Here is a 56,811-nt window from a genome sequence, read left to right on the forward strand (position 1 = left end):
GGAACGGACGCTTCCTTTGTACTCACCCGAGAGACTCTCTCAGGCTTTCCTCCGGGCGCTTCCCTTCGGTCTTGCGTTTCCGACTCTATCAGATCGTTCAGATCCGATTTCCTCGGTGCTTTCCAGGTTCCCGCTTTCGCGTTTCCCTTTCCGGCGGTTCCGACTCTATCAGATCCTTTCGGGCTCTGATTCCCCGTCAGAGGGGTTGTCCTCGCGGCTGTTGGGCCGTTCCGACGTCTCAAACCTTAGCGGACCTTCTCGGCGATTCCCAATCGAGGTCGATCGGACCGTCGAGCCCCAATCGGAATTGAATTCGGGCACGCCGAAGCCATTCCCACTGGGAGATCGTGCTGGTGGTTTGGTTGCCGCTGGTGCGGCGGGAGGTGCTACCGCAGAACCGTTACGGCCCCGTGGCAACCCGAAGAACCTTACGGATCCCGTAAGGGGCTGTCAAGGACACCTGTCAAGATCTTTAATCGAGGTCGCTGAGCCGGCCGCCCGCGTCCGGCTGGGCGTACTCCACCCTGCGCAGGAGGCGGGTGAGGACGTCACCCAGTGCGGTCCGGTCGTCCGCGGAGAGGTCCTGGAGCAGGTCCTCCTCGAAGACCGAGGCGAGGCGCATCGCCTCCAGCCACTTCTCGCGACCCTCCGCCGTCAGCTCGACGATGACGCGGACCCGGTTGGACTCGTCGCGGTCCCGGGTGACGAGCCCCTCACCCACCATGCGGTCGATGCGGTGGGTCATCGCGGCCGGGGTGAGACCGAGACGCTTGGCGAGGTCTCCCGGGCCCAGGCGGTAGGGGGCGCCGGAGAGGACGAGCGCCTTCAGCACCTCCCAGTCGGTGTTGCTGATGCCCAGCTCGGCGGTCTGCCGGCCGTACGCGACGTTCATACGGCGGTTGAGGCGGGAGAGCGCCGAGACGATCTTCTCGACCTGCGGGTCGAGGTCGCGGAACTCGCGCTGGTAGGCGGCGATCTGCTCTTCGAGTGTCGGCTCGCCGGCGCCGGAGGTGTCGCCCATGGCCGCAGTATGGCACGCGACTCCTTTGCCTCGAAGTCCTTCGCTGTGTACTCTTTAGCTTCGAACTTTAGCTTCTAAGTCTTCACTCCTAACGGATGGAGCATCGACCCAGAGAGGGTGAACGTGACCAGGGCAATGGGCGCAGCGATGCGCCGGATTCATGTGGGCAACGCACTCAGCGCGTTCGGGCTCGGCTTCACGGTCCCCTACCTGTACGTCTATGTGGCGCAGGTACGGGGGCTCGGTTCTGTGACGGCGGGTCTCGTGCTCGCCGTCTTCGCCGTGGCCGCGTTGGTCGTGCTGCCGTTCGCCGGGCGGGCCATCGTCCGGCGTGGCCCGCTGCCGGTACTTCTCGCCGCCCTGGTCACCGCCGCGCTCGGTGCGCTGAGCCTGGGGCTGTCGGCCTCGGCGGCCACCGTGCTGTCGTCCGCCGCCGCGCTGGGCGCGGGACAGGCCGTGATGCAGCCGGCGCTCGCGACAATGATCGTCGACTGTTCGCCGTCCGAGACGCGGTCACGGGCGTTCGCGACGCAGTTCTTCCTGCAGAACCTGGGGCTCGGGGTCGGCGGGCTCATCGGTGGGCATCTCGTCGACACGTCGAGCGCCGCGTCCTTCACGCTGCTGTTCGCGATCGAGGCGGCGATGTTCCTGGTGCTGGTCGCGGTCATGGCGACGGTGCGCACACCGCGCGCGCCGCGCATGGAGGAGACGCCGGGACGGTCCGCCGGGGGCAGCTGGAAGCAGCTGCTCGGCAACCGGGCCATGGTGCAGCTGTGCGTGCTGGGCTTCGTGCTGTTCTTCGCCTGCTACGGGCAGTTCGAGTCGGGGCTGAGCGCGTACGGCGTCGAGGCGGCGGGGATCTCCACCTCCACGCTGGGCACCGCACTGGCGGCGAACACTCTGGTGATCGTCGTCGCGCAGTTCGCGGTGCTGAAATTCGTGGAGCGGCGGAAGCGGTCCCGCGTGATCGCCGCCGTGGGTCTGATCTGGGCGGTGGCGTGGGCCGTGGCCGGCTACGCCGGGCTCGGGCACGGCAGCCAGGCGATGGCGACGGCCGCCTTCATCTCGACGTACGCGCTGTTCGGTCTGGGTGAGGCGCTGCTGTCGCCGACGGTGGCGCCGCTGGTGGCCGATCTGGCGCCGGCCGGGCTCGCCGGACAGTACAACTCCGCCTTCGCCCTGGTGAAACAGCTCGCGCTGGCGATCGGGCCGGCGGTGGGCGGGCCGCTCGGGGCCTCGCTGCACGCGCCGTACATCGTGGCGTTCCTGTTGTTCTCGCTGGGTATCACGGTGCTGGCGGTGCGGCTGGGGCGGCAGCTCACGGACGTGCAGAACCAGCCGTCGCTCGCCAGGAGCCGGGTGGTCACGCAGAGCGGGGCGCCGGCCGAGTCGGTGGCGGCCGCGGAGGCGTGAGCGAGCGGGGCAGTGAAGGGTTCGCCCCGGTCACTGCCCCGTCACTGTCCCATCCCGGTCCCGGTCCCTGTTCACGGCTTCGGCAGGACGAACTCGCACCAGACCGCCTTGCCGCCCCCGGGTGTGCGCCTGGAGCCCCAGTTGGAGGCGATCGTCGCGACGATGGCGATGCCCCGTCCGGACTCGTCCCCGGGTTCTGCGCGGCGGCGTCTGGGCAGGTGGTCGTCGCCGTCGGTGACCTCGATGATCAGGCGGCGGTCGGTACGGCGCAGGCGCAGGCGCATGGGGGGCGTGCCGTGCTGGAGGGAGTTGGCGACCAGTTCGCTGGTGGCCAGGACGCCCAGGTCGTGCAGCTCGGTGGGGAAGCGCCAGCTGGTCAGGACACCGGAGGCGAAGGCACGCGCGCGTGGGGCCGCCTCCACGCCGCCGAGCAGTTCCAGGGCGGCGTTGCGGAAGCGCTCGGCGTCGGCGCCCTTGCGGGCGGGGTGCTGGAGGACCAGGACGGCGACGTCGTCGTCGTGGTCCGGGGTGACGCCCGCCGAGCGGACCAGGCGGTCGCAGACCACCTGGGGCGTGCCGGTCGCGCCGGACAGGGCGCGCTCCAGGGCGGCGATGCCCTCGTCGAGGTCTTCGTTGCGGCGTTCCACCAGGCCGTCGGTGTAGAGGACCGCCGTGGAGCCGGGGGTCAGGGCGATCGAGCCGGAGGAGTGCACCCAGCCGCCGGTGCCGAGCGGGGGGCCGGTGGGTTCGTCGGCGCGCTGGACGTTGCCGTTCTCGTCGCGGACCAGGATGGGCAGGTGCCCGGCGGACGCGTAGACCAGCCGGCCCTCGTTCGGGTCGTGGATGGCGTAGACGCAGGTGGCGATCTGGTTGGCGTCGATCTCGGTGGCGAGGCCGTCGAGGAGCTGGAGCACCTCGTGCGGGGGCAGGTCCAGGCGGGCGTAGGCCCTGACCGCCGTACGGAGCTGGCCCATGACCGCCGCCGCGCGGACGCCGCGTCCCATGACGTCGCCGATGACCAGGGCGGTGCGGCCGCCGCCGAGGGTGATCACGTCGTACCAGTCACCGCCGACCGCGGCCTCGGTGCCGCCGGGGTGGTAGGTGGCGGCGACGCGCAGGTCGTCGGGTTCCTCGAGTTCCTGCGGCAGCAGGGAGCGCTGGAGGGTGACTGCGGTCTCGCGCTGGCGGCTTTCGCTCGCGCGCAGGCGGGCGGCGGCCTCGGCGTGGTCGGTGACGTCGGTCGCGAAGACGAGTACGCCGCCGCTGCCGCCCTCGGTGACCGGGGTGCAGGTGAAGGTGTAGGAGCGGCCGTCGGGGGCCTTGCGGGACTTGAGGGTGCGCGGCCTGCCGCTGCGCTGGACCTGTTCCAGGAGCGGGAAGAGGCCCAGCTCGGCCAGTTCGGGGAGGGCCTCGCGGGCCCGTTTCCCCGGACGGCGGGTGCCGAAGGCCGTGACGTAGGCGTCGTTGACGTAGGCGAGGCGGTGGTCGGGGCCGTGGACGAGGGCGACGAGGGCCGGGACGCGGTCGAGGACGTCGCGCACGGGGAGGTCGTCGACGGCGGGGACGGGCGGGGCCTCGTCGGTCAGCTGTTCGGCGCGGGCGGAGGGTACGGAGCCGTCGCTCCGCCGGTCCGGGGAGACCGTCGTGTCGGTCCGCGCTGCGGCGCGGCGCTGCGTTCCGGGGAGTCGGGCGCTCCAGCGCGTGAAGTTCACGAATCCTTGCCTCGTGTAGTTGTCGGCGGCCGGGGACCGGGACGGTCCGGGAGCGACCGGGGCCCGGGGCCGCGCGGGAGCGAGCGGTGGCGCACCCGCGGTGGTGGACCAGTCTGGCAGGGTAGGTGCCGGCCGGGCCGACATCCGTCGGACGTCGGCCCGGCCGGGGGAGTTCCTGACTCCGGTCAGGACGACCCCTTCGGGTTGCGCGGAGGTTCCTGAGAAGGCTTTCCACCGGCCGCGAGTTCGAACTCCGCTCGTGGATGTTCGAGTGAACCCAGGGAGACGATCTCCCTTTTGAAGAGTCCGGCGAGGGCCCATTCGGCCAGCACGCGCGCCTTGCGGTTGACGGTGGGGACCCGGCTCAGGTGGTAGGCGCGGTGCATGAACCACGCGGGGTACCCCTTCAGCTTGCGGCCGTAGACGTGCGCGACGCCCTTGTGGAAGCCGAGGGAGGCGACGGAGCCGGCGTACTTGTGCGCGTACGTCTCGAGGGGCTCGCCGCGCAGGGCGTGCGCGATGTTGTCGCCCAGGACCCTCGCCTGGCGGACGGCGTGCTGGGCGTTGGGGGCGCATTCCCGGCCGGGTTCCGGGGCGGTGACGTCGGGGACGGCTGCGGCGTCGCCCGCGGCCCACGCGTGTGCGGCGCCGTCGACGGACAGGTGGGGGGTGCAGGCGAGCCGGCCGCGGTCGTCGAGGGGGAGGTCGGTGGCGGCGAGGACCGGGTGGGGTTTGACGCCGGCCGTCCAGACGACCGTACGGGTGGGGAAGCGGGCGCCGTCGCTGAGGACGGCGACGCGGTCCGCGCAGGACTCCAGGCGGGTGTCCAGGCGTACGTCGATGTTGCGGCGGCGCAGTTCGGTGACGGTGTAGCGGCCCAGGTCCTCGCCGACCTCGGGCAGGATGCGGCCCGACGCCTCGACGAGGATCCACTTCATGTCGTCCGGCGTGACGTTGTGGTAGTACCGCGCGGCGTAACGGGCCATGTCCTCCAGCTCGCCGAGGGCTTCCACGCCCGCGTAGCCGCCGCCGACGAAGACGAAGGTGAGGGCGGCGTCGCGGATGGCGGGGTCGCGGGTGGAGGAGGCGATGTCCATCTGCTCCAGGACGTGGTTGCGCAGGCCGATGGCTTCCTCGACGGTCTTGAAGCCGACGCCGTGGTCGGCGAGGCCGGGGACGGGGAGGGTTCGGGAGACCGAGCCGGGCGCGAGGACGAGTTCGTCGTACGTCAGCCGGCGGGCGCCCGTCTTCTCCTCGCCGGTGGCGAGGGTGGTGATGGTGGCGGTGCGCGTCGTGTGGTCGATGGACCGCGCCTCGCCGATCACGACGTGGCACTGGTCGAGGACGCGGCGCAGCGGCACGACGACGTGCCGGGGGGAGATCGAGCCGGCCGCCGCCTCTGGGAGGAACGGCTGGTACGTCATGTAGGGGTCCGGGGTGACGACCGTGATCTCGGCCTCGCCCCGCCTCAGTTCGCCTCTCAGGTTCCGCTGCAGACGCAGGGCCGTGTACATCCCGACGTAGCCGCCGCCGACAACGAGAATGCGCGCACGTTCCTTCACCATCCCATGACGCACCCGGCGCTTGCGTTTGTCCACAGGCTCGTCGATTTGTGTGATCGGAGACCGGGACGGCGCGGGGTGGCCCGGATCGCCGTGGTGCGGGGTGGTCATGCAGGTCAGCGGGGGTGCGAGCGGGGGAGGAAGGCGGCACATCCGGGGCGTATACGATCCGTACTCCGATCGGTGGGCGCTCCGTGCGGAACGTGCCCCTTCTGAATTGACTCCCGCTCAACTATGTTCTTTCCCACGGTGTGCAGGGGGATGTGCTCATCGGGTCCGCGACGGGCGGGCCCCCGATCCGGGCCTGTTCCGCGCACTCCGGCTTTCGATGGCGGGGAGAGTCTCCGGGGGGAGACGTCATTACCGGGGGATTGTCATGCATGTTCAGGGCTCTCATTGGTCGTCCGCGTCCACTGTCGCGCCTGGTGGCGCGATGAGTGCGGCGACGGGCGGCGCACGCGGGGAATCACGGACCGCGCCTCTGCGCGTGGACGCCCAGCGCAATCTGGAGCACGTGCTGCGCGCGGCGCGGGAGGTGTTCGGCGAGCTGGGGTACGGAGCGCCGATGGAGGACGTGGCACGGCGCGCGCGGGTCGGTGTCGGCACGGTGTACCGGCGCTTCCCGAGCAAGGACGTCCTGGTGCGGCGGATAGCCGAGGAGGAGACGGCCCGGCTGACCGACCAGGCCCGGGCGGCGCTCGGGCAGGAGGACGAGCCGTGGTCGGCGCTGTCGCGCTTCCTCCGGACGTCGGTGGCCTCGGGCGCCGGGCGGCTGCTGCCGCCGGGGGTGCTGCGGGTCGGGGTGTCGGACGACGGTGCCGACGGCGCCGGTGGTGGCGGTGCCGTGGCCGGAGAGCCGCGGGTGCCGCAGCAGCGCGTACAGCCGGGCTCGGGCGAGCTGCGGCTGGTGTCGGAGGGGTCCGCGCCCGTCGGTGCGTCGGGCACCGGTGCGCACGACGACGGTGCGGCGGCGCTGCTGGAGGTCGTGGGCCGGCTCGTGGAGCGGGCGCGGTCGGCGGGTGAGCTGCGGCCGGACGTGTCGGTGTCGGATGTGCTGCTGGTGATAGCCACGGCGGCACCCTCACTGCCGGACGCGGCACAGCAGGCGGCGGCCTCGTCCCGGCTGCTGGACATCCTGCTGGAGGGGCTGCGGTCGCGACCGGCGTGACGCGGTGCCCGCGTGCGTGGGTGATGGCCGCGTGCGTGGGTGATGGCCGCGTGCGTGGGTGAGGAGGGGCGGGCGGGCCGTGTCGGGGACTCCACGCGTCTCGCTCAACGCCTGCCCGGACGGGGCACCTTGTTCTTCCCCGAATGGCTGAGCGTTATTACCGCGTCGCGGCAAGTCCCCACGGACGAGTGACGGCCCGTACTGCGGAGTGCTGACCAAAAGCCAATATGGCACGCTGTCCCGGTGTTCGGGACAGGCTGGGCCGGTGGCGGAGGCTTTCCGCGATGAGCGTTGACGGGCGGGACGGGTCACTCGGTGACGGTGAGGCCGGACCCGGCGACACCGGTCCCGGCGACCCGCCGCAGGTGCCGGGCCAAGGTGGACCGGCTCGGGGCCCTTGGGGCGGATTTCCTGTGGACGGCCGGGTTCCTGCGGATGGCGGTGGGCCGGCGGAAGGTGGCTCCCCCGCGGAGGGCAGTAGGCCGGCGGAGAACAGCTTCCCCGCGAATGGCGGTGGGCCGGCGGAAGGTGGCATCCCCGCGGAGGGCAGCGTCCCGGCGCAGCGTGAGCTGCACGAGGACAGCGTGCTGCCCCCGCCGCGCGAGCCGCATGGCGGCGGAGTCCTGCCCCCGCCCCGTGAACTGCACGACCCGCACGACCTGCACGACCCGCACGACGGCGGCGTCCTGCCTCCGCTCCGCGACATGCCGTTGCCCGACGCCGAGCTGATCGAGCGGATGCGCTCGGGTGACGACACGGCCTACGAGGAGCTGTACCGGCGCCACGCGGACGCGGTGCGCCGGTACGCGCGTACCTGTTGTCGCGACGCCCACACCTCGGACGACCTCACCGCCGAGGTCTTCGCCCGCATGCTCCAGGCGGTACGCGGCGGCTCGGGCCCGGAGCACGCCGTGCGCGCCTACCTGCTCACCGCGGTCCGGCGCGTCGCCGCCGGCTGGACCCGGTCGGCCGGGCGGGAGCAACTGGTCGACGACTTCGCGGTGTTCGCCGCACAGGCCGCGCACACCACCAAGGTGGCGGACGACGACACCCTGGAACTGGGCGCCGACGTCCGGGCCATGCACGAGGCCGAGCAGTCGATGGCCATGCGGGCCTTCCGTTCCCTGCCGGAGCGGTGGCAGGCCGTGCTGTGGCACACCGAGGTCGAGGACGAGTCACCGAGCGAGGTGGCCGTGCTCTTCGGGCTGGACGCCAATGGCACGCGCGTACTTGCCAGCCGGGCCCGCGAGGGCCTGAAGCAGGCCTATCTCCAGGCCCATGTCAGCGATGCCCTCGCCGCCGACGAGGAGTGCGCCCGCTACGCCGACCAGCTCGGCACCTACGCACGCGGCAGGCTGCGCACCCGGGCCGAACGGGGCCTGCGCAAGCACTTGGCCGAATGCGCCAGGTGCCGGCTGGCCGCCGGCCAGATCAAGGAGGTCGCGAGCGGGATTCCCGGCGTGGTGCCGGTCGCGGTCATCGGCTGGTTCGGCGCCGCCGGATACGCCAAGGCGGCGGGGATCGTCGCCGGAGGCGCGGGTGCGGCGGGTGCCGCCGGCGCGGCGGCCACGACGGGCGGCGGCACGTCCGGAGGCGCGGGTGCCGGAGGCGCGGGTGCCGGAGGCGGTGCGGCGGCCTCCGAGGGGCTGGGCGCGCCGGTGAAGGCCGGCATCGCGGCCGGTGTGGTTGCGGTGGCCGCGGCGGCGGCGCTGGTCTTCGCGCTGGTCGGCGACGACGCCCCGGAGGAGCAGCCGCCGAAGGCCGCCCCGCCCGCCTCCTCACCGGTGGCCCAGCCGGCCCCGGACACGCCCGCGCCCTCGACGCGGACACCGCGCCCGCACCCACCGCTGACCGCACCCGAGCCTCCCTCGCCCCCGCCCCCGTCCCCGGCCTCCACCCCCAGGCCGTCGCCGCCCCCTTCGCCCAAGCCCTCCCCCACCTCGAAACCAACCCCGACCCAGAGCCCGGCCCCGACCCAGAGCCAGACCCCGGCCCCGACGCCGCCCCTCGCTCCCCCGCCGCCCCCGGCCCCGGTCCCTACACCACCGCCCGCCCCGACCGTCTACCAGTGGAGCGAGCTGGCGTACGACGTGGGCGGCGACGGGGCCGGACCCGAGATGCGGCTGGCCGGGAGCAGCTGGGTCTGGCAACGGACCGCCCTGTCGATCGGCGGCGAACGGTACGCACACGGCGTCACGGTGCACGGACGGTCCTCCGTCACCATCGACCTCAACCGCTCCTGCTCGTCCTACGACGCGCTGGTCGGCGTCGACGACCTGACGATGAGGCTGGGCGAGGTCCGCTTCTCGGTGCACGCCGACGGCGTCCGGCTGTGGAGCTCCGGGACGGTCGAGGGCGGGGACCCGGCGGTGCCCGTGCATGTCGACATCTCGGGGCGCGAGACCGTACGGCTGGTGGTGGAGCCGCACGGCCCCTTCGACACAGTGGCGCTCGCGGACTGGGCGCGGTCGCGGTTCACCTGCGAGTAGGGCAGGCCCGGGACCCGCTGCGGGAGCCGGCCGGCCCGGCCCACGCACCAGCACACGCGCTAGCTGTACTGGTCGCCCGCGCCCCCGTCAGACCGCCGCACGACCGCCCCGTCAGACCCGCCGCGAAACCGCCCCCGCCCCGCCCAGCGCCTCCCGCTGCGGCGCGATGCCCGCCGGTACCGCGCGTTGGCGGGCCGGGGTGCCGGTCCAGCAGGTGCCGCGGCGGGCCAGGAGGCGGCGGAGCCACAGTTCGAGGGAGACGAGGTCGGCCAGCCCGTCCAGGGGCAGCTTCTCGCCCGCGGCCGCCGCACGCACCGCCTTGCGCACGACCCGCGCCTCCACGAGCCCCGCCTCCGCGAGCAGCGGCGTGTCGAAGAGCCCCAGCAGGGAGTCGGCGGCGACCCGCAGCCCCGTCCGCGCGGCGGAAGCCGCCAGCCCCTGCGTGGGCGCCCCCCAGCCGCTCGGCAGATCGCTCACCCCCGCCCCCTCCAGCACCGTCCGCAGAATCGACGCCCGCGCCCCCGGCTGCACCCGCAGCGCCTCCGGCAGCGCACGGCAGGCGCGGACGACCTGGTTGTCGAGGAACGGCGTGTGCAGTCGCTGGAAGCGGATCTCGGCGGCCTGCTCCAGTACCCGCACGTCCGCGGCCTGCCGCGCCAGCGCCGCACGCGCGCGGAAGTCACCCGGCCGCTGCCCCGGCCCCACCCCGGAACGCTGCGAGGACGTCTGGAGGCGAACCGATACTTCAGCCAGCGCCTCTCCGGTCAGCCACCGCGCCGCGGGCCCCGGCCCGGCCCAGGACAGCACCGCGAGCGACGCCTCCATCGCACCGTCGCCCGGCGTGTCGAAGCGCCGGCGCAACAGCCGTTCGGAGAGCACCTCCAGGCCGGTGCGGTACGGGGTCCGCGCCAGCCGCCGCGCCGCGGCGTACACGCGCGCGGGGACCAGCACCGAACCGTCGGCCTTGGCCAGCGCGGCGACCGGCCGCACGAGATGGCGCCGCTTGCGGTCCATCAGCAGGTCGGCGAGCCGCGCCGGATGGGCGTCCAGCACCTGCCGTGCCCCGTACCCCGTGAAGTGGTCCGCGCTGCCCGCGGCCAGCCGCGCCCGGTGCCGTGCCGCCGCGACGAGACACGAGCCCGGTTCGTCCGTCAGCGGCCCGTCCAGCGCGGCGTACGGCAGGACGTCCTCGCCGCCGGTGACCACGACGTGGTGCAGCCTCGGGTTGGCCGCCAGCGCGCCCGCCCGCTCCAGTTCGGCCTCCTGCCCGCCGACGGCGAGGTCGTTGAAGGTGACGGCGAGCAGCCGCTCCCCCGCGCCCGTGCCGTGTCCGAGCACGGTCCCCGGCATCCCCGGCAGTCCGGCGGCCAGCAGCGCCAGCGTGCCCGAGGCCGGTCCGCCGGACAGGTCGGCCCCGATCCCCGGGACCGGCATCCCGCGCGCGGCGCGCCGTTCCGCCGGTCCCATGCCGGGTACCGGCCCCGGGTCGATGCCGTCCCCGGGAACGTGCCGGGGGGCGGCGAGACGTGTGCGCACGGCCTCGACCAACGCGTCCCGCACGCCGTCCACGGCCCGGTCGGGGTCGGCCGAGGGCGCCGCCACGGCGAGCGAGGTCACCTGCTCGTACCCGGCGATCTCGCGCGCCCCGGCGCGCAGGATCAGCGCATGCCCCGGCGGAATGCGTTTCACGCCGTCGTACGGGGTGGAGTCGTCCAGCGCGGCCGGCACGTCGGGCGCGGCGAGCAGCGCGGCGAGGTGACCGAAGTCGAGGTTGGCCTCGATGAGGTCGGCCAGGGGCAGCGCGGCCGTCGCGTAGGCCGTGCCGCCCGCCCAGGGGGTGTGGAACACCGGCCGCACGCCCGCGAGATCACCGCAGACGGTGATCCGCCGGCCGGCCTGGACGACGGCCGTGTAGCTGCCGGGCCATGCCGTCAGGTGCCGAAGGGCTCCGCCGCGCGCGGCGAACAGTCCGACGCGCAGCTGCTCGTCGGTCGCGCCGCAGATGCCGAGGACGGCGACCCTGGTCTGCGGGTCGGCCGTGACGACGCGCACCTCGTCGGGGCGCCAGTCGCCGACCGCCCACAGCGGATCGGGATCGCCCCACAACAGCTGGGCGCCCACGGGCTGCACGGTCTCGCCGTCGTAGCCGGTGGCGCCCGCGAAGCCGCCCGCTCCGGCGAATCCCGCTGCTCCCACGGCGGCGCTGCTCCACCCCACCAACCACCGCATCGACGCCTCCACAGGCTGGGGACAACCAGTGCACCGTACGAACTGGTCCCATGCTGCCATGAAGGGCGCGCCGCAGAGCAGCGGCGGAGCCGCATGTGCTCCCGTGGATGCGCCCTCGCGGAGACTCACGCGAGAACGCCGGCCACTTCTCCGCACCGCCTCGGAGGGCGCGAAGACGACGCGAATGCGCCCCCGCAACGCGCCCTTTGGCTCCCCGACGCGCCCTCAACTTCCATGGTGAGGGCCGTAGTACCCCGAAAGCACCAGGGTCGATTTTCAGCCAAATCGGCGTCACGCGGACACGTTCGAACACGCTCCGTACAGGCTTTGCGCACCGACCGGCGGTGCGCGGTCCGGGAGGCGAGGCATGCCCCCCGGACCGGTCCGCCGCCCGCGGGGATGTAGGCGGCGGCGTCCCCCAGCCCGCTGGATCCAGTACAGCGGGCCGACCCACGCATCGCTCATGGAACCGCTCCCCCCGTGGCCGGAGAAGAGCGCACGGGCGGGCGCACGGCCACACAGCGGGAGCGTGTGGCAACAGACCGTGCAGACACCGCACTTCAGTACGGACCACAATCCCGCCATCCGGAACAATGCCTCTTAACGCATGGGATCCGGCGAACTACGCTGGGTTTACGAATGCCGCGTGGTTATGCCAGCGCGACAGCCGTCTGTGTCGAGGGGTGGCGCATGTCCAGGGAGCAACGCGGGCCGAACGAAAAACTCGGCGCCGTTCTCGCCCTCGCGGGAATCAGCAACGCAGGACTCGCCCGGCGCGTCAACGACCTTGGCGCCCAACGCGGGTTGACTCTTCGCTACGACAAGACGTCGGTGGCGCGCTGGGTGTCGAAGGGCATGGTGCCGCAGGGTGCGGCGCCGCACCTCATCGCCGCCGCCATCGGCCAGAAGCTCGGCCGCCCGGTGCCGCTCCACGAGATCGGCCTGGCGGACGCGGATCCCGCTCCCGAAGTGGGCCTCGCCTTCCCCCGGGACGTCGGCCAGGCGGTCAGGTCCGCCACCGAGCTGTACCGTCTCGACCTCGCCGGCCGCCGGGCCGGCGGCGGCATCTGGCAGTCGCTGGCCGGCTCGTTCGCGGTGAGCGCGTACGCCACGCCCGCCTCGCGATGGCTGATAACCCCGGCCGACAGCTCGGTGGCGCGTGACGCGAGCCCGGCCGAGGGCTCCGGCGCACCGCTCAAAGTCGGCCACAGTGATGTGCAGAAGCTGCGGGAGGCCGCCGAGGACGCCCGACGCTGGGACTCCAAGTACGGCGGCGGCGACTGGCGTTCCTCGATGGTCCCCGAGTGCTTACGCGTCGAGGCGGCTCCGCTGCTCCTCGGCTCCTACTCCGACGAGGTCGGCCGCGCCCTGTTCGGCGCCTCGGCCGAGCTGACCCGCCTGGCCGGCTGGATGGCCTTCGACACCGGCCAGCAGGAGGCCGCCCAGCGCTACTACATCCAGGCCCTGCGCCTGGCCCGCGCGGCGGCCGACGTCCCCCTGGGCGGCTACGTACTCGCCTCCATGTCGCTCCAGGCCACCTACCGCGGCTTCGGCGACGAGGGCGTGGATCTCGCGCAGGCCGCCCTCGAGCGCAACCGGGGCCTGGCCACGGCCCGCACCATGAGCTTCTTCCGCCTGGTCGAGGCCCGTGCCCACGCGCGCGCGAGCGACGCGGTGGCGGCCGGCGCGGCCCTGAATGCCGCCGAGAGCTGGCTGGAGCGCGCCCGTCCCGGCGACAGCGACCCGACGTGGCTGGGTTTCTACTCCTACGACCGGTTCGCCGCCGACGCCGCCGAGTGCTACCGCGACCTGAAGGCACCACGCCAGGTCCGCCGCTTCACCGAGCAGGCCCTGTCGAAACCGACGGAGGAGTTCGTACGCTCGCACGGCCTGAGACTCGTCGTCTCGGCGGTGGCCGAGCTGGAGTCGGGCAATCTGGACGCCGCCTGCGAGCAGGGCGTGCGGGCGGTCGAGGTCGCCGGCCGCATCTCCTCGGCCCGCACCACCGAGTACGTGAAGGATCTCCTCCACCGCCTGGAGCCGTACGGCGACGAGCCGCGTGTGGTCGAGTTGCGCGAGCGCGCCCGGCCACTGCTGGTGACCCCGGCCTGATCCACCGCCTCCTCCCGGGTTTGAGGGCGCTGTCAGTGGCGCAGTGCACTATCGAAGCCGGGAGGTGGGCCGGAAGATGGAACGAGTGCGGGCCGGGACCGCGCAGGGCATCGCGCACGGCGTCGCGTACGACTGCGACGTGCTGGTGATCGGCGGTGGAATCGTCGGCCTGTCGACGGCGTACGCGATCACACGCGCCGCGCCGGGCACCCGGGTGACGGTGCTGGAGAAGGAGCCGGGACCGGCCCGGCACCAGACGGGCCGCAACAGCGGCGTCATCCACAGCGGCGTCTACTACCGCCCGGGCTCCCTGAAGGCCCGCTACGCGGTGCGGGGCGCGGCGGAGATGGTCAAGTTCTGCGCCGAGTACGGCATCGCCCACGCCGTCACCGGCAAGCTGATCGTCGCCACCGACCGCTCCGAGCTGCCCCGCCTGCACGCCCTCGTGCAGCGCGGCCGGGAGAACGGCATACCGGTCCGCGAGCTGGGCGCGGCGCAGATCCCGGAGTACGAGCCCGAGGTGCGCGGCCTCGCCGCCATACACGTCGGCACCACCGGGATCTGCGACTACGTCGCCGTGGCCCGGCAGCTGGCCCGGGCCTCGGGCGCGGAGATCCGCTACGGCGCCGAGGTACGGCACATCGACCGCCGCCCGGGCCTAGGAGCCGCCGTGCGCACCCGCTCCGGGGAGGTGATCCGCGCCCGGGTCCTGGTCAACTGCGGCGGGCTGCACTGCGACGGGATCGCCCGCATGACGGGCGACGACCCCGGCATGCGGATCGTCCCCTTCCGGGGCGAGTACTACGAGCTGGCGCGGCCCGAGCTGGTGCGGGGGCTGGTCTATCCGGTGCCGGACCCGGCGTTCCCGTTCCTCGGTGTGCACCTGACCCGCGGCATCGACGGAAGCGTGCACGTCGGCCCCAACGCGGTACCGGCGCTGGCCCGGGAGGGCTACGGCTGGGGCGTGCTGCGGCCCCGCGAGCTGGGCGCGACGCTGGCCTGGCCGGGCTCGTGGCGGATAGCCCGGCGGCACTGGAAGTACGGGGCGGGCGAGCTTCGGCGCTCGCTGTCCAAGGCGGCGTTCACCACGGCCGTACGCAGGCTGCTCCCCGCGGTGACGGAGGCGGACCTGGTGGCGGCGCCCGCAGGAGTGCGGGCGCAGGCGGTCCTGGCGGACGGCACGCTGGTGGACGACTTCCTGATCCGCGAGGGCGCCCACGCCGTGCACGTCCTGAACGCGCCGTCGCCCGCGGCGACAGCGGCGCTGCCGATCGGGCGGGAGGTGGGGCGCAGGGCGCTGGCCATGCTCGGCCGCCCGTAAAATTGAGGGCACTGTGTCTGATTTCCGCAACGCCTCCGACGCTCGCCGGCCCGCCGCCGAGGAGCCGGCCGCCCCCGAGCCTGCCGCCCCCCACGCCGGTGCCTCCCTCCGGCACATCCGTGCCAAGGGTGAGCCCCGCTTCCCGGACGGGCCGAAGGCCGATCCCGCCGGGTCGCACTTCGAGCGGCGGATCCGGAGTTTCCAGCCCCGGCGCAGCCGGGTGACCGCCGGGCAGGCGGACGCACTGCAGCGGCTGTGGCCCCGGTGGGGGCTGGACATCGACGGACAGCGGGTCATCGACCTCGCCGAGCTGTTCGGGAACGCCCGTCCCGTCGTCCTGGAGATCGGCTTCGGCATGGGTGAGGCCACCGCGCGGATGGCCGCCGCCGACCCGGACACCAACATCCTCGCCGTGGACGTCCACACACCCGGCCAGGGCAACCTGCTCGGTCTCGCGGAGCAGTACGACCTGTCCAACATCCGGGTGGCCAACGGCGACGCGATCATCCTCCTGCGGGAGATGCTCGCCCCCGGCTCCCTCGCCGGACTGCGCGTCTACTTCCCCGACCCCTGGCCCAAGAAGCGGCACCACAAGCGCCGCCTGATCCAGCCGGAGTTCCTGGACCTGGCCGCGACCCGCCTCGCGCCGGGGGCCGTCGTGCACTGCGCCACGGACTGGGAGCCGTACGCCGAGCAGATGCTCGAGGTCCTCACCGCCCACCCCGGCTTCGAGAACACCGTGCAGGGCGGCGGTTTCGCGCCGCGTCCCGCCCACCGGCCACAGACCCGGTTCGAGGGCCAGGGACTGGACAAGGGTCATGTGGTGAACGACTTGCTCTTCCGCCGCGTACAGCACTCCGTGTCGCACCGCGACCAGCACCGCGACCAGCACAAGGAGCAGCCCCCCACCGGTTAGGGTCCATGCCGTGGCCACCTGTCCCCCGTATCCGACGCGTCCGCCGACGCGGACGCGTACGCACTGGTGGCAGCGCCCCTGGGTGCGTTACGGCGCACTGATCACCCTGCTCGCGCTCTCCGGCCTGGTGATCCTGGCCCTGGTGCGCGAACAGACCGGCACGCAGGGGTTCCTGGTGGGGCTCGGCCTCGCGGTCCTGCCCGTGCCGTTGCTCGTGGCCGCGTTCCGCTGGCTGGACCGGGTGGAGCCCGGACCGTGGCGGAACCTGCTGTTCTGCTTCGCCTGGGGAGCCTGCGCGGCAGCGCTGATAGCGATCGTCGCCAACAGCTTCGCGACGCGCTGGATAGCGACGGCCACCGCCGACCCGGCCGGCGCGGACACCCTGGGCGCCACGGTCATAGCACCGGTGGTCGAGGAGTCCGCCAAGGCAGCCGCCGTGCTCCTGGTCTTCCTCTTCCGCAGGCGGGACTTCACCGGCGTCGTCGACGGCGTCGTCATAGCGGGCGTCACCGCCACCGGCTTCGCCTTCACCGAGAACATCCTCTACCTGGGCAACGCCTTCGGCACCGACCAGCTCACCGGCGACAGCGGCATCGCCTCCGTCACCGCGGCCACCTTCTTCGTCCGCGTCGTGATGTCGCCGTTCGCCCACCCGCTCTTCACCGTGCTCACCGGCATCGGCTTCGGCATCGCCGCGCTCTCCACGGGCCGGCACCGCCTGCGCCGTGCCCTGCTCCCCCTGGCCGGCCTGCTGCTGGCGATGGGCGTGCACGCGCTGTGGAACGGCTCGGTGGCGTTCGGGGAGTACGGCTTCTTCGCCGTGTACGGGGCCTTCATGGTGCCGTCCTTCGGCCTGCTGACCTGGCTGGTGATCTGGACCCGGCAGCGCGAACTGGGCACCGTACGCGCCGAACTCCCCGTGTACGTCATGGCCGGGTGGCTGACACCGATGGAGCCGTACGCGCTCGGTTCGATGCGGGCCCGCCGCATCGCGCGCCGGCACGCCCACCGGCACGCCGGTAGGGAGGCGGCGCGGGCGGTGGCGCAGTACGAGGCGTACGCGACCTCGCTGGCGTTCCTGCGCCGGCGCGGGCGGCTGGGCAGGGCGGGCGCCGACTTCGCCGTACGAGAGCGGGAACTGCTGGGCGCCCTGTGGCACCGACGCGACGTGGCGCGTCCGGCACTGGACCACGCCGCCCGGGCCACGGCGCCGCCCCTGCCGGTGGCCGTGCGGCCCTGGGCGCACCCGTACGGCGCGTACGGGCCCGGCCACCCGGCGACGGCCCCCGCGACGGTCCCGGCGCCGTACCCCGCACCGGCCGCGTACAGCCCGTACACCCCGTACCGCCCGTACACCCCGCCCAGCCACTACCGGCCGTAACGGCAGTACCGGTCGTGCAGGCCGTCCTGCTCCGGCTCCCAGGCGGTGGCGGTGGAGCAGCCGCCGGCGCCGCTGGGGTCGGCGGAGGAGGGAGCGTACGGCTGCGCCGCCCGAGCACCGACCACATCGACCTGCGAGGCGTCGGCGCGGCCTCGATGTCCGCGGCGCTCGGGCCCGGGTACTCGCCCCGCGGACCGGCAGCCCTGACGTCGGGGGGTCGTCGTCAGGACCGCCGGAGACCAGGGCGGCAAAGGGGCCGGAGACCGCGTGGGAGGCACGGCGTGGGTCAAACGGCGTGGATCAGGGGGTCAGGCCCTTGCTCTGCAGCCATGCCATCGGGTCGATGCCGCCGCCTCCGCTGGTGTGGACCTCCATGTGGAGGTGTGCGCCGGTGACGTTGCCGGTGGCGCCGACGCGGCCGATGACGTCACCGGTGGTGACCTCCTGGCCGACGCTGACGCTGATGGAGGACTGGTGGGCGTACCAGATCTCGGTGCCGTCGTCGAGGGTGAGCACGGTCTTGTAGCCGTACGACCCGTCCCAGCCGGCCGACGTGATCGTGCCGCTGTGCACCGCCTTGAGCAGCGTGCCCGTGGGGGCGGCGAAGTCGAGGCCGGTGTGGTAGCCGGAGGACCAGTAGGCGCCGGCCTGGCCGAAGCTGGAGGAGATGGTGTACGAGGAGGTCGGCAGCGTGTACTGCTTGGCCAGCTTGGCGAGCCGCTCGGCCTCGGCCTTCTTCGCGGCCTCCTCCTCCGCCTTCTTCTTGGCGGCGGCGGCCTTGGCCTCGGCCTCCTTCTCCGCCTTGGCGGCGGCTTCCGCGGCCTTCTTCTCGGCGGCGGCCGCGGCTTCGGCGACGGCCTTGGTCTCGACCTGGGCCTGCTGCTGCTCGGCCTGCGCCATGATCCGGGCCCGCAGCGTCTCACCGGCGCCTGGGTCGCTCTCCGAGGAGGTCTCGGCGGCGACCGTGCCGATTCCGCTGAGCGGGGTGGCGGAACCCTGCGGTTCCGGCTTCTCCTCGTCGGAGATGAGCGAGCCGACGTTCGGAAGGTCCGGCATGGAGATCGACACCGGCGGCTTGCCGGTCTGCGCGCTGGCCATGCCGCCCGCGCCGACCGCGGCTATGACACCGACGCCGAGAACGGTGGAGCTGCGGGCGAGACCGCCGCGCTGCTTGGCGACGCGGTGCCGGCCGCGTACGGGGCGGATGGAGTCCGCGGTGGGATTCCACTCCTCCCAAGGGCCCTCTTCGGTGCGGTAGCCGTCGTAGCCGAAGGTTTCGCTGTCGTGCCCGCTGGGCACGAACGGGGCCTCGGGGGCAGGCCGGTTGGACGCCACGTGGGCGTACTCCTTTCCTTCCTTTCGCCTACCGGGTTAGCTGACGGGTTCGGAGCAGGAAGGTCTCCTACGCGCGTATATCCGCCGTGTCTGGCACGGCGTCATACGCCCGATTCACCCCAATGTGGTGGTTCCCCGGTTCCCTTGCGGGATTCGGCGCGTGCGCACGGAGCCGACTTCTGTGACGGCTGGGACGACCGCGCTGCGTTATCGAACGTTAATAGACGCGGGGCTCGGATTCCAAGCCGTTCCTCTTGATCATTAACGGATCCGGCCCGGACGTACGCCTCACGATCGGTTAAAACCGGGCGAGTCGACCGGGCTTGGGTATTCCCCTTCACGCCTCGGCTTTCTGACAGTTCGTCAGTTGTTATGCGGAGGGCGGTCGGTCCGTCACTTCCGGTGACGTCGATCAAGGGTCGAGCAGGGGCGTCGCACGGCGAGCAGTGCCATGTCGTCGGCCATGCCGCCCCCGGAGTGCCGGCGCACGTCCCCGGCGAGGGTGTCGAGCAGCTCCGCCGGATGCCGGAACACGCGGCCGGCCAGCCGCACGTGCGGTTCGTAGAACTCGCCCCGGGCGTCCCGCGCTTCGGACAGTCCGTCGGTGTAGAGAAGCAGCGTGGCCCCGCCGGGGAAGCCGGCCTCCTCCGCGCGGTCGGGCCACACGCCCAGCTCTCCCATGCCGAGCGGCAGCGCCGACTCCCGTGCGGGCAGCGGGCGCAGGGTGCCGTCGGCGTACAGCAGCAGGGGCGGCGGATGGCCGCGGTTGACGATGCGGACGATCCCGTCGCCGTGCGGGAGTTCGGCGAGTACGGCGGTGGTGAACCCTTCGAAGGCGTCCAGTCCGTCGCGCCGGGTGCCCTCGCGCGCCAGTGCCCGCTCCAGCCGCTGCGCCACCGCCTCCAGCGTCGCCTCCTGCTCGGCGGCCTCCCGGAACGCGCCGATCACCACGGCGACGGCGGCCACCGCGCCCATGCCCTTGCCGCGCACGTCCCCGACGATGAGCCGGATGCCGCGCGCGCTGTCCTGCACCGCGTACAGATCGCCGCCGATGAAGGCGTCGGCCTGCGCGGCCTCGTAGCAGGCGGCGATCTCGAAACCGCCGATCCGCTCGGCGGGCTCGGGCAGCACGGCGCGCTGGGCGGCCTCGGCGATCTCGCGGACGGAGACGAGGCGCTCGCCGGTGCGGCGGACGAAGCCGTTCACGAGGACGGCGAGCACGGCGACCGTCGCGATGGTGATCAGCTCGGTGAGGGAGTCGACGTAGTGGATGACGCCCTTGGTCAGTTGCAGCCCTATGACGGCGGCGACCACGGCGACACCGGTGAGCACCGTGCCGCGCCGTGAGTAGATCGGCGCGGCGACCAGGGGCGCGGCCGTGTAGAGGGGGCCCGCGGTGAAGTATCTGGGGGTGAAGATGTCGTACAGGACGGCGGCGACGATCAGCAGCATGGGGAGCAGGCGTACGAAGGCCCGCCCGTACGAGGTCCGTCGCCGCGGCCCCGCGTGCGGCGGCACGCGTTCAGCACCGTCGCCGAGGCCGGGGTCGGGCACGGGATCGCCGGGGAGCCGGCCGCCGGCCCGGGCGTACGCTCCCTCGTCCTCCAGCTCACCTGGCCGCACCACTCGTCTCCCGCCACCCCGCACGTCCGCGCCGCTTGCCGTCCCGGTCCTCCAGGTTTCCCGGACCGGGGGCGAAGGGCGAGCCACTGAGGGCCGATCGGGTGACGGAGCGACCGGGTGACTGGATGACGGGGTGAGGATGAGGGCGGCGCATCCGCCGCAAACGCACCGAAGGCCGGAATCCTTAAGGATTCCGGCCTTCGGCCTTGAGTAGCGGGGACAGGATTTGAACCTGCGACCTCTGGGTTATGAGCCCAGCGAGCTACCGAGCTGCTCCACCCCGCGCCGTTGTGTCTCTACTGTACGTCATCTTGGGGGTGGAATGCACATCCGTATCTCCCTGCCCCTCCAGGTGGCGGTTGGGCGCCTTCGCCCGCTCCTCGTACTCCGGCAGTACGACGACGACGGCGCCCCCGGCGGCGAGCACTCCGCTGCCGTCCGCCCCCGGCACGAAGGTGTCCGGCTCCCGCCAGGCCGTGACCACGCGCCGTACCCCGGCGTCGAGGATCAGCCGGGCGCAGGGCGCGGGCCGGGAGGCGCGGCGGGCGCACGGCTCCAGGCTGCTGTAGACGGTGGCCGTCGCGAGCCGCGGGTCGGCGGGGTCGGCCTTCGCGAGCGCCGCCTCCTCGGCGTGCACGACGGGGTCGTCCCCCTCCCGCGAGTGCCCCCGCGCCAGCTCGCTCCCGTCGGCGGCGACCACGACCGCCCCCACGCTGAACGCCGTCCCGGACGGCGGACACAGCTCGGCAAGCTCGCAGGCGAGCGCCAGCCAGTGCCGGTCGGCGGCGGTGACGCGGCCGCCGGCGCCGGGGGCGGTGGGCAGATACCGCGTCAGCACCACGTCCTCGACGCGCCGCGACTCCACCAGCCGCAGCCGCCCGCCCTGGTAGGCGCCGGGCCCGAAGAGGCGGGGCGCGTCCGGGTCGCCCACGAACAGCGGCGCGAGGACGAGCTGGAGTTCGTCGGCGAGTTCCCGCTGCAACAGCTGGGTGTGCACGGTCCCGCCGCCCTCGACCATGAGCCGCCGCACGCCCCGCCGGTCGTGCAGGTACTCCAGGCCCGCGTGCCAGTCGAGCGCGGCACCGAGCGGCACGACGTCGGCGGCGAGCCCCAGCGCGTGGGCATGCCGGGCCCCCGCGTCCGTGGTGAGGAGCACCTTCTCGCCTCCCGTGTGCCAGAACGCCGCCGCCGGGTCCAGCTCGCCGGTGGCGCTGACCGTCACCTTCAGCGGGTACTCCGCCTCCCCGGCCGCGACCCGGGCCGCGCGCCGCTCGCCGGAGTTCACCAGCAGCCGCGGGTTGTCGGCCCGGATCGTGCCGGCGCCGACGAGGATCGCGTCGACGGAGGCCCGCACCTCGTCGACGCGGTCGAAGTCGGCAGGGGAGGAGAGCAGGAGCCGGTCGGGGCCGGTGTCGTCCAGGTAGCCGTCGAGGGAGACGGCGGCGGAGAGGAGGACGTAGGGGAGGGGCATCAGGCGGCACTCCGGTGGGACGGGCGGACTGGTCGGCGCCAGTGACCGTCGGTCACTGCCAGAAGACCTCTTCCACAATGATCTGGGGATCCTCGGTGCGCGGTACGAAGGTGTATCGCAGCCAGCCGTGCCCGTGGCCGAAGTAAAGATGCGAGAGCCCTTCGGCAGGCCGGACCGCGCCGGCTGATCCCGCATACCTGCTGGAAGATCGATGTCTGCGTCGATGCCCCGGAAGTAGGGATCCTTCGCCGTGACCAGTTCGGCGCGCGCGGCGTCGACCGTCTTCCGTACGTGCTCGGGCAATGCGTCGCGGGTGGCCTGAGCCTTGAGCGTCCAGTCCATCTGCCAGGGCGGGCCCATGAACCAGCCGTCCGTCACTGGCCCGGCTCCAGGCGCTGACTCTCGTACCGAATGTGCGAGGCCTCTTCGAGAAGCGCCTTCGCCTCGGCAAGGTCCGTGGACTCCGATGCACGGTGATGCAGGTCAGCCATGTGCGCGTCGAGTTTCGGGTCCCTGGCAATCGCGTATTCACCCCACCAGCGAGCCATGAACGCGGGCACGGTGCTGATGTCGTACGCGTCCGCGACGGCCCAACGCCAGTGGTCGTCGAAGTCCGGAAGGAGCTGCGGGGCGTGCTGGGCGATGGCAGCACGCAGCGCCTTCGGGTTCCGCTCGGGCATGGGCGGAACGACCGGCGTGGGTTCTGCGGCGTGTGCGGACATGACCGGACGGTCTCCTCTACGCTCCTTCGGCGCTCTGTGCCTACGACGATAGTCCGTCCCGACAACCTGGGTGAGCGGTTCACTGCCGGGGCTCTGAGCTGTCATGCCGGGAGGGCATCGGTGTCGTCGTCCGTCGCGGGCAGGCGCCGGCCACGGGACTCCGCGACCCTCAGCACGTCGGCGAGGCACTCCGTCAGCCGGATCGCGGTGTAGCGGACCTCGGCGTTCGGGGACACGGGGTCGTCGAGCAGCCGGCGGGCGGAGCGCAGCACGTCCAGCCCTTCTGTGAGCTGCCGGACCTCCGTCTCGTCGGCGAGGCGCGACACGGTCCCGTTCCCGTCGCCGGGGGCGAGGAAGCAGGGTTTGCCTTCCGGCGACAGCCAGGGCAGGAGCCGTAGCGCGGTGTACGCCGTCATCAGGCGGCCGCCTTCCGGGCGCCGACGACGTGCTGATCGAGGTCGACGCCGAAGTCGGCGGCGAGCACGAGGGCGAGGCGGCGGTGCCGCCGGCGGCCCCTTTCCGCTTCCTGTTCATGGGCGCCCAGGTAGGGGCGGACCAGACGGGAGGCGGCGCCGTCGAGGGGGAGGTGACGGCAGTGGGGGGAGTGGTGGAGGGGGAGGCGTGCGGGGGCGGCGGCTTGTGGGGTGCGGTGGGTGGGGCGGGGGGCTTGGTGCCGGAGGGCGCCTGCTCGATGGGTTCCGGTGCCTGGGCCGAGGAGAGGGGTGAGCCAGTGGGTGAGGCGGCGGATAAGGTCTTGCATGTCGACGCTCCTGCGTAAGCGTTGGCCTGCCCCGGGAGGTCTAGCCACCTCGCCGGGGTCTTCAGTTGTTGACGCTACCCCCAGATGCAGCCCTCTACATACAAGTACAGAGGGATCCACCCGAACGTGGAGGTGAAGGCACACCTACGTTGGACATATGAGCGATAAGGGCAAGCCGACCCCCTTGGACCCGATGAGCGCCAGACCGCTCTACGTCCAACTGGCCGACGTCATCGCCAAGAAGATCCAGTCGGGCGAGCTGGCGCCGGACAGGCCCATCCCGTCGGAGAACCATCTCGCCGACGAGTACGGCGTGGCACGACTCACCGCTCGCCGGACCGCACAGGAACTCCGCGAGCGTGGACTCATCGTCACCGTCCGTGGCAAGGGGTCCTTCGTCGTGGAGCAACTGCCGTCCACGGCACCCGAAGGCGAGGCCGGGATCGCCGACTGACGGTCCCGCCCCACTGCCCGCGCGGTCTCCGCTGCTCGGCGGCCTTCCTACGTCCGCCGCGCCCCTTCTCGGGGCGCCAGTCGCGGAGGTCGGACTCGGAGAGGCGCCGGCCGGTCAGCGCAGCCCGGCCGTCCAGTGGACTGCTGCTCGCCTCCGTCCTGCCGTCCCCCGGGCCCGAACTGGCAGGACGGGTGGGCACGCCGTGTCCACGGTGTCGCGTACTACACCGGCACGCTGATCCGCCCGGCGAAGGCGTCGACGTCGTCCATGGCGCCGAGGACCCGGCGCGGGTCCGGAGCCGCGACGACGACCACCACATCGCAGCCGGCCTCCTCCACCCGCCAGGCGTACCGCACGCCCGCGACGATCGTGCGGTCCTCCTCCGTCTGCGTGTAGCGCAGGGCACGCAGGCCGGTGCCGAGCAGCTCGGTCGTGAAGTCCTCCACGAGCGGCTTCTCCACCAGGTACGGGTCCTCCGTGGTGACCAGTGCCCGCAGGGTCTCCTCGCGGTCGCCGTCCGCCTCGACGGCGGCGACGTACACGGGCAGGGGCATCAGGCGCGGGTCCGGCAGGTGGAGGTAGACGTCGAAGCCGGGGTGGCTGCCGGGGAACTGCTCGGCGCAGGCCTGCAGGGTGGCGGCCAGGGCCTTGAGGTCCTTGCGGGTCGGTTCGAGGTCGCTGTCGCCCCACCACGCCTCGGACATGTGGCGGGCCCACTGTTTGGGCCCTTTCCAAGGAGTTGTCTCCCACGCGTCCGGGAGCTTCATCCACAGGTCGGTGTCGTAGTCCACATGCGGCCAGCTCACGCGCGGCTCCATCGGAAGGTGGTCATCATCGCGTCGAAGAGTTCCACGAAGAGGTCGGCGATCGCGTCCTCGGGGTCGCCCGCGCCGAGGGTGGAGAAGACGATGCCGAGCCAGCGGCCGTGGTCCGCGGGGACGGGGACGACGTAGTCGACGCGGCGCGAGGCGAGCTCCCCGCCGCCCGGGGCGTCGGCGGCGACCGTCCGCTCCGTCCGGACCGCGCGCACGCCGTCGAGTTCGACGACGCTCGTCTCACCGCCCCGGCCCGGTGTTTCGAGGAGCCGGTGCGCCACGGCCGAGGGGTCGACGGCGACCTGCTCCGGGAACTTCATCTCCGAGACCACGATCGAGGCGGGGACGGCGATGCCGTGCATCCGTTCGAGGGGCAGGTAGAGGTCCAGGGCTTCGGCGCGCCGGGCCTCCTTCACGGCCTCGGCAAGCCGCCGCTCCATCTCGCGGCGGTACGGGCCGATCCTGTCGTGGGGGGCGTTCGCCGGGAGTTCGGCGAAGGCGTCGTCGACTACGGACCGTATCGCCTCGTCGGTTCCGGACCGCATCGGTATTCGGACCCACTCCGGCGGCAGGATCAGCTGGTAGCCGTGCGGGGCGGTGGTCGAGCGCTCAGTCACGGTTGCCTTTCCGCAGCGTGTGGACTCTCGGCAGCACCCACTGGGTGAGGGGCGCGGCCAGTGGAAACAGTACGTAGGCGAGGGAGCCCGTCGCGAACCCGGTAAGGCAGTTCAGCAGGGCGCCGCCGAAGACCACCACGGGCACCGAGGAGTCCCGCTGGGGCGAGCGCGCGTACTTCACGACGAGCCGCACCAGGAAGCCGGTGGCGACGAGGGCGGCGGGCCCCAGCACGTACCGGAGGACGGCCGTCGCCACGCCCTCCGAGGCCGCACCCGCGACCATGGCCGCGCAGAAGAGGAGCGGCGGGATCATCGAGATCACGCGTGCGACGGCGACGTCCCGGGAGTAGGCGCGCTCGGCTGCCTCCCGCCCGCGCTGTGCCTCCCGTCTTCCTTCCCGCAAGCGCTCGAAGTAGCGCTCGCCCGGCTCGCGTCGGCTCACCAGGTGGACCCGACCTCGGCGGTGTACGTGTTCTTGTAGTCCTGGAACGGTGCGAAGTACGGCTTGTCGGTCACCGTGTCACTGGAGCCGAGGGCCTTGCCGCCCAGGTCGATGCCCTGTCCGGCGATGAAGACCTGCTGGCTGTGGCGCAGGTACTCCTCGGCGCCCTGGCTGGCCGCGTGGACACCGCCGTGCTCCGCGTAGGCGGCCCGCGTCTTCATGATGTCCTTGTACGCCACCGCCGCGTCCTTGTCGCCGCCGGCCTTGATGATGTCCATCTTGCCGACCTTGGGCAGCGGTGCCTTGGAAGCCACCGTCTCGGCACCGGTGCCCGCCTTGGCGGCGAGTGCGTCCGCCTGCTCGATGGCCTCGCGTGCCGCGCGCTTCTGCGCCTTGGACGCGCTCTTGCTCGCGAGGGTGCGGCCGGCCTGGCCGTACGCCTTGCTCATGCCGTTCTTGGCGGCACTCGTGGCGGCCTTCTTCGCGCCCGCCGCCGCGGCCGCCCGCGTCGCGGCCTGCCCGGCCTTCAGCCCGGTGACGGCACCTCGCCCCAGGCCCATGGTGGCCAGCGCGAACACGTCCAGCGCGACGTCGGCCCAGGATCCCTGCCCGGCCGATGCCATCACCACTCTCGCCACGAGTACGGCGATACCCGCGGCGAGGACGATGCCGATCCCGATGCCGGAGACGAAGATCGCCGCGATGGCGAGGGCCGTGGCGACGTAGCTCGCCACCTCGATGACGACCTTCAGCCAGCCGGCGTTCTTGTCGATCCAGTCCTTGACGTTGTCCCACCAACTGTCGGTCAGCGGGTCGTCGTCGATGGCCTTCTCGATCAATGACGCATAGTGATCGGCTTGGTGGTGGTACCTGTCGGTCGCCTTCTTCAGGTCCTTCTCGGCCTGCTCCTTGTCCGTCTTCGCCAGGTCCAGCGCATCGCCGGCGGCGGCCTGCACACTGCGCAGATCCTCTGCCCAGCCGGACAGGTGCTTCTTGACGCCCTCGTAGCGCTCTGCCGTCTGGTCCAGCTTCTTGCCCAGCTCTGCGGCACCCTCGGTCAGTCTGTCCGAGTACTTGCCCTTGAGGCCCTCTTTTTTGGCGATCTTGTGGAGCTTCTCGGCCTGGTCGCGCAGCTTCTTGGCGACCTTCTCCATGTGGCCGACCTCGTCCTCGATACCCTTGGCGGACCCGGGAACAGGATCGCTTTCCGCCAGCGGGTGCCAGTCGACAGGGCGGGCCATCTCTACTTCTCCTTCGCCTTCTTCTGTTTGACCTGGTTCGCCAGGTCGCGGTCGAGGTCCTCGAAGGCCTTGCGGGCCGAGCCGACCCAGCCGCCGACCTCGCCGATCTCCTCGACCAGCTCATTGCGGTGCCGGTCCCAGTTGTCGACGAAGGTCGACATCGCCTTGACCATGCGTTCCGCCCCGACGACGGCCCGCAGCTCCTTCTTCCAGTTGTCGATCCCCTCGAACTCACCCTGAATGGAGCGGAGCTGCTTCTCCGACGCCTTGAGCAGCGTGATGTCGACCGTCAGGTCCGACTTGCCCACCCGTATCCCCGTTCTCCGACTCGGCGAGCCGCCGGGCTGCACCGCTGGTACCGCACCGCACGGCGGCCCGCGCACGATCGACGCGGACTGGGGACACGACACTGCATGGTCGGTGCCCCGTAACGCAACACAGCCCGGGAACGAGCGCGCTCGAAGCGGCGACTCGCGGTCGGGCAGCCCGACGCCGGACGGTTCACGCACCGCTACTGCTTCGGCCTCGGGACCCCGCCCCGGCTACCCAGCCCGGAGGCGGGGCACTCCGGCCGGGAACCAACGACCTGCTGACGGCGTACTAGGTAATCCAGTCGGCAGCCGCCACGTGCTGAACACCGGCTGAGCACCGGGCCGGTACAGCCCGCGCTCTCGACCGCAGACGTGAAGGGGTACCCATGACGGCGCAGACACCGGCCGAGCGGGCACTGGCCGGGCCCTACACCACAGGCGACGGCAGTGTGCGGTTCGGCATCGCCGGCCTGTCCGTCGACCGCCGCCCCGGGGGCCACGCCCTGTTGACGTACGACGTCACGGTCGAGCAGCCGGGGCGGCCGGATGAACGCTGGACCGTCACCCTGCCCTGGGAGGACAGTTCCTTCACGGACGTCCTCGACTCGGCGGCCCCGGACCCCGCCCGCCTCCGGCAACTCGTGCACCTGGTGCGTGCGCTGCTGGAGGAGTGGTGGGACACCAAGGGGTACAACCGGCAGTCGGCGGAGCTGGGACGCCGTCTGTCCTGAGCTCCCCGCTGCGGTCTCTCGGCAACGCGTCAGTCCCGTCCCGCCAGCTGATGGCCGCTGCTTCCCGGGCCTTCAGCTCCGCGAGGAACAGTCCCTTCAGCGGCTCCCCGGTGTGGCGGGCCGGGAACGACACCGGTGCGGTGGAGGCGTTCGCCGGAGCGGCCCGCAACGTGGCGCGGGAAGCAACGCGGGAGGAACCGCGGACAGCGCTGCCGGCCTGACGCCTCCCGTACCGCGGCTTGACTCTCCAGTGGCTGGAGACCGGAGAGTGTGCGTCATGAACGGTGCGACGCCCCCGTACTCGATCGGTGACCTGTCCGCCCGCACCGGCGTGCCGGTACGGACGATCCGGTTCTACTCGGACACCGGCCTGCTGCCACCCACGCACCGCACCCCGGCCGGCTATCGCCGCTACAGCGACGCGGCCCTGAGCCGACTCCACCTCATCGGCGTCCTGCGGGAGCTGGACGTCGACCTCGCCACCGTCCGCCGCGTCCTGGACGGTGACCTCCCCGTCGCCGAGGTCGCCGCCGCGCACGCCGACGCCACCGCCCTCCAGATCCGCGTGCTGCGCATGCGGCACAGCATGCTGCGTCTCGTCGCCCAGCGCGGCTCGAGCCCCGAGGAGACAGTTCTCATGCACCGCCTCACCCGCCTCACCTCCGACGAACGACGGCGCATGGTGACCGACTTCATCGCCGGCCTCGGCACCGACACCCCCCACACCCACGGTGCTGCCGCCGCCCTGCGCACCGCGTTGCCCGAGCTCCCCGACCTTCCGTCCGACGCCCAGCTCGCCGCATGGGTGGAGATCGCCGAACTCGTCGCCGACGACGGCTTCCGCGCGCGCATGGCCCATGCGGCGCTCCCGCCCGCCGACGCGGACGCCCTGCCGGGGGCGGCTCCCGAGGCGGTGGCGGAGCTCATCCCCTTCGTCAGACAGACCGTCGCCGCCGCGAGGGCCGCGGACATCGACCCGGACGGTGACGATGCCGTCCCGTTCGTCGACGCCGTCGTGGAGCGCTTCGCCGCCACCCTCGGCCGCCCTGACGGCACCGAACTGCGGGAGTGGATGGCCCGGCAGTTCGAGGCGGGACACGACCCGCTCGTCGAGCGCTACTGGCGCCTGGCCTGGATAGTCAACGACTGGCAGGTGGTTCCCGCGCACCTTCCCTTCCAGCCATGGATGGTCAGGGCCCTTCGCCGCCGGTAAGGGGCGCTTTCGCTCACACACGAGCCCGGGAACGAGTCGGCGCCCGGGTCGGCCGAAGCCGACCCGGGCGCCGTGCAGCAGGTCAGAGGGCGTGCGCCCGCCTGCGAACCGTAGGCCCTGTGGGACTCGAACCCACAACCAATGGATTAAAAGTCCACTGCTCTGCCAATTGAGCTAAGGGCCCGGGGCGTGTTGCGTGATGTTGCCACACCGAGCATAGCCCGACGCGGCCGGGACGCCGATCGGGTATCGGGGTCACGGCCGCGTCGCGCCGGTGGCGTGGGGGGCGGTGGTTACGGATCCACCGGCTCGGGGGCGTTCGCGCGGGCGGCCACGCGGGCCCTGGTGCGTTCGTGGTCGGGGTTGAGGAACCAGTGGCGGGCCGAGGCCAGCCACCAGGTCGCGGCGAAGCCGAGGACGACCAGGACGGCGATCGGCGCGTAGTTGAAGGTCTCCCAGGTGACCGGCGAGACCTGCGGCAGCATGAACAGGACCGTGATGACGCCGACCCACGCCACCGCCACCACGCCCACCGCCTGCGACCAGCGGCCCAGGTGCCAGGGCCCGCGTTCGAAGGCGGCGCCCCTGCGGACGCGCAGCAGGGTCGGGATGACGTACGCGATGTAGAGGCCGATGACGGCGATCGACGTCACCGCCGCGTACGCCGTGACGTTGATCAGGTAGGGCAGGCCGAGGACCAGCGCGGCCAGTGCCGCCAGCCAGACCGCCGCGACCGGCGTGCGGGTGCGCGGGTTGACCGTGTGCCAGACGTGGGAGTAGGGCAGCGCGCCGTCGCGGGAGAAGGCGTAGATCATGCGGCTGTTGGCCGTCACCGACGCCATCCCGCAGAAGAGCTGCGCTCCGATGACGACGAGGAGGAGCAGCTTCCCGGCGGTCGCGCCGAGGGCGTCGAGCAGGATCTGGGCGGGCGGCGCCCCCGTGGGGGAGGTGAGGGCGCCCTCGTAGGACTGGATGGCGAAGGTGAAGCCGAGGAGGAGGACGAAGCCGGCGATCCAGGATGTCCAGATGGCGCGGACGATGCCCTTCGGGCCGGCCGTGGACGCGTCGTGCGTCTCCTCGGTCATGTGGGCGGAGGCGTCGTAGCCGGTGAAGGTGTACTGAGCCATGAGGAGGCCGATGAGGACGACGTAGACGCCGCTGCCCCAGCCGGTGTTGTTGACGAACTCGCCGAAGACGAAGGACGCCGACTGGTGCTGGTCGGGGGCGAAGGTCAGCGCGCCGACGATGACCGCGACGCCGGCGACGTGCCACCAGACGCTGATGCTGTTGAGGAGGCCGACGATGCGGACGCCGAAGGTGTTCAGGAGGCCGTGGAGGACGAGGATCGCGGCGAAGAGGAGGATCGTGCGGCCCGGCGTGACCTCGAAGCCGAACTGGAGGTTCAGGTAGGCGCCCAGGAAGGACGCGGCGCCGAAGTCGATGCCGGCGGTCACCGCGACCTGGCCCAGCACGTTGAACCAGCCCGTGAACCAAGCCCAGGCGGCGGCCGTACGGCGCGGTGCGAGGCGGTGGGCCCAGAAGTACAGGCCCGCCGAGGTCGGGTACGCCGAGCAGATCTCGGCCATCGCCAGGCCGACGAAGAGGGTCATCAGGCCGACGGCGACCCAGCCCCACGTGATGACGGCGGGACCGCCCGTGTTCATGCCGAAGAGATAGAGGGTCAGGCAACCCGAGAGGACCGAGATGATGGTGAAGGAGACCGCGTAGTTGGAGAACGCCGACATGCGGCGGGCCAGAACCTGGGTGTAGCCGAGTTGGGCCAGCCGTTCCTCGTCCGACAGCCCACTCGCCTTGGCGTCATCTGTCATGCCCCCAGCAATTCCCTTGTGGCGGGCGTGACATGCGTCACTCGCCGACCGGGGAACAGTCCGTCAAAAACGCGCCGTGGCCTCCACCCGGCGGGGTGGAGGCCACGGCGCGTTCAGACGGTCAGCCAGTCAGGCGTGAGCCGTCTACCGTCAGCCGTTGCGCTTCCAGCGCGGCTTGTCGTCACGGCGGCCGAAGGAGGAACCCCGGTGGTCGTCGCGGCGGCCGAACGGACGGTCGTGGCCGCCGGAGCGGAAGCCGGGGCGGTCGCCCTGACGGTCGCGGTTGAACGGACGGTCGCTGCCGGGACGGTCGCCCTGACGGTCACGGTTGAACGGACGGTCGCTGCCGGGACGGTCGCCCTGACGGTCACGGTTGAACGGACGGTCGCTGCCGGGACGGTCGCCCTGACGGTCACGGTTGAACGGACGGTCGCTGCCACGGTGTCCACCGCGCTCGCCGCGGTCGTCACGGCGGAAGCCGCCACGGTCGCCGCCGCGGTCGTCACGACGGTCGAACGAACGGCCACCACGGTCGCCGCCACGGTCATTGCGGTCATCACGACGGAAGCCACCGCGGTCGTCGCGACGGTCGAACGAACGCCCACCACGGTCGCCGCCACGGTCATTGCGGTCATCACGACGGAAGCCACCACGGTCACCACCGCGGTCGTCACGACGGAAGCCGCCACGGTCACCACCGCGCTCGTCACGACGGTCGAACGAACGCCCACCACGGTCGCCGCCACGGTCATTGCGGTCATCACGACGGAAGCCACCACGGTCACCGCCGCGGTCGTCACGACGGTCGAACGAACGCCCACCACGGTCGCCGCCACGGTCATTGCGGTCGTACGAACGGTCGCCGCGGTCGGCGAAGCGGTCCCGGCCGTTGCCGCCGCTCCGCTCGGCCTTCTCCACCTTCTCCACGTCCCGCGCGCCCGGCTGCTCGGGCAGCGAGACCTCGGCCTGCGCGTCGGACGCGGCGGCGGCCACCTCGGCCAGCACCGCCTCCGGGTCCTCGCCGCGCTCCCGCGCGACCCGCGCGACCAACCGGTCGGCCTCCTCGCGCAGCTCGGTCGCACGCCGCTGGGCCCGCTCCAGCTCCTTGTTGAGCTGGGCGACCTCGCGCTCGGCCTGCTGCGCCGCGTTGCCCGCGGACTCGGCCTGGACCTCGGTCATCGACCGGGCGCCGGTGATCTCGGCGACCTCCGGCTCGAAGGCCGCGCCGCCCTGGATGATGTGGCGCGTGGCGTCGACGCCCGCGTCCTCCATCAGCCGGAAGATCTGGCGCCGCTGGTGCGGCAGGGAGAGGGAGACGACGGTGCCGGTACGGCCCGCGCGCGCCGTACGGCCGGCGCGGTGCAGGTAGTCCTTGTGGTCGCCGGCCGGGTCGACGTTCAGGACCAGGTCGATGCCGTCGACGTGGATGCCGCGGGCGGCGACGTCGGTGGCGACGAGGGCGTTGACGTAGCCCTTCTTGAAGTCCTCCAGCACCCGGGTGCGCGCGCCCTGCGTCATGCCGCCGTGCAGCGCGTCGGCCTTCACACCGGCATCGCAGAGCTGCTCGGCGATGCGGTCGGCGCCGAGCTGGGTGCGGACGAAGATGATCGTGCGGCCCTTGCGGGAGGCGATCGCGGCGGTGACCGGCGCCTTGTCCTTGGGCTTCACCACGAGGATGTGGTGCGACATGGTCGTCACGTTGCCCTGGGCGCTGTCGACCTCGTGCGTGACCGGGTCGGTCAGGTAGCGCTTGACCAGCGTGGAGATCTCGTTCTCCATCGTGGCCGAGAAGAGCATGCGCTGGCCGCCCGCCGGCACCTGGTCGAGCAGCTCGGTGACCTCGGGCATGAAGCCCAGGTCGGACATCTGGTCGGCCTCGTCGAGGACGGCGATCTGTACGTTCTCCAGGGAGCAGGCGCCGCGCTTGATGATGTCGCGCAGTCGGCCCGGGGTGGCGACCAGGAGGTCCACGCCGCGCTCAAGGGCGTAGATCTGGTTGCCCATGGAGGTACCGCCGCAGACGACCTTCATCTTCAGGCCGAGGACGTCGCCGTACGGCTGGAGCGCGTCGGCCACCTGCATGGCCAGCTCGCGGGTCGGCGTCAGGATGACGGCGCGCGGCTTGTGCTTCTCGGTGCGGCCGCCGGACAGCGTGGCCAGGGCCGGCAGACCGAAGGAGAGGGTCTTGCCGGAGCCGGTGCGGCCGCGGCCGAGGATGTCCTTGCCGGCCAGGGCGTCCGGGATGGTCGCGGCCTGGATCGGGAAGGGGGTGGTCACGCCGTTCTGCGCGAGCTTGCGCACGACGCCCTCGGGCAGACCCAGTTCGGCGAAGGTGACCTCGGGAGCGGCCTCGACGGCCTCGGTCCCGGTCTCCTCGACCGTCTCGGTGATGTCGGGGGTGTCGGCGTTCTCGGGCACGACGACGTGATCAGTACTGATGATGGACATGCGAATGCGAAACCTTCCGGAGTCTCTCAGTCGGCACGCGCCCGTCAACTCCGTGAATCGCGATTCGCAATACGACCGCCTCAATGCGGTCCACCACGGCAAGGGAGAGAGTACGCGCCACACGGCGCGCTCTGCGGTGGCGCCGGGCAAATGGGATCAAACGATCTACCACCATACGCACCCCCCACCCCCGAAGGCAAACCGAGTAGCACTTGCCCAGCTCAGCCGGGCTGTCACCCCGCGCCGGAGCCCTCGGGCGAGCCCGCTCGCCCTACACCGGAGCCCCGGCCTCGGGAGCCGGCTCCCGCTGCGCCAGCTGCGTCCCCGGAGGCTCGTGCGCCGACGAGGACGGCTCCGCCACCGTCGGCTCCGGCGTCGGTGAGGCGGGCGGCTCCGGGGGCGGCGTCGGCTGCGGCTCGACCGTCCGGCTGGGCTCCGCGGGCGGCGTACGGGTGGGCGCCGGCCCGTCGCCCCCGCCCTTGGCCGGTGGTGCCCCGGTCGGGCGGTCGGGCGGCGGGTTCGAAGGGGTGGCGTCCTCCCCCTTGCCGCCCTCCTTCTCGTCCTTGCCCTCGCCCTTGCCCTTGCCGTCGTCCTTGCCCTTCTTCCCCTTGCCGCGCCCCCGGTCCTCGTCGGCGGCCGCCGCGTCGTACCCGGCGTTCCCGCCCGTCGCCGCGGGGCCGCCGTCGGGTGCCCCGCCGCCCCGCTCCCCGGCGGACTGCGACGGCCTGGCGCCCCCGCCGGGCGCGTCGTCGCCGACGCTCATGCAGCCGGTGGCGGCGGCGACGGCCACGACCGTGGCGGCCAGACGGACGGGAACGTACAAGGGGCGCACGGGCGGCCACCTCCGGGGGTCAAGGAGTCGTCGTGCCCAACTCCCGTCACCCACAAGAGGACACGCGCCACGAGCGGCGGACCTTGACCCGAGCGCGTCACCTGTACCCGAGCGCGTCACCCGTACCCGAGCGCGTGCAGCCGCGCGTCGTCGATCCCGAAGTGGTGCGCGATCTCGTGGACCACCGTCACCTCCGTCTCCGCGACGACGTCCTCCCGCGTATCGCAGAACCGCAGCGTCGGCCCCCGGTAGATGGTGATCCGGTCCGGCAGCACGCCCGCGTACCACTCCCCGCGTTCGGTCAGCGGTGTCCCCTCGTACAGCCCGAGCAGCTCAGGATCGTCCGTCGGCGGTTCGTCCTCGACGAACACCGCCACGTTGTCCATCAGCCGCGTCAACTCCGGCGGGATCCGGTCCAGGGCCTCGGCGACCAGTTCCTCGAACTCCTCGCGCGTCATCTCCAGCACAGGCCCATTGTCGGGTACGACCGTGGCATACGACACAGCCGCCGGCGCCGACCGTCGACACAGCCCTCCCCGCATACCCGCCCCGGGCCATGGGCATACGGGACCAATGGCCCGCGTCCGAGCCGCAGTCCCGCACGTCCTGGCCGAGGTGATGATCCCCATCCGCAACGCCCCGCGCGCCCTCATCCGCCGCCACCACGCCCGCCGGACGTCCCCGGCGGTCGAACTCGCCCCCCGGTCGCGCCCCTGGACCCGCGCCGTCGGCCTGGTCGCCGTCGTCCTGCTCGGCGCCTGGCTGGGCCTGCTCGTCGTGGGCGACGTCCGCGTCCCCGTCGGCCCCATGAACACGACGATGACCCTGCGCCCGTCCGTCACCGGCGGCACGAAGATCAACGTCTCACCGCTGGGCGCCCTCCAGCTCGACAGCCACATCGCCCCGGTCCGCCTCGACGTCAACGTCGACCAGCTCGACCCCGGCCGCGCCCAGGCACTCGTCGACCACCCCGAACGCCTCTCCGGCCTCCAGGACGAGGTCGCCCGGGACGTCGAACACGGCACCCTCGACCTCGCCGTCCGCTCCTGCGTCGCCGTCGTCACCGGCGCCACCGCCCTCGGCCTCGCCGTCTACCGGCGCCCCCGGCGCGCCCTCGCGGCCGGCGGCCTCGCCCTCACCCTCCTGGTCGCCTCCGGCGGCACCGCGTACGCCACCTGGAACCCCGACTCCGTCCTGGAGCCGAGGTTCTCCGGGCTGCTCTCCTCCGCGCCCTCCCTCGTCGGCAACGCGCGCAGCATCGTCACCGAGTTCGACGTCTACCAGAAGGAGCTGGCCCGCCTGGTGACGAACGTGACCAAGCTCTACGACGTCACCTCCACGCTCCCCGCCTACCAGCCGGACCCGACCACGATCCGCGTCCTGCACGTGTCGGACATCCACCTGAACCCGGCGAGCTGGAAGATCATCGCCTCGCTGGTGGAGCAGTACAAGGTGAACGTGATCGTCGACTCCGGCGACACGATGGACCACGGCACAGCCGCGGAGAACGGCTTCCTGGACCCCGTCGAGGACCTCGGCGCCCCCTACGTCTGGGTCCGCGGCAACCACGACTCCCGCGTCACCCAGGAGTATCTGCAGGGCCTCAAGAACGTGCACGTCCTGGACGACGGCCGGGCCCGCACCGTCGCGGGCCTGCGCTTCGCCGGCATCGGCGACCCGCAGTTCACCCCCGACCGCTCCAAGGCGGACGGTGCCGAGGCCTCCCAGGAACTGGCCGGCGCGCGCCTGGCCTCGGCCCTGCGCGACCAGAGCGCGGCCGGCACCCCCGTGGACGTCGCCATCGCCCACGAGCCGTCGGCGGCCCGGGAGGTCGACGGCGCGGTGCCGCTGGTCCTCGCCGGTCACGTCCACCGCGAGGACATGGAGCTCATGAAGTACGGCACCCGCCTGCGCATCGAGGGCTCCACCGGCGGCAGCGGCCTGCGCGCGGTCGAGGGCAAGCACCCCGACCCGATCCAGGCGTCGATCCTCTATTTCGACCGGGACAACCGGCGCCTCCAGGCCTGGGACGAGATCAAGCTGGGCGGCCTGGGTCTGACGACGGCCGAGGTCAGCCGCCACCTCCCCAAGGAGAACCAGCCGGGCGCGACCCCGTCCCCGTCCGGCACGAGCCCGTCCCCGTCCGGCACGAGCCCGTCCCCGTCCGGCACGGGGCCGTCCCCGACCGGCCCGACCCCGACCCCTCCGTAAACCGTTTTGGCGATACCTCCCGCCATCCCATATGCTTCTCACGTCCCCGACGCGCTGAGAAGCGCCCAGGCGGGCCGATAGCCCTCATCGTCTAGCGGCCTAGGACGCCGCCCTTTCAAGGCGGTAGCACGGGTTCGAATCCCGTTGGGGGCACGCAGTACGGTGTGCGACACTGTCGTACACGAGCTTGGTCCTGTGGAGCAGTTTGGAGTGCTCGCCACCCTGTCAAGGTGGAGGCCGCGGGTTCAAATCCCGTCAGGACCGCTGAGGTTTCACGTGAAACCTCGCGGCTGGGTAGCTCAGTTGGTACGAGCGATCGCCTGAAAAGCGATAGGTCGCCGGTTCGACCCCGGCCCCAGCCACATGCAACCCCCGTCGAGATCATCGACGGGGGTTTTGTGTTGCGCGAGGGACGGTCGGCGCGGCCGGACAGAAATCGTTCGCCACGAAATTCACGGGGATGAGATCCTGGGACCCGTATGTCTACGCACCCCGCCCCCGCCCTCGGCACCCTCGCCCCCCGGCTGACCGAGCTGTCCCTGCGCGACGCGCACCGGCTCGGCCGCAGGCTCGAGGGTGCGCGGAAGATCCGTAAGCCGGAGGCCCGCGCCACCGTTCTCGCCGAGATCGAGGCCGAGGTGGCCAAGGCCGAGCTGCGCATCGGTGAGCGCCGGGCCCGCGTGCCCGCCGTCAGCTACCCCGAGCAGCTGCCCGTCAGCCAGAAGAAGGACGTGATCGCGGAGGCCATCCGGGATCACCAGGTCGTCATCGTCGCCGGTGAGACAGGGTCCGGGAAGACCACCCAGATCCCGAAGATCTGTGTCGAACTGGGCCGCGGTGTCCGCGGCATGATCGGGCACACCCAGCCGCGGCGGATCGCCGCCCGCACCGTCGCCGAGCGGGTGGCGGACGAGCTGGACACCCCGCTCGGTGAGGCCGTCGGCTGGAAGGTGCGGTTCACCGACCAGGTGAACCCGGACGCCACCTTCATCAAGCTGATGACGGACGGCATCCTGCTCGCCGAGATCCAGACCGACCGCGAGCTGCGCGCCTACGACACGATCATCATCGACGAGGCGCACGAGCGGTCCCTCAACATCGACTTCCTGCTGGGCTACCTCGCCCAGCTGCTGCCGAAGCGGCCGGACCTCAAGGTCGTCATCACCTCGGCGACCATCGACCCCGAGCGCTTCTCCCGGCACTTCGGCGACGCCCCGATCATCGAGGTCAGCGGGCGGACGTATCCGGTGGAGGTGCGGTACCGGCCGCTCCTCGAAGAAGAGGGCGACGACGCCGACCGCGACCAGATCACGGCAATCACCGACGCCGTCGAGGAGCTGATGGGCGAGGGCAAGGGCGACATCCTCGTCTTCCTCTCCGGTGAGCGGGAGATCCGGGACACGGCCGACGCGCTGGAGAAGAAGAAGTACAGATTCACTGAGGTGCTGCCGTTGTACGCCCGGCTGTCGCACGCCGAGCAGCACCGGGTGTTCCAGCAGCACACCGGGCGCAGGATCGTTCTGGCGACCAACGTCGCCGAGACCTCGCTGACCGTCCCGGGCATCAAGTACGTCATCGACCCCGGATTCGCCCGGATCTCCCGGTACAGCCACCGCACCAAGGTGCAGCGGCTGCCGATCGAGCCGATCTCGCAGGCCAGCGCCAACCAGCGCAAGGGCCGCTGCGGGCGGACCAGCGACGGTATCTGCGTCCGGCTGTACTCCGAGGACGACTTCGACGCGCGCCCGGAGTTCACGGACGCGGAGATCCTCCGTACGAACCTCGCCTCCGTCATCCTTCAGATGACCGCGGCCGGCCTCGGCGACATCGAGAAGTTCCCCTTCATCGATCCGCCGGACCACCGCAACATCCGCGACGGTGTACAGCTCCTCCAGGAGCTGGGCGCACTCGACCCCGGGCAGAAGGACGTACGCAAGCGGCTGACGGACACCGGCCGCAAGCTGGCCCAGCTGCCCGTGGACCCGCGGCTGGCGCGGATGGTCCTGGAGGCCGACAAGAACGGCTGTGTCCGCGAGGTCATGGTCATAGCGGCGGCGCTCTCCATCCAGGACCCGCGGGAGCGCCCGGCGGAGAAACAGGCCCAGGCCGACCAGCAGCACGCCCGCTTCAAGGACGAGACCAGCGACTTCCTGGCCTTCCTCAACCTCTGGCGGTACGTCCGCGAGCAGCAGAAGGAGCGGGGCTCGTCGTCCTTCCGCCGGATGTGCAAGCAGGAGTACCTCAACTTCCTGCGCATCCGGGAGTGGCAGGACATCTACACGCAGCTGCGTACGGTCGCCAAGCAGATGGGCCTCCATCTCAACGACGAGGACAACGCCGCTCCCGACGACCGCGTGCACGTCTCCCTGCTGGCCGGGCTCCTCTCCCACGTCGGCATGAAGGACGTGAAGGAGGGCGCGAAGAACGAGTACCTGGGCGCGCGCAGCGCCAAGTTCGCGATCTTCCCGGGCTCGGCGCTCTTCAAGAAGCCCCCGCGTTTCGTGATGTCCGCCGAGCTGGTGGAGACCTCCCGGCTCTGGGCCCGCGTCAACGCGAAGATCGAGCCCGAGTGGGTGGAACCGCTCGCCGGGCACCTCCTCAAACGCACCTACAGCGAGCCGCACTGGGAGAAGGACCAGGCGGCCGTCATGGCGTACGAGAAGGTCACGCTGTACGGCGTGCCGATCGTGGCCCAGCGCAAGGTGAACTACGGGCGGATCGATCCGGAGGTCAGCCGTGAACTGTTCATCCGCAACGCCCTGGTCGAGGGCGACTGGCGTACGCACCACAAGTTCTTCGCGGACAACCGCAGGCTGCTGACCGAGGTCGAGGAGCTGGAGCACCGCGCCCGGCGCCGGGACATCCTGGTCGACGACGAGACGCTGTTCGACTTCTACGACCAGCGGGTGCCCGAAAACGCCGTTTCGGGTGCGCACTTCGACTCGTGGTGGAAGCACAAGCGGCACGAGCAGCCCGACTTCCTCGACTTCGAGCGCGAGATGCTCATCAACGAGAAGGCGGGTGCGGTCACCAAGGACGACTACCCGGACTCCTGGCGCCAGGGGCCGCTGAAGTTCCGGGTGACGTACCAGTTCGAGCCCGGCGCGGACGCCGACGGCGTGACCGTCCACGTTCCGCTCCAGGTGCTCAACCAGGTCACGGATGAGGGCTTCGACTGGCAGATCCCGGGTCTGCGGGAGCAGGTCGTCACGGAGCTGATCCGGTCCCTGCCCAAGCCGATCCGCCGCAACTACGTCCCGGCGCCGAACTACGCGCAGGCGTTCCTCGACCGGGCCGTGCCGCTCCAGGAGCCGCTGACGGTGACCATGGCGCGGGAACTGAAGCGCATGGTGGGAGTGCCGTTCGACGCGGAGGACTTCGACTGGTCGAGGGTCCCCGACCACCTGAAGATCACTTTCCGGATCGTCGACGAGCGGCGCCGCAAGCTGGCCGAGGACAAGGATCTGGAGGCACTGAAGCTCCGTCTGAAGCCGAAGGCGCGCAAGGCCCTCTCCCAGGCCGCGGCGGCCACCGCCGAGCGCAGTGGCGGCGAGTCCCTGGAGCGCACCGGACTGACGGACTGGACGATCGGCACGCTCTCCCGGGTCTTCGAGACGCGTCGGGCGGGTCAGCCCGTGCGGGCGTATCCGGCGCTGGTCGACGACGGACCGACGGCGAACACCGTCTCCGTACGTCTCTTCGACACCGAGGCCGAGCAGGCGCAGGCGATGTGGAAGGGCACGCGCCGGCTGATCCTGCGCAACATCCCGGTCAGCCCCGCGAAGTTCGCGTCCGAAAAGCTGACCAACCAGCAGAAGCTGAACCTGTCCGCGAATCCGCACGGTTCGATCCAGGCCCTGTTCGACGACTGCGCGACGGCGGCGGCGGACAAGCTGATCGCGGACTTCGGCGGACCGGCGTGGGACGAGGAGTCGTACCGCAAGCTCTTCGACAAGGTCCGCGCGGAGATCATCGACACGACCGTCCGTACGGTGGGGCAGGTGCAGCAGGTGCTGGCGGCCTGGCAGGCCTGTGAGCGCCGCCTGAAGGCCGTACGGAGTCCCGCGCTGCTGGCGAACCTCCAGGACGTGCGCGGGCAGTTGGACGCGCTGGTGAAGCCCGGCTTCGTCACGGAGACGGGGATCAAGCGGCTGCCGGACCTGATGCGCTACCTGGTCGCCGCCGACCGGCGGCTGCAGCAGATGCCGACCGGCGTCCAGCGGGACACGTCCCGGATGGAGAAGGTCCACGAGATGCGCGACGAGTACGCGTGGCTGCTGGAGCAGATGCCGCAGGGGCGGCCGGTTCCGCAGCAGGTCCTGGACGTCCGCTGGATGATCGAGGAACTGCGGGTCAGCTATTTCGCGCACGCGCTGGGCACGGCGTACCCCGTCTCCGACAAGCGGATCGTGAAGGCGATCGACGCGCTCGCACCGTAGCCGAACCCGTGACCAGGTGCGCACGGAGGGTGAGTTCGCCCAGGGGCTCGCCCTCCTGTAGAGTCTCTTCTCGCAGCGCAAGGGCAGGAAAGCGCAGCAAAACCTGGTCCTGTGGAGCAGTTTGGAGTGCTCGCCACCCTGTCAAGGTGGAGGCCGCGGGTTCAAATCCCGTCAGGACCGCAGCAGAAGTGGACCCGCACCGATCGGTACGGGTCCACTTCTTTCATTCGTCCTCTCGATCCCGCCTCCTGCGCGCCACCTTGTCAAGGTGGAGGCCGCGCCCGCGGCGCAGCCGCCATCGGGTACAGCAAATCCCGTCAGGACCGCAGCAGAGTGGGCCCGCACCGATCGGTGCGGGCCCACTTCTTTCATTCACGCACTCGATCCCGCCTCCTGCGCGCCACCCTGCCAAGGTGGAGGCCGCGCCCGCGGCGCAGCCGGGTGCGGGCCTCCTCTCTCGGGTACGGCCCGCTTCGCGTGCTCCCACTCGTCGCGCCCCACCCCCTCGCCCCCAGAAGGCCCTGAGCGCCCCTCTCACGGCCTTGACGGCGTCACATTCGCTCGGTACTCCAAAGACAGGGCACGTTCTCCGTGCGACCCCCGGAGGTGGCGTATGGCGGCATCGGTCAGGCACGAGACGCGGGCCCTGCTCCGCGCGCATCTGTCGGCCGCTTCGCCGTACCGTCACCTGACGCGCCACTGTCCGATCTGCCACCGGCTGCTGCGGCTGGCGTTGGACTCGCCCGCCCCGCAGTCACCGACGAGCCGTCAAGAGGGCGTCGAGGATGGGAGCGCGTCCACCGCGTGATCCCCGCCGGCCCCAACCCCCTTGCCACGCAGACCTACTGGAGCCCACGGCTCCTCTAGCGCACATATGCCAGAGCCAACAAGCATCGCGCCGTGTGACGGGTGTCACCGCATGAGTTTTTCGAACCGTGGCACTTACGACTCCCCTACAAGTAGTCAATTTAATATGTGCAATTGCACTACCTTCCCGGGTGCGTGCACAGCCGATCCGACACCCCTCCCCAGACTCCGACAAGCCCGCTCACAGAGCCGGCCGGCAGGCCCTCACCAGGCACAGGACCGGTCACAAAAAAGATCGCGCTGGACCCGGCGGAGTCCAGCGCGATCCACGACGCACCCCTGTTGGGGCAGGAACGACGTCGTTTGGAGCTGTGGTTCCGAGCGCCCCGGCGGGTTGGGGGACCTGCCGTTTTGCCCGGTTATTCAGTTGTTCAGGCCTCGCTGCGCTGCTGCGGAATGCCCGCGAGCAGAGCGCGGACCTCGGCTTCGCGGTAGCGGCGATGCCCGCCGAGCGTGCGGATCGACGTGAGCTTGCCGGCCTTCGCCCAGCGCGTGACCGTCTTCGGGTCGACGCGGAACATGGTGGCGACCTCAGCCGGGGTCAGCAGCGGCTCGGCATCAGGGGTGCGAGCGGTCATGAGCGGCCTCCTCGGGAGAACCGAACCTTCTCGGTTCTTTCCTCTAAATTCTGCACCTTGACCCGCGTTGCCCGAAATGGCGGACGCGAGTCGAGTCGGTTATAGGACGAACGGCTTGTCCTCGGCACTACAACTACACCATCCGTCCAGCCGCGTCGGCCAAACCGATGGAATTGCCCTCCCAGGTGTTCATCAGCGACGGAAGCCGATGGACCATGCCATAGCGGACAGTCACGCCACTGTGACGATCAGTCACAAGGCGCTCAGGGGTCACCGGACCTGCCATCAGACCCCCCAAAGCGTGCAATGCGGAGATTCCGCCCACAGTGCATCACGGCAGGACGGAAGGAGCCCTCCCCGGGCTCCTTGTCCTATTTTGGCATGAGGAGGGGGAAGCGGCGCAAGAGTGATGTACGTGCGGTCCGTCACGCTTGACGCATACGCCCGGATCGGGACCTACGTCCCTTGTTGACAGGACATCAGCCCACACCGGGCAAGTGTCGGATCGGAAGACGAAACCCCACATCGGGCGGTACGTCAAACGTCAGTTCGCCGACCGCCGGTCCCGGACCGCCCGCCAGCGCTCCACCAGCCGCCCGTACGCGGCCCCCGCCGTGGCCCCGTCGCCGTGACGCAGCGCCTCGATGCCCTCGGCCACGTCCGCCGCGGAGTGGTCGTCCTCCAACTCACCGGCCGGCAGGGCGTGCACGAGCCCGCCGTAGTCCAGCTCGACCAGTGACCGCGGATGGAACTCCTCCAGCCAGCGCCCCACGTCCACCAGGCCGTCGATGAGCGGCCCCTCGTCCATGGCCTCCTTCAGGGCCCGCAGGCCCCGGGCCACCCGTCGGCGGGCCTGCACCATCGGCGTCCGGTAGCGCAGCACCGGTGCCGCCGCCCCTTCGCCGTCGCCGCCCTTGTCGTACTCGCGCTCCGCGTCGGAGACCAGCACGAACCAGTTGATCGGCACCTGCCAGGTCGCGGTGCGGATCCAGGGGCGGGCGTCCGGGTTGCGCTCCAGCCAGCGCTCGTAGTCCTGGGCGCTCTCGCGGCGTACGACCGGCGGGAGCAGGGCGTCCAGCACCGGTTCCGGGAAGTCCTCGGCCAGCTCCCCCAGGGCCTGCCAGCCGCGCAGCCGGGTCCGCCAGGGGCAGACGCAGACCACGCCGTCGACCTCGGCCACAAAGGCGTCCGCGCTCTCGTGCACCGGCACGGCCACGGGCGGGGTGGGCAGCAGGTCGGCCAGGGAGCGGCGCAGCTCGTCCTGGTAGGAGGGCAGGTCGGTGCGGCGGGCGTAACGGGACCAGTGGCCGCGTTCCTCCTCCGGGAAGGCGGCCAGCGGCTCGTACACGCGCAGATACGCCGCGTAGGGGACGATCACCGAGGACACCTTGGGCACGCCTGCTCCCTCCCCCGCGCACCGCCGCGAAAACCTGCGGGAACCGATCACAAACGCGCGGGAATCTCTGCGAATCGTCGCACGCCCGTACTCCGTGCGGAGGTGATCCTGAGCACTGTGCGGCGGGCGGGCGCCGGCAGGCTCTAATCTCATGCCAAAGTCCCCGCCACCCGCACGGGGACCGTCTCCACCCGCCGCACCTACACAGGAGTCACCACCGTGACCGACGTAACCGGCGCACCTGCTGATGTACTGCACACCCTGTTCCATTCGGAGCAGGGGGGTCATGAGCAAGTCGTGCTCTGCCAGGACCGTGCCAGCGGCCTCAAGGCCGTCATCGCCATCCACTCCACCGCCCTGGGCCCCGCGCTCGGCGGTACGCGCTTCTACCCGTACGCGAGCGAGGCGGACGCCGTCGCCGACGCGCTGAACCTCGCGCGCGGGATGTCGTACAAGAACGCCATGGCCGGCCTGGAGCACGGCGGCGGCAAGGCCGTGATCATCGGCGACCCGGCGCAGATCAAGTCCGAGGAACTGCTCCTCGCCTACGGCCGGTGCGTCGCCTCGCTCGGCGGCCGGTACGTCACCGCGTGCGACGTCGGTACGTACGTCGCCGACATGGACGTCGTGGCACGCGAGTGCCGCTGGACGACCGGCCGCTCCCCCGAGAACGGCGGCGCGGGCGACTCCTCCGTGCTCACCGCCTTCGGCGTCTACCAGGGCATGCGCGCCTCCGCCCAGCACCTGTGGGGCGACCCGACGCTGCGCGCCAGGCGCATCGGCATCGCGGGCATCGGCAAGGTCGGTCACCACCTGGTCGACCACCTCGTGGCGGAGGGCGCCGAGGTCTTCGTGACGGACGTGCGCGAGGACGCCGTACGGCGCGTCACCGAGCGGCACCGTGACGTGCCGGCCGTCCGGGACACCGAGGAACTGATCCGCGTCGACGGACTGGACATCTACGCCCCCTGCGCGCTGGGCGGCGCGCTGAACGACGGCACCGTGCCGGCGCTGACCGCCAAGGTGGTGTGCGGCGCGGCCAACAACCAGCTCGCGCACCCGGGCGTGGAGAAGGACCTCGCCGACCGCGGGATCCTCTACGCGCCGGACTACGTGGTGAACGCCGGCGGCGTCATCCAGGTCGCCGACGAGCTGCACGGCTTCGACTTCGACCGGTGCAAGGCGAAGGCGGCGCGGATCTACGACACCACGCTGGCAATATTCGCACGTGCGAAGGACGACGGTATTCCGCCGGCCGCGGCGGCCGACCGGATCGCCGAGCAGCGGATGGCGGAGGCACGTGTCCGGCGGTGATCGCGCGGTCGGCCCGCGGTGATCGTGCGCTGGTCGGACGGGGTCTTCGCAGGTTTGACCGGTACCCGTCGGGGGGCAGTTGGAGAGAACTCTCACTCATCCCGGCGGGTCGACCGTCGAAAGGTGGTTAAAATCGCCGTTGACCAGCGAGGACAGGGCGCCTCGAAGGTCCTGGGCATGGCCACGTGCTGCGGGCGACGTACCGTATGGGCGTGGGCTCAGGTACCGTGGAAGCCCTACGGACCGGTCTCTCCACGGAGAGCCCGTGCCGGACCATGAACGCGTGTCAAGACTCTGGGGCCGTCGAGCCCCGTCGTTGAGGGGGTCGAGCCATGGGGCGCGGCCGGGCCAAGGCCAAGCAGACGAAGGTCGCCCGCCAGCTGAAGTACAACAGCGGTGGGACTGATCTCTCCCGCCTGGCCGAGGAGCTGGGCGCATCGCCGTCGAATCCGCAACCGCCTAACGGCGGGCAATTCGAGGACGATGAGCAAGACGATGACGTGTACGCGAAGTACGCCGACCTCTATGAGGACGACGACGAGGACGAGGACGGCCAGTCCCCGTCTCAACAGCGACGCGGCGCTTGACCTTGCACTGAACACCTTCCCGGTCGGTGACTTCTGTCACCGACCGGGTTCTGTGCTACCCGCGGCGTCTCAGACGGCGTAGTCGCCCACCAGCGCCGCGCCCGTCTCGTGGTCGTCGCGGTCGGTGATCTCGCCGGCCACCCAGGCGTCCACGCCGCGGTCGGCCAGGGTCGCCAGTGCCACGTCCGTCGACTCCTCGGGGACGATGGCGATCATGCCCACGCCCATGTTGAGGGTCTTCTCCAGCTCCAGGCGCTCCACCCGGCCCGTCGTGCCGACGAGGTCGAAGATCGCGCCCGGGGCCCAGGTGGAGCGGTCGACGACGGCGTGCAGGCCGTCGGGGACCACGCGGGCCAGGTTGGCGGCGAGACCGCCACCGGTGACGTGGCTGAAGGCGTGGACCTCGGTGGTGCGCATGAGGGCCAGGCAGTCCAGGGAGTAGATCTTGGTGGGCTCCAGCAGTTCCTCGCCGAGGGTGCGGCCGAGGCCGTCGAGGTGCGCGTCCAGGGACAGGCCGCCCTCGTTCAGCAGGACGTGGCGGACGAGTGAGTACCCGTTCGAGTGAAGCCCGGAGGACGCCATGGCAACCACCGCGTCACCCTTACGGATGCGATCCGCGCCGAGCAGCCGGTCGGCCTCCACGACTCCCGTGCCGGCACCCGCGACGTCGAAGTCGTCCTCGCCCAGCAGACCCGGGTGCTCGGCCGTCTCGCCGCCCACCAGGGCGCATCCGGCGAGCACACAGCCCTCGGCGATGCCCTTGACGATCGCGGCGACACGCTCGGGGTGGACCTTGCCGACGCAGATGTAGTCGGTCATGAAGAGCGGCTCGGCGCCGCACACCACGATGTCGTCCATGACCATGGCGACCAGGTCGTGGCCGATGGTGTCGTAGACGCCCAGCTGGCGGGCGATGTCGACCTTGGTGCCGACGCCGTCCGTGGCGGAGGCGAGCAGGGGGCGCTCGTAGCGCTTGAGTGCGGAGGCGTCGAAGAGACCGGCGAAGCCGCCGAGGCCGCCGAGGACCTCGGGGCGCCGGGTCTTCTTCACCCACTCCTTCATCAGCTCGACGGCGCGGTCGCCCGCCTCGATGTCGACGCCGGCGGCTGCGTAACTGGCACCAGTTGTGTCAGGCATGACGATGAGAACCTTTGTGTCGTACGGCAGGAAGGCAGGCCAGGGAGGCGGACGGCTACGGGCGACGGATGGCGTCGGTGGCGGCCGTACCGGCGGGCCCGGCGGCCAGCTCGGTCTCCAGGAGCTGCTTGCCGAGCAGCTCGGGGTCGGGGAGCTCCATCGGGTACTCGCCGTCGAAGCAGGCGCGGCACAGGTTCGGCTTGGCGATGGTGGTCGCCTCGATCATGCCGTCGATGGAGATGTACGCCAGGGAGTCGGCGCCCATGGAGGTGCCGATCTCCTCGACGCTCATGCCGTTGGCGATGAGCTCGGCGCGGGTGGCGAAGTCGATGCCGAAGAAGCAGGGCCACTTCACCGGCGGGGAGGAGATCCGGATGTGGATCTCGGCGGCGCCGGCCTCGCGGAGCATGCGGACCAGGGCCCGCTGGGTGTTGCCGCGGACGATGGAGTCGTCGACGACGACCAGCCGCTTGCCCTTGATGACTTCCTTCAAGGGGTTCAGCTTCAGGCGGATGCCGAGCTGCCGGATGGTCTGCGAGGGCTGGATGAAGGTGCGGCCGACGTAGGCGTTCTTCACCAGACCGGCGCCGAACGGGATGCCGGAGGCCTCGGCGTAGCCGATGGCGGCGGGCGTGCCGGACTCCGGGGTCGCTATGACCAGGTCGGCGTCGGCGGGGGCCTCCTTCGCCAGCCTGCGGCCCATCTCGACACGCGAGAGGTAGACGTTGCGGCCGGCGATGTCCGTGTCCGGGCGGGCCAGGTACACGTACTCGAAGACACAGCCCTTGGGCTTCGCTTCCGCGAATCGGGAAGTGCGCAGGCCGTTCTCGTCGATGGCGACGAACTCGCCCGGCTCGATCTCGCGGACGTAGGAGGCGCCGCAGATGTCGAGGGCGGCGGACTCGGAGGCGACCACCCAGCCGCGCTCCAGGCGGCCGAGGACCAGCGGGCGGATGCCCTGCGGGTCGCGGGCGGCGTAGAGGGTGTGCTCGTCCATGAAGACGAGGCTGAAGGCGCCACGCACCTCGGGCAGCACCTTGCCGGCCGCCTCCTCGATGGTCAGCGGCTTGCCGTCGTCGTCCACCTGGCCCGCGAGCAGGGCGGTGACCAGGTCGGTGTCGTTGGTCGCCGCGACCCGCGTCGAGCGGCCGTCCTGCTTGGGCAGGTCGGCGACCAGCTCGGCGAGCTGGGCGGTGTTGACGAGGTTGCCGTTGTGCCCGAGCGCGATGGAGCCCTGCGCGGTGGCACGGAACGTCGGCTGGGCGTTCTCCCACACGGAGGCGCCGGTGGTCGAGTAGCGGGCGTGACCGACCGCGATGTGACCCTGGAGCGAACCGAGAGAGGTCTCGTCGAAGACCTGGGAAACCAGGCCCATGTCCTTGAAGACGAGGATCTGGGAGCCGTTGCTGACCGCGATTCCCGCGGATTCCTGGCCCCGATGCTGGAGGGCGTACAGCCCGAAGTACGTGAGCTTTGCGACCTCTTCACCCGGGGCCCAGACACCGAAGACGCCGCAAGCGTCCTGGGGGCCCTTCTCGCCGGGAAGCAGATCGTGATTGAGTCGACCGTCACCACGTGGCACGTCTTCGAGTGTAGGCGAGATCGACCACTGGTCCGAATTGGTGACATGGGCTCACGTGTGGGTCACCGCTCGGCGACTGCTCGGACGGTGGCGCCGTCTTCGCTGGTCAGCGTCAGGGTTTCTTGATCGATCCGATAGTCGACCCGTCCGTCGAAAAGGCTCAGTATCCGCTTCTCGGCGTCCATGAGTGAGCCTTCGCACACCATTCGGGTGGTGGACGGGGCGCCGAGGGTGATACGCCCGTCGCTGACGGTGGCCTCGGCGTTGACGCGGTTGCAGGGGAGGCGGCCGGAGACGGTCTTCGCGTCGCGGTCGAAGGTGAGGCGCGCACTGCCCTTGCGGTCGGCATCCTTCTGGCCCGTTTCCTCCTGGTCCGCATCCTTCTGGACCGGGGTCGTGACGGTCCACCTCGTGCCGTGGAGGGGCGCGTCCGGCTGCTTGCTGAGCCGGACGGTGTCACCGTCGGAGGTGGTGAGGGTCAGCCGCTCGCCCTCGGTCCTCGTGGTGAGTGGGCCGGTGGTGAGGGTGCGGCCGAGGGACTTCTCGAAGTCGATGGGCGTCTTCTCGCAGGCCTTCTCGGTGAACATGGCGTCGCTGAGCCGGACGCGCTCACCGTCGATGTCGGCGCGGGCGCTGAAGGTGTTGCAGCCGGTGCTGCCCGCCGCCTCGCCGCTGTCGTCGATCCGGACCCGCGCCGCGTCCGGTGCCCGGTGGGTGGTGCCGTCCACGGTGACGCTGTCGATGCTCCACTGGACGCCGGTGAGGGGCTTGCCCGCGCCGACGGAGCCGCTGCCGCCGCCGGCCTTCTCACTGCCGCAGGCCGCCGCGAGCGGCACGAGCGCGACGGCTGCCGCCACGGTCAGGGTCATACTGCGCTGCTGCTGCTTCTGCCTGTACATGCCCATTCGACGGCGGTGCGGAGGAACTGGTTCCCCTCTTTCTGTTCGCCTTCGTCGTCCCCTGCGTCACCTGAGCAGCGGCAGCAGTCCCCCGAGGTCGGCCCGCTCCCCGCTCGCGCTCACCTTGGCCCCGGCCACGGCGTCCTCCCAGGCCAGCCGCCCGGTGGCCAGCCGCACCCAGGTCAGCGGGTCGGTCTCGACGACGTTGGGCGGGGTGCCGCGGGTGTGCCGGGGACCCTCGACGCACTGCACGACGGCGTACGGCGGGATCCGCACCTCCGTCGAGCCGCCGGGTGCCCTGGCGGCGAGCGCGTCGGCCAGCAGCCGGGTCGCGGCGGCCAGGGCCTGCCGGTCGTACGGCACGTCGAGGCCGGGCACGGCGGCGTTCAGGTCGTCGGTGTGGACGACCAGCTCGACGGTGCGGGTGACGGCGTAGTCGGCCAGCGGCAGCCCGCCCGCACTGGTGGGCAGCAGCCGGCTGCCGGGGTGGGCGTCGAGGCGGTCGGTGAAGCGCCGCTCGGCCTCGGCGAGGTGGGCGTCGGGGTCGGGGTGCGCGGCCGCGAGGCGCCGGGCGGTGCCGGCGATGGCGTCCGCGTCGGCGGCGATCGCGGACGGCCAGTCGAGCAGGTGCCCGTCCTGCCGCGTCGGCTCCGGCTCGCCGAGCAGCCGGTCCACCACCGCCAACGCCGTCCCGATGTGCGCGACCAGTTCCCGTACGGTCCAGTCGCCGAGCCGGGTCGGCAGGTCGAGCTGCCCGGGGGTGAGGGTGCGGACGGCCGCCCGCACGTTTCCGAACTGGGCCAGCACGGCGGTGCGGGTCCGGGCGGGGTCGTAGGCGCGGGCGCGTTTCCTGGCTGGCGGCATGTCGGCGAGCCTAGCCAGTCGGCGCTGAAGGTGGAGCTCTCGGAGATACTTGCGCACACCGTCCGGCACCCGCATTGCTCCCCCGTTCCCCGTTGCCCCGTTCCCCCGTTCCGCGGCGCCCGGCGGCTCCACCGCCCCCGCGACCTCGGCAGGATCCGAACGACATCCCCTAACAGCCGTGGTGGGAGGCGTGGTCCGCCGGTTCGGGCACGTCGAAGACCTCGCCGCCTCGCGGGACGCCGACCCCGCGCCAGGTGAAGGGGACGCCCCGGGCGGTGTCCGGGTCGGGGCCGTCCATCAGCTGGAAGTGGACGTGCGGCTCGGAGGAGTTGCCGGAGTTGCCGCACCGGGCGAGCATCTGCCCGGCGCGCACCCGGTCGCCCTCGCGGACGGCGAAGGAACCGCGCCGCACATGGGCGTACAGGGCGTACGTGCCGTCGCCGAGATCCAGCACCAGATGGTTGCCGACGATCCGGCGGACGCCGCCCATCTCGCGGACCGAGCCCTCCACGAGCATCAGGTACAGCAGCGCGGGCAGCGAGTTGCGGCTCAGGTGGTCGCGCTGGGTGCCGTCGGTCCGGACGACCGTGCCGTCGGCGACCGCGAGCAGCGGCGCTCCGAACGCCGGGAAGTCACGGCTGCGGCGGGCGACCGGCCACAGGGCGCGGAAGCCGGGGCGGGCGCCTGGCTCCGGCTCGGCGACGAGGTCCACGGCGAAGGTCTGGCCGTAGGCGTGGGTGCCGTGGCTGGGGGTGCGGTCGGCGGGGCTGTTCAGCGCGGACCAGCGGCCGGTGACGGGCGGGTCGACCTCGACGGTTTCACGGACGACGCGCGGGGCGTCCGGGGCGCCGCCGCCCCACCGGTTGACCACGGTGATGAGGACGTAGGCGAGGGCGAGGGGCAGGAAGTTCCACCACCACGGATACCCGAAGCCGAAGATGATGTGGGCGCTCACCAGGGCGACGAAGCCCAGTTGCAGCGCCCGGAAGGTGATCATGGCTGGCTTGCGTGCGGACATGGGTCCCCCTTCGATCGGCGGTCGCGTCGTTCCCGGTCAGCCGCGGGCCGCCGACAGCGCCACCAGCAGCGGTACGACCCGCCCCGGCGGCACCTCGTGGCGGCCCCGGCCGGTGGTGTGCAGCCAGCCGGCGCCGGTGAGCTGGCGGAGGTGGTGGTAGATCTGGCCGGTCGTGCCCACCTCGTCCAGCTCGGCCAGCTCCGCGGCGGTGCGCCGGCCGCCGAGGATCTCGCGCAGCAGCCGCAGCCGGACGGGATGCCCGAGTGCCGCGAACGCCTCGGCGGTCTCGGCCCAGTCGACGTCCAGCAGGCCCTCGGCCAAGGCGCCGTGCTGCCATTCGTACCGTTCACCGGTCGGCAGGCGGACCGCGCCGGTGAACAGGACGCCGCCGTCGGCGGCCCGCATCTCGGCGAGCTGCCCCTTCAGCCCCTCAAGGGCCCAGAAGTCGCCCTCCGAGAGCCGGGGTGCGGGCCGGTCGGCGGCTTCCAGGGCGGCGAGGCGCCGTTCGAGGTCGGCTACGCGGTGTTCCAGTTGCTCCACTTCTACGAGATTACGTACATACGTAATCCTGCGCAAGAGGATATGCGGTCATGAGGCAGTCACCCGTGCGTGTGTCCGGCCGGGTAAGCCCTGACCCGAGCGCCCCGCCTTGGCGACACTCGCCTGCACCTGGAAGGGGGCGGACGACGGTGATGGCCGAGCACACGTCTCAGATGTTGGTGGAGGAGTTCGAAACGATCGCGTCCGCCGCTCCTGAGACCGTCATGTTGGAGTTCATCGACGGACGGATCGGAGTCAGGAAGGCGACGGACGGGGATCACGGCACCATCGTGTCCTGGTTGGTCAAACGCTGTGTGCGGGCCCGGCCCGACCTGGATCTGTGCCCGGCACAAGGCCTGCGGGTCGACGCGTACCGGCAGAGCAGGGCCCGGCCGGACGCCGTCCTCGCGCCTGCGGCCCACTTCGCGGGGCACGGGGCATGGGCCGAACCGGACGGAGTGCTCATGGTCGTCGAGGCCACCTCGTACGACGCGGACACGGACCGGCGGCTCCGCTTGGAGAAGCCGGCCGCGTACGGGGAGTCGGGGATCCCTCTCTACCTCTTGATCGACAGGGACTCGCGCACGGTCACGGTGCGCAGCAGCCCCGACCGGCAAGTCGGCGGCTACCGGGACGCCCGCGTCACGAAGTTCGGCGAGACGTTGGTCCCCGACCCGGTCGGCATCGAACTCGACTGGAGATCCTCAAGAGCTACGTACGTTGAAACGACGAGGTCCCGTCCCGGAACAACCGGACGGGACCTCGACTGCGCAGGCCCTCTACGCGAGCAGCGCCGGGATCGTGCCCTCGTGGGCCTCGCGCAGGTCGGTCAGGGGGAGGGTGAACTCGCCCTGGACCTCGACCGCGTCGCCGTCCACGACACCGATGCGGGTCGCCGGCAGGCCGCGCGCACCGCACATGTCGTTGAAGCGCAGTTCCTCCGAGCGCGGGACGGCGACGACCGCGCGGCCCGCCGACTCCGAGAACAGGAACGTGAAGGCGTCGAGCCCGTCCGGTACGACCAGACGCGCGCCCTTCCGCCCGAGCAGCGCCGACTCGACGACCGCCTGGACCAGACCGCCGTCGGACAGGTCGTGCGCGGAGTCGATCATGCCGTCGCGGGAGGCGGAGATCAGGATCTCGCCGAGCAGGCGCTCGCGCTCCAGGTCGACCTTCGGGGGCAGGCCGCCGAGGTGGTCGTGGACGACCTGGGACCAGGCCGAGCCGCCGAACTCCTCACGGGTGTCACCGAGGAGGTAGAGCAGCTGGCCCTCCTCCTGGAAGGCGACCGGCGTGCGGCGGGCCACGTCGTCGATGACGCCCAGCACGGCCACCACGGGGGTGGGGTGGATGGCCGCCTCGCCCGTCTGGTTGTAGAGCGAGACGTTGCCGCCGGTCACCGGGGTGCCCAGCTGAAGGCAGCCGTCCGCCAGACCGCGCACGGCCTCCGCGAACTGCCACATGACCGCCGGGTCCTCGGGCGAGCCGAAGTTCAGGCAGTCGGAGACGGCGAGCGGCTTGGCGCCGGTCGTCGCCACGTTGCGGTAGGCCTCCGCGAGGGCCAGCTGGGCGCCCGTGTACGGGTCGAGCTTGGCGTACCGGCCGTTGCCGTCGGTCGCGATGGCGACGCCGAGGCCGGACTCCTCGTCCACCCGGATCATGCCGGAGTCCTCGGGCTGGGCGAGAACGGTGTTGCCCTGCACGAAGTGGTCGTACTGCTGGGTGATCCACTGCTTGGACGCCTGGTTGGGTGAGCCGACCAGCTTCAGGACCTGGTCCTTGAGCTGCTCGCTCGTCTCCGGCCGGGGCAGCTTGTTCGCGTCGTCGGCCTGGAGGGCGTCCTGCCAGTCGGGGCGGGCGTAGGGGCGCTCGTAGACCGGGCCGTCGTGGGCGACCGTGCGCGGGTCGACGTCGACGATCTTGCCGCCGTGCCAGTAGATCTCCAGGCGGTCGCCGTCGGTGACCTCACCGATGACGGTGGCGATGACGTCCCACTTGTCGCAGATCTCCAGGAAGCGGTCGACCTTCTCCGGCTCCACGACCGCGCACATGCGCTCCTGCGACTCGCTCATGAGGATTTCCTCGGGCGAGAGGGTCGAGTCGCGCAGGGGGACGTCGTCCAGGGTGACGCGCATGCCGCCGGAGCCGTTCGACGCCAGCTCGGACGTGGCGCAGGACAGGCCCGCCGCGCCGAGGTCCTGGATGCCGACGACGAGCTTCTCCTTGAACGCCTCCAGGGTGCACTCGATGAGGAGCTTCTCCTGGAAGGGGTCTCCGACCTGGACGGCGGGGCGCTTGGAGGGCTTGGCGTCGTCGAAGGTCTCGGAGGCCAGGATCGAGGCGCCGCCGATGCCGTCGCCGCCGGTGCGGGCGCCGTACAGGATGACCTTGTTGCCCGCGCCGGACGCCTTCGCGAGGTGGATGTCCTCGTGCCGCATGACGCCGATGGCACCGGCGTTGACCAGCGGGTTGCCCTGGTAGCAGGCGTCGAAGACGACCTCGCCGCCGATGTTGGGCAGGCCCAGGCAGTTGCCGTAGCCGCCGATGCCGGCGACGACGCCGGGCAGGACGCGCTTGGTGTCGGGGTGGTCGGCGGCGCCGAAACGGAGGGGGTCCACGACGGCGACCGGGCGGGCGCCCATCGCGATGATGTCGCGGACGATGCCGCCGACGCCCGTGGCCGCGCCCTGGTAGGGCTCGACGTACGACGGGTGGTTGTGCGACTCGACCTTGAAGGTGACCGCGTAGCCCTGGCCGACGTCGACGACACCGGCGTTCTCGCCGATGCCGACGAGCATCGCGTCGGACTCGGGGGCCTTCTCGCCGAACTGGCGCAGGTGGACCTTGCTGCTCTTGTACGAGCAGTGCTCGGACCACATGACGGAGTACATGGCGAGTTCCGCGCCGGTGGGGCGGCGGCCGAGGATCTCCACCACCCGCTCGTACTCGTCCTTCTTCAGGCCCAGCTCGGCCCAGGGCAGCTCGACGTCGGGGGTCGCGGTCGCGTGCTCGACCGTGTCCAGAGGCGTCCGGCTCATGCGTTGACCAGCTTCTTGAGGATCGAGGTGAAGAACGGGAGGCCGTCGGTGCGGCCGGTGCCGATCAGCGGCTCGACGGCGTGCTCGGGGTGCGGCATGAGGCCGACGACGTTCCCGGCGGCGTTGGTGATGCCGGCGATGTCGTTGAGCGAGCCGTTCGGGTTCATGTCCAGGTACCGGAAGGCGACCCGGCCCTCGGCCTCCAGCACGTCCAGCGTCCGCCGGTCGGCGACGTAGCGGCCGTCCATGTTCTTCAGCGGGATGCGGATCTCCTGGCCGGCGGCGTAGTCGCTGGTCCAGGACGTGTCCGCGTTCTCCACCCGCAGCTTCTGGTCGCGGCAGATGAAGTGCAGGTGGTCGTTGCCCAGCATGCCGCCGGGCAGCAGGTGCGCCTCGGTGAGGATCTGGAAGCCGTTGCAGATGCCGAGCACCGGGAGGCCGGCCCTGGCCTGGTCGATGACCGTGTCCATCACCGGCGAGAAGCGCGCGATGGCGCCGGCGCGCAGATAGTCGCCGTAAGAGAAACCACCGCAGAGCACCACGGCGTCGACCTGCTTGAGGTCCTTGTCCTTGTGCCAGAGGGCCACCGGTTCGGCGCCGGCGACGCGGATCGCGCGCTGCGTGTCCCGGTCGTCGAGACTGCCGGGGAAAGTGACGACGCCAATACGAGCGGTCACTTCACTGCCCCCGCGACTACGTCGTCGGACTCGACCTTGACGGTGAAGTCCTCGATCACGGTGTTGGCGAGGAAGGATTCCGCGAGATCACGGATGCGGGCGAGGGCGGCGTCGTCGACCGGCCCGTCCACTTCCAGTTCGAATCGCTTTCCCTGACGTACGTCCGAGATCCCCTCGAAACCCAGCCGCGGCAGTGCGCGCTGCACCGCCTGGCCCTGGGGGTCGAGGATCTCCGGCTTGAGCATGACGTCGACTACGACGCGTGCCACTGGCACTCCCGGTGTGTGGTGCTGAGCAGGTTCCTTCAGACTACCCGTACAAAATTTCTACGCGCGTAGCCTTGGAGGAAACCACGTGAGCCCTGTCACGATTCGGCATCGGGAGGAGGTACTCACGAAAAGCTTCGGGAAAGATCCCGGATCTGGCATGGACGCCTATTGCGCGACGGACACGCGGAGAGATTTAGTCGGGCTTCCCATTGCAATGCCGGGCACTGTACAAATGAAATGTCATTAGCCGATACTTTGCCCAATTACAGGCGAACAGTCGGCATCATCGCGATGTCCTGGCACGTCATCGCGGAGATGCCGCACGAAGGGACCGATATTCGTGGCGCAGCGTGTCGTGGTCACTCTCTTTGACGACATCGACGGCTCGGAAGCGGCGGAGACGATCGCCTTCGGTGTCGACGGCCGGATGTACGAGATCGACCTGAACGAAGCCAATGCCCGAAAGCTGCGCAAGGCTCTCGAGCCGTTCGTGTCGGCCGGCCGCAAGCGGTCCCGGTCCGGCAAGGCGTACCGGCAGACGGAGGTCGCCCCCGACCCGGCGGCGGTCCGGGCCTGGGCGCAGGCGAACAAGATGGACGTGCCCGCGCGGGGCCGGATCCCGAAGAAGGTGTACGAGGCGTTCGCCGCGGCACGGTGAGCCGTACGCGGCGGGTCCTGCGTCGCGGGCCGTGCGCGATGCTCCCTGCGTCGCGGGCCGTACGCGATGCTCCCTGTATCGCGGGCCGTACGCGATGCTCCCTGCTGGGTGAGCCGTACGTGCGGGCCGCGCCTGGCGGGAGCGGCCGACGGCCGCTCAGCCGCCCCTCGCGGCAACCGACTTGCGCAGCACCCCGGGTGATCAGCTAAAGTCTGGAGCACGCCGAGGGGCGAGGCCGAAAGGCCCAGCTCACGGAACACGCGGGTGTAGTTCAGTAGTAGAACATCCCCCTTCCAGGGGGAAGGCGCAGTGTGCAATTCCTGTCACCCGCTCTGCACCGCCGTACCGATCATTCTATTTGATCAGGTAGGCTGGTGCTCGCACCGATCGGTGAAGGCCGGTCGGGGGCAATGCGGACGTAGCTCAGTTGGTAGAGCGCAACCTTGCCAAGGTTGAGGTCGCGAGTTCGAGCCTCGTCGTCCGCTCGGGTATCAGACCCCGGTCCTCCGTGGACCGGGGTCTTTTCGTGCCTCCGGCGCGGTGATCGGCCGTTCCCTCTGACATTTGTC

46 protein-coding genes, 8 tRNA genes, 2 pseudogenes and 1 riboswitch are annotated in these 56,811 nt (G+C 71.3%); of the genes and pseudogenes, 24 read left to right on the top strand and 32 right to left on the bottom strand.

Annotated features, from left to right (window positions below):
• Positions 1–472 precede the first annotated feature (472 nt).
• A complete protein-coding gene (locus tag ACIQ1J_RS03660) occupies positions 473–1,021 on the bottom strand; it encodes a MarR family winged helix-turn-helix transcriptional regulator (protein ID WP_210962109.1) in 549 nt (182 codons plus the stop codon).
• Positions 1,022–1,156: 135 nt separating this feature from the next.
• Here ACIQ1J_RS03660 and ACIQ1J_RS03665 point away from each other — a divergent pair, with 135 nt between their 5' ends.
• Positions 1,157–2,434, top strand: a complete 1,278-nt coding sequence (locus tag ACIQ1J_RS03665) for an MFS transporter (RefSeq protein ID WP_403554782.1) — start codon at positions 1,157–1,159, stop codon at positions 2,432–2,434.
• A gap of 71 nt (positions 2,435–2,505) precedes the next feature.
• Here the strand turns inward: ACIQ1J_RS03665 and ACIQ1J_RS03670 are convergent, their stop codons facing one another.
• Positions 2,506–4,146, bottom strand: a complete 1,641-nt coding sequence (locus ACIQ1J_RS03670) for a SpoIIE family protein phosphatase (RefSeq protein ID WP_403553839.1) — start codon at positions 4,144–4,146, stop codon at positions 2,506–2,508.
• A gap of 185 nt (positions 4,147–4,331) precedes the next feature.
• Positions 4,332–5,711: an NAD(P)/FAD-dependent oxidoreductase gene (locus tag ACIQ1J_RS03675; protein ID WP_403553841.1), complete on the bottom strand. Its 1,380-nt coding sequence runs from the start codon at positions 5,709–5,711 to the stop codon at positions 4,332–4,334.
• Between the two features lie 373 nt (positions 5,712–6,084).
• Here ACIQ1J_RS03675 and ACIQ1J_RS03680 point away from each other — a divergent pair, with 373 nt between their 5' ends.
• Both ACIQ1J_RS03680 and ACIQ1J_RS03685 read left to right on the top strand, forming a co-directional pair.
• Positions 6,085–6,876 carry a TetR/AcrR family transcriptional regulator gene (locus tag ACIQ1J_RS03680; protein ID WP_403553843.1) on the top strand — a complete coding sequence of 264 codons (792 nt, stop codon included), beginning with the start codon at positions 6,085–6,087 and terminating at the stop codon, positions 6,874–6,876.
• A 284-nt stretch (positions 6,877–7,160) separates the two neighbouring features.
• A complete protein-coding gene (locus ACIQ1J_RS03685) occupies positions 7,161–9,365 on the top strand; it encodes a sigma-70 family RNA polymerase sigma factor (protein WP_403553845.1) in 2,205 nt (734 codons plus the stop codon).
• A 111-nt stretch (positions 9,366–9,476) separates the two neighbouring features.
• Here the strand turns inward: ACIQ1J_RS03685 and ACIQ1J_RS03690 are convergent, their stop codons facing one another.
• Positions 9,477–11,594: an asparagine synthase-related protein gene (locus ACIQ1J_RS03690; RefSeq protein ID WP_403553847.1), complete on the bottom strand. Its 2,118-nt coding sequence runs from the start codon at positions 11,592–11,594 to the stop codon at positions 9,477–9,479.
• 690 nt (positions 11,595–12,284) lie between these two features.
• Between ACIQ1J_RS03690 and ACIQ1J_RS03695 the strand changes: the two genes are divergently transcribed.
• The 4 genes from ACIQ1J_RS03695 to ACIQ1J_RS03710 all read left to right on the top strand — a co-directional run bounded on the left by ACIQ1J_RS03695 (position 12,285) and on the right by ACIQ1J_RS03710 (position 17,324).
• On the top strand, positions 12,285–13,706 hold the full coding sequence (locus tag ACIQ1J_RS03695) for an MFS transporter (protein ID WP_403553849.1): 1,422 nt from the start codon (positions 12,285–12,287) through the stop codon (positions 13,704–13,706).
• Between the two features lie 76 nt (positions 13,707–13,782).
• Positions 13,783–15,027, top strand: coding sequence for an L-2-hydroxyglutarate oxidase (gene lhgO, locus ACIQ1J_RS03700; protein WP_403553851.1), 1,245 nt, complete (start codon positions 13,783–13,785; stop codon positions 15,025–15,027).
• A gap of 115 nt (positions 15,028–15,142) precedes the next feature.
• Positions 15,143–15,943, top strand: a complete 801-nt coding sequence (trmB, locus tag ACIQ1J_RS03705; protein WP_403554784.1) for a tRNA (guanosine(46)-N7)-methyltransferase TrmB — start codon at positions 15,143–15,145, stop codon at positions 15,941–15,943.
• Positions 15,944–15,953: 10 nt separating this feature from the next.
• Positions 15,954–17,324, top strand: a complete 1,371-nt coding sequence (locus ACIQ1J_RS03710) for a PrsW family intramembrane metalloprotease (protein WP_403553853.1) — start codon at positions 15,954–15,956, stop codon at positions 17,322–17,324.
• A gap of 300 nt (positions 17,325–17,624) precedes the next feature.
• Here the strand turns inward: ACIQ1J_RS03710 and ACIQ1J_RS03715 are convergent, their stop codons facing one another.
• From ACIQ1J_RS03715 to ACIQ1J_RS03745, 7 genes and pseudogenes are all read right to left on the bottom strand, one after another.
• On the bottom strand, positions 17,625–18,659 hold the full coding sequence (locus ACIQ1J_RS03715; protein ID WP_210962119.1) for a M23 family metallopeptidase: 1,035 nt from the start codon (positions 18,657–18,659) through the stop codon (positions 17,625–17,627).
• Positions 18,660–18,670: 11 nt separating this feature from the next.
• A riboswitch (cyclic di-AMP (ydaO/yuaA leader) is annotated at positions 18,671–18,828 on the bottom strand.
• A gap of 224 nt (positions 18,829–19,052) precedes the next feature.
• Entirely contained in the window at positions 19,053–20,282 is a 1,230-nt protein-coding gene (locus tag ACIQ1J_RS03720; protein ID WP_403553855.1) for a PP2C family protein-serine/threonine phosphatase, read from the bottom strand.
• Positions 20,283–20,493: 211 nt separating this feature from the next.
• Positions 20,494–20,567 (bottom strand) — tRNA-Met (locus ACIQ1J_RS03725).
• A gap of 58 nt (positions 20,568–20,625) precedes the next feature.
• A pseudogene (locus ACIQ1J_RS03730) lies at positions 20,626–21,753 on the bottom strand (dihydrofolate reductase family protein); the annotation flags it as partial.
• A 374-nt stretch (positions 21,754–22,127) separates the two neighbouring features.
• Positions 22,128–22,475 carry a DUF6247 family protein gene (locus ACIQ1J_RS03735; RefSeq protein ID WP_403553857.1) on the bottom strand — a complete coding sequence of 116 codons (348 nt, stop codon included), beginning with the start codon at positions 22,473–22,475 and terminating at the stop codon, positions 22,128–22,130.
• Positions 22,476–22,576: 101 nt separating this feature from the next.
• Entirely contained in the window at positions 22,577–22,891 is a 315-nt protein-coding gene (locus tag ACIQ1J_RS03740; RefSeq protein WP_403553859.1) for a hypothetical protein, read from the bottom strand.
• Positions 22,891–23,235, bottom strand: a complete 345-nt coding sequence (locus ACIQ1J_RS03745) for a hypothetical protein (protein WP_403553861.1) — start codon at positions 23,233–23,235, stop codon at positions 22,891–22,893. Before ACIQ1J_RS03745 ends, ACIQ1J_RS03740 begins: the two co-directional genes overlap by 1 nt.
• Before the next feature lie 157 nt (positions 23,236–23,392).
• Here ACIQ1J_RS03745 and ACIQ1J_RS03750 point away from each other — a divergent pair, with 157 nt between their 5' ends.
• Positions 23,393–23,689, top strand: coding sequence for a GntR family transcriptional regulator (locus ACIQ1J_RS03750; protein ID WP_210962125.1), 297 nt, complete (start codon positions 23,393–23,395; stop codon positions 23,687–23,689).
• A 221-nt stretch (positions 23,690–23,910) separates the two neighbouring features.
• Here ACIQ1J_RS03750 and ACIQ1J_RS03755 read toward each other — a convergent pair whose 3' ends face one another.
• Genes ACIQ1J_RS03755 through ACIQ1J_RS03775 form a run of 5 tightly spaced genes read right to left on the bottom strand, consistent with a single transcriptional unit; the run spans position 23,911 to position 27,112 of the window.
• Positions 23,911–24,495 carry a hypothetical protein gene (locus tag ACIQ1J_RS03755; RefSeq protein ID WP_403553863.1) on the bottom strand — a complete coding sequence of 195 codons (585 nt, stop codon included), beginning with the start codon at positions 24,493–24,495 and terminating at the stop codon, positions 23,911–23,913.
• Positions 24,492–25,121, bottom strand: coding sequence for a hypothetical protein (locus ACIQ1J_RS03760; protein ID WP_403553865.1), 630 nt, complete (start codon positions 25,119–25,121; stop codon positions 24,492–24,494). Before ACIQ1J_RS03760 ends, ACIQ1J_RS03755 begins: the two co-directional genes overlap by 4 nt.
• Complete coding sequence (locus ACIQ1J_RS03765; RefSeq protein ID WP_210962127.1) at positions 25,114–25,563, bottom strand: hypothetical protein; 450 nt, start codon at positions 25,561–25,563, stop codon at positions 25,114–25,116. Before ACIQ1J_RS03765 ends, ACIQ1J_RS03760 begins: the two co-directional genes overlap by 8 nt.
• Positions 25,560–26,804, bottom strand: a complete 1,245-nt coding sequence (locus tag ACIQ1J_RS03770) for a hypothetical protein (RefSeq protein WP_403553868.1) — start codon at positions 26,802–26,804, stop codon at positions 25,560–25,562. The genes ACIQ1J_RS03765 and ACIQ1J_RS03770 overlap by 4 nt, the downstream gene beginning before the upstream one ends.
• A gap of 2 nt (positions 26,805–26,806) precedes the next feature.
• Positions 26,807–27,112: a hypothetical protein gene (locus tag ACIQ1J_RS03775; protein ID WP_403553870.1), complete on the bottom strand. Its 306-nt coding sequence runs from the start codon at positions 27,110–27,112 to the stop codon at positions 26,807–26,809.
• A gap of 389 nt (positions 27,113–27,501) precedes the next feature.
• Here ACIQ1J_RS03775 and ACIQ1J_RS03780 point away from each other — a divergent pair, with 389 nt between their 5' ends.
• The 3 genes from ACIQ1J_RS03780 to ACIQ1J_RS03790 are packed head-to-tail and all read left to right on the top strand — an operon-like array spanning position 27,502 to position 29,059.
• Positions 27,502–27,846 carry a hypothetical protein gene (locus ACIQ1J_RS03780; RefSeq protein WP_403553872.1) on the top strand — a complete coding sequence of 115 codons (345 nt, stop codon included), beginning with the start codon at positions 27,502–27,504 and terminating at the stop codon, positions 27,844–27,846.
• A gap of 50 nt (positions 27,847–27,896) precedes the next feature.
• Positions 27,897–28,067 carry a hypothetical protein gene (locus ACIQ1J_RS03785; RefSeq protein WP_403553874.1) on the top strand — a complete coding sequence of 57 codons (171 nt, stop codon included), beginning with the start codon at positions 27,897–27,899 and terminating at the stop codon, positions 28,065–28,067.
• Positions 28,068–28,123: 56 nt separating this feature from the next.
• A complete protein-coding gene (locus ACIQ1J_RS03790; protein WP_403553876.1) occupies positions 28,124–29,059 on the top strand; it encodes a MerR family transcriptional regulator in 936 nt (311 codons plus the stop codon).
• Between the two features lie 111 nt (positions 29,060–29,170).
• Here the strand turns inward: ACIQ1J_RS03790 and ACIQ1J_RS03795 are convergent.
• The 5 genes from ACIQ1J_RS03795 to ACIQ1J_RS03815 all read right to left on the bottom strand — a co-directional run bounded on the left by ACIQ1J_RS03795 (position 29,171) and on the right by ACIQ1J_RS03815 (position 34,635).
• A tRNA-Lys gene (locus tag ACIQ1J_RS03795) sits at positions 29,171–29,243 on the bottom strand.
• A 109-nt stretch (positions 29,244–29,352) separates the two neighbouring features.
• On the bottom strand, positions 29,353–30,888 hold the full coding sequence (locus tag ACIQ1J_RS03800) for an amino acid permease (protein WP_403553878.1): 1,536 nt from the start codon (positions 30,886–30,888) through the stop codon (positions 29,353–29,355).
• Between the two features lie 150 nt (positions 30,889–31,038).
• Positions 31,039–33,336 (bottom strand): DEAD/DEAH box helicase, encoded by a 2,298-nt coding sequence (locus ACIQ1J_RS03805; RefSeq protein ID WP_403553880.1) that lies wholly within the window; start codon positions 33,334–33,336, stop codon positions 31,039–31,041.
• A gap of 271 nt (positions 33,337–33,607) precedes the next feature.
• Positions 33,608–34,168, bottom strand: coding sequence for a hypothetical protein (locus ACIQ1J_RS03810; RefSeq protein WP_403553882.1), 561 nt, complete (start codon positions 34,166–34,168; stop codon positions 33,608–33,610).
• A gap of 116 nt (positions 34,169–34,284) precedes the next feature.
• Positions 34,285–34,635, bottom strand: coding sequence for a metallopeptidase family protein (locus ACIQ1J_RS03815; RefSeq protein ID WP_210962134.1), 351 nt, complete (start codon positions 34,633–34,635; stop codon positions 34,285–34,287).
• Between the two features lie 106 nt (positions 34,636–34,741).
• On the opposite strand from ACIQ1J_RS03815, the gene ACIQ1J_RS03820 reads away from it, so the two are divergent.
• The 7 genes from ACIQ1J_RS03820 (at position 34,742) to ACIQ1J_RS03850 (ending at position 41,626) form a co-directional block, all read left to right on the top strand.
• The gene (locus ACIQ1J_RS03820; protein ID WP_403553884.1) at positions 34,742–36,379 is read left to right on the top strand and encodes a metallophosphoesterase; all 1,638 of its coding nucleotides are present in this window, start codon (positions 34,742–34,744) and stop codon (positions 36,377–36,379) included.
• A gap of 80 nt (positions 36,380–36,459) precedes the next feature.
• Positions 36,460–36,532: transfer RNA gene (locus tag ACIQ1J_RS03825), tRNA-Glu, on the top strand.
• Between the two features lie 36 nt (positions 36,533–36,568).
• Positions 36,569–36,643: transfer RNA gene (locus ACIQ1J_RS03830), tRNA-Asp, on the top strand.
• A gap of 24 nt (positions 36,644–36,667) precedes the next feature.
• Positions 36,668–36,741: transfer RNA gene (locus tag ACIQ1J_RS03835), tRNA-Phe, on the top strand.
• 117 nt (positions 36,742–36,858) lie between these two features.
• Positions 36,859–40,818, top strand: coding sequence for an ATP-dependent RNA helicase HrpA (gene hrpA / locus ACIQ1J_RS03840; protein ID WP_403553886.1), 3,960 nt, complete (start codon positions 36,859–36,861; stop codon positions 40,816–40,818).
• A 105-nt stretch (positions 40,819–40,923) separates the two neighbouring features.
• Positions 40,924–40,998, top strand: a tRNA-Asp gene (locus ACIQ1J_RS03845).
• A 433-nt stretch (positions 40,999–41,431) separates the two neighbouring features.
• Positions 41,432–41,626 carry a DUF6274 family protein gene (locus ACIQ1J_RS03850; RefSeq protein ID WP_403553888.1) on the top strand — a complete coding sequence of 65 codons (195 nt, stop codon included), beginning with the start codon at positions 41,432–41,434 and terminating at the stop codon, positions 41,624–41,626.
• A 430-nt stretch (positions 41,627–42,056) separates the two neighbouring features.
• On the opposite strand, the gene bldC is transcribed toward ACIQ1J_RS03850, so the two are convergent.
• Positions 42,057–42,263, bottom strand: a complete 207-nt coding sequence (gene bldC / locus ACIQ1J_RS03855) for a developmental transcriptional regulator BldC (protein ID WP_003949541.1) — start codon at positions 42,261–42,263, stop codon at positions 42,057–42,059.
• 544 nt (positions 42,264–42,807) lie between these two features.
• Positions 42,808–43,659, bottom strand: a complete 852-nt coding sequence (locus ACIQ1J_RS03860) for a hypothetical protein (RefSeq protein ID WP_403553890.1) — start codon at positions 43,657–43,659, stop codon at positions 42,808–42,810.
• A 219-nt stretch (positions 43,660–43,878) separates the two neighbouring features.
• On the opposite strand from ACIQ1J_RS03860, the gene ACIQ1J_RS03865 reads away from it, so the two are divergent.
• Both ACIQ1J_RS03865 and ACIQ1J_RS03870 read left to right on the top strand, forming a co-directional pair.
• A complete protein-coding gene (locus ACIQ1J_RS03865; protein ID WP_403553892.1) occupies positions 43,879–44,973 on the top strand; it encodes a Leu/Phe/Val dehydrogenase in 1,095 nt (364 codons plus the stop codon).
• A gap of 332 nt (positions 44,974–45,305) precedes the next feature.
• Positions 45,306–45,560 (top strand): DUF3073 domain-containing protein, encoded by a 255-nt coding sequence (locus tag ACIQ1J_RS03870; RefSeq protein WP_121747871.1) that lies wholly within the window; start codon positions 45,306–45,308, stop codon positions 45,558–45,560.
• Between the two features lie 69 nt (positions 45,561–45,629).
• On the opposite strand, the gene purM is transcribed toward ACIQ1J_RS03870, so the two are convergent.
• From purM to ACIQ1J_RS03900, 6 genes are all read right to left on the bottom strand, one after another.
• Positions 45,630–46,697 (bottom strand): phosphoribosylformylglycinamidine cyclo-ligase, encoded by a 1,068-nt coding sequence (purM, locus tag ACIQ1J_RS03875; RefSeq protein WP_210962139.1) that lies wholly within the window; start codon positions 46,695–46,697, stop codon positions 45,630–45,632.
• A gap of 55 nt (positions 46,698–46,752) precedes the next feature.
• Complete coding sequence (gene purF, locus ACIQ1J_RS03880; protein WP_210962140.1) at positions 46,753–48,279, bottom strand: amidophosphoribosyltransferase; 1,527 nt, start codon at positions 48,277–48,279, stop codon at positions 46,753–46,755.
• 62 nt (positions 48,280–48,341) lie between these two features.
• The gene (locus ACIQ1J_RS03885) at positions 48,342–49,178 is read right to left on the bottom strand and encodes an META domain-containing protein (RefSeq protein ID WP_403553895.1); all 837 of its coding nucleotides are present in this window, start codon (positions 49,176–49,178) and stop codon (positions 48,342–48,344) included.
• A 66-nt stretch (positions 49,179–49,244) separates the two neighbouring features.
• Positions 49,245–50,042: a sterol carrier family protein gene (locus tag ACIQ1J_RS03890; protein ID WP_403553897.1), complete on the bottom strand. Its 798-nt coding sequence runs from the start codon at positions 50,040–50,042 to the stop codon at positions 49,245–49,247.
• A 169-nt stretch (positions 50,043–50,211) separates the two neighbouring features.
• A complete protein-coding gene (locus ACIQ1J_RS03895; protein WP_403553899.1) occupies positions 50,212–51,060 on the bottom strand; it encodes a M23 family metallopeptidase in 849 nt (282 codons plus the stop codon).
• A gap of 36 nt (positions 51,061–51,096) precedes the next feature.
• On the bottom strand, positions 51,097–51,600 hold the full coding sequence (locus ACIQ1J_RS03900; protein WP_403553901.1) for an ArsR/SmtB family transcription factor: 504 nt from the start codon (positions 51,598–51,600) through the stop codon (positions 51,097–51,099).
• A gap of 152 nt (positions 51,601–51,752) precedes the next feature.
• On the opposite strand from ACIQ1J_RS03900, the pseudogene ACIQ1J_RS03905 reads away from it, so the two are divergent.
• Positions 51,753–52,324, top strand: a pseudogene (locus ACIQ1J_RS03905) (Uma2 family endonuclease).
• 55 nt (positions 52,325–52,379) lie between these two features.
• Here ACIQ1J_RS03905 and purL read toward each other — a convergent pair.
• Genes purL through purS form a run of 3 tightly spaced genes read right to left on the bottom strand, consistent with a single transcriptional unit; the run spans position 52,380 to position 55,584 of the window.
• Entirely contained in the window at positions 52,380–54,638 is a 2,259-nt protein-coding gene (gene purL / locus ACIQ1J_RS03910) for a phosphoribosylformylglycinamidine synthase subunit PurL (protein ID WP_210962146.1), read from the bottom strand.
• Positions 54,635–55,315 carry a phosphoribosylformylglycinamidine synthase subunit PurQ gene (gene purQ, locus ACIQ1J_RS03915; protein ID WP_403553904.1) on the bottom strand — a complete coding sequence of 227 codons (681 nt, stop codon included), beginning with the start codon at positions 55,313–55,315 and terminating at the stop codon, positions 54,635–54,637. The genes purL and purQ overlap by 4 nt, the downstream gene beginning before the upstream one ends.
• The gene (gene purS, locus ACIQ1J_RS03920; RefSeq protein ID WP_403553906.1) at positions 55,312–55,584 is read right to left on the bottom strand and encodes a phosphoribosylformylglycinamidine synthase subunit PurS; all 273 of its coding nucleotides are present in this window, start codon (positions 55,582–55,584) and stop codon (positions 55,312–55,314) included. The genes purQ and purS overlap by 4 nt, the downstream gene beginning before the upstream one ends.
• Before the next feature lie 340 nt (positions 55,585–55,924).
• On the opposite strand from purS, the gene ACIQ1J_RS03925 reads away from it, so the two are divergent.
• From ACIQ1J_RS03925 to ACIQ1J_RS03935, 3 genes are all read left to right on the top strand, one after another.
• Positions 55,925–56,242 (top strand): Lsr2 family protein, encoded by a 318-nt coding sequence (locus tag ACIQ1J_RS03925; protein ID WP_121747880.1) that lies wholly within the window; start codon positions 55,925–55,927, stop codon positions 56,240–56,242.
• 260 nt (positions 56,243–56,502) lie between these two features.
• Positions 56,503–56,574 (top strand) — tRNA-Gly (locus tag ACIQ1J_RS03930).
• A gap of 80 nt (positions 56,575–56,654) precedes the next feature.
• Positions 56,655–56,727, top strand: a tRNA-Gly gene (locus ACIQ1J_RS03935).
• The last annotated feature ends 84 nt before the right edge of the window (positions 56,728–56,811 follow it).

Source organism: Streptomyces sp. NPDC097107 (genome assembly GCF_044762405.1).
Classification (GTDB): Bacteria; Actinomycetota; Actinomycetes; order Streptomycetales; family Streptomycetaceae; genus Streptomyces; species Streptomyces thinghirensis.

Bases quoted from the DNA above. Each gene is read 5' to 3' on its own strand.
- ACIQ1J_RS03660 (WP_210962109.1), bottom strand. From the start codon at position 1,021: ATGGGCGACACCTCCGGCGCCGGCGAGCCGACACTCGAAGAGCAGATC.
- ACIQ1J_RS03665 (WP_403554782.1), top strand. From the start codon at position 1,157: ATGGGCGCAGCGATGCGCCGGATTCATGTGGGCAACGCACTCAGCGCG.
- ACIQ1J_RS03675 (WP_403553841.1), bottom strand. From the start codon at position 5,711: ATGGTGAAGGAACGTGCGCGCATTCTCGTTGTCGGCGGCGGCTACGTC.
- ACIQ1J_RS03680 (WP_403553843.1), top strand. From the start codon at position 6,085: ATGCATGTTCAGGGCTCTCATTGGTCGTCCGCGTCCACTGTCGCGCCT.
- ACIQ1J_RS03685 (WP_403553845.1), top strand. From the start codon at position 7,161: ATGAGCGTTGACGGGCGGGACGGGTCACTCGGTGACGGTGAGGCCGGA.
- ACIQ1J_RS03690 (WP_403553847.1), bottom strand. From the start codon at position 11,594: ATGCGGTGGTTGGTGGGGTGGAGCAGCGCCGCCGTGGGAGCAGCGGGA.
- ACIQ1J_RS03695 (WP_403553849.1), top strand. From the start codon at position 12,285: ATGTCCAGGGAGCAACGCGGGCCGAACGAAAAACTCGGCGCCGTTCTC.
- lhgO (WP_403553851.1), top strand. From the start codon at position 13,783: ATGGAACGAGTGCGGGCCGGGACCGCGCAGGGCATCGCGCACGGCGTC.
- ACIQ1J_RS03735 (WP_403553857.1), bottom strand. From the start codon at position 22,475: ATGTCCGCACACGCCGCAGAACCCACGCCGGTCGTTCCGCCCATGCCC.
- ACIQ1J_RS03740 (WP_403553859.1), bottom strand. From the start codon at position 22,891: ATGACGGCGTACACCGCGCTACGGCTCCTGCCCTGGCTGTCGCCGGAA.
- ACIQ1J_RS03745 (WP_403553861.1), bottom strand. From the start codon at position 23,235: ATGCAAGACCTTATCCGCCGCCTCACCCACTGGCTCACCCCTCTCCTC.
- ACIQ1J_RS03750 (WP_210962125.1), top strand. From the start codon at position 23,393: ATGAGCGATAAGGGCAAGCCGACCCCCTTGGACCCGATGAGCGCCAGA.
- ACIQ1J_RS03770 (WP_403553868.1), bottom strand. From the start codon at position 26,804: ATGGCCCGCCCTGTCGACTGGCACCCGCTGGCGGAAAGCGATCCTGTT.
- ACIQ1J_RS03780 (WP_403553872.1), top strand. From the start codon at position 27,502: ATGACGGCGCAGACACCGGCCGAGCGGGCACTGGCCGGGCCCTACACC.
- ACIQ1J_RS03785 (WP_403553874.1), top strand. From the start codon at position 27,897: ATGGCCGCTGCTTCCCGGGCCTTCAGCTCCGCGAGGAACAGTCCCTTC.
- ACIQ1J_RS03790 (WP_403553876.1), top strand. From the start codon at position 28,124: ATGAACGGTGCGACGCCCCCGTACTCGATCGGTGACCTGTCCGCCCGC.
- ACIQ1J_RS03800 (WP_403553878.1), bottom strand. From the start codon at position 30,888: ATGACAGATGACGCCAAGGCGAGTGGGCTGTCGGACGAGGAACGGCTG.
- ACIQ1J_RS03805 (WP_403553880.1), bottom strand. From the start codon at position 33,336: ATGTCCATCATCAGTACTGATCACGTCGTCGTGCCCGAGAACGCCGAC.
- ACIQ1J_RS03820 (WP_403553884.1), top strand. From the start codon at position 34,742: ATGGCCCGCGTCCGAGCCGCAGTCCCGCACGTCCTGGCCGAGGTGATG.
- hrpA (WP_403553886.1), top strand. From the start codon at position 36,859: ATGTCTACGCACCCCGCCCCCGCCCTCGGCACCCTCGCCCCCCGGCTG.
- ACIQ1J_RS03850 (WP_403553888.1), top strand. From the start codon at position 41,432: ATGGCGGCATCGGTCAGGCACGAGACGCGGGCCCTGCTCCGCGCGCAT.
- bldC (WP_003949541.1), bottom strand. From the start codon at position 42,263: ATGACCGCTCGCACCCCTGATGCCGAGCCGCTGCTGACCCCGGCTGAG.
- ACIQ1J_RS03870 (WP_121747871.1), top strand. From the start codon at position 45,306: ATGGGGCGCGGCCGGGCCAAGGCCAAGCAGACGAAGGTCGCCCGCCAG.
- purM (WP_210962139.1), bottom strand. From the start codon at position 46,697: ATGCCTGACACAACTGGTGCCAGTTACGCAGCCGCCGGCGTCGACATC.
- ACIQ1J_RS03885 (WP_403553895.1), bottom strand. From the start codon at position 49,178: ATGTACAGGCAGAAGCAGCAGCAGCGCAGTATGACCCTGACCGTGGCG.
- ACIQ1J_RS03890 (WP_403553897.1), bottom strand. From the start codon at position 50,042: ATGCCGCCAGCCAGGAAACGCGCCCGCGCCTACGACCCCGCCCGGACC.
- ACIQ1J_RS03895 (WP_403553899.1), bottom strand. From the start codon at position 51,060: ATGTCCGCACGCAAGCCAGCCATGATCACCTTCCGGGCGCTGCAACTG.
- purL (WP_210962146.1), bottom strand. From the start codon at position 54,638: ATGAGCCGGACGCCTCTGGACACGGTCGAGCACGCGACCGCGACCCCC.